The following is a 57,671-nucleotide window of genomic DNA, read 5'->3' as shown; positions in this document are numbered from 1 at the left end:
ATATAGAAAATATGCGTTGATTCTTGTTTTGGTTCTATCGGCAATTATAACGCCTCCAGATATTGCTAGTCAGGTAATTGTAGCCATTCCTATTTTAATTTTATATGAAGTAAGCATTTTTATTGCTAAAATTGTAGTACGCAACCAAAACCGAAAAGCCAAGAAACATGCCTGATATCGTAACCGAATTTAATGAGTATCGTGCTAAAATGAACGACAAAATTTTAGCCGACAACAATAAAGTGATCAAACGTATTTTTAATTTAGACACAAACGCTTATACAGAAGGTGCTTTAGATATAAAAACCAAAGAACTTTTAGGTTTGGTGGCTTCTGCAGTGCTACGTTGCGATGATTGTGTAAAATACCATTTAGAAACCAGTCATAAATTAGGCTTAACAAAAGACGAAGTCGTTGAAGCGTTAAGCATTGCCACATTGGTAGGCGGTACTATTGTTATTCCGCATTTACGTCGTGCCTACGAATTTTGGGACGCCTTAGAACAGCGTTAAACAAAATATAATTTAATCCATCTGCCATCAAAGTGTATATGATTTTACTATTTTTGGCGTTCATTATACAAAAATATGATTTTAAGAGCTCAAAATTTAATGAAGTCCTATAGCGGACGAAAAGTGGTGAAGGATGTGTCTTTGCAAGTGGAGCAAGGTGAAATTGTTGGGCTTTTAGGACCTAATGGCGCTGGAAAAACAACCTCTTTCTACATGACGGTAGGCTTAATTAAACCCAATAGCGGTCATATTTTTTTAGATAATACCGAAATCACAAAATTTCCCATGTACAAACGGGCGCAAAATGGTATTGGCTATTTAGCACAAGAAGCTTCGGTTTTTAGAAAATTAAGTATTGAAGATAATATTTTAAGCGTTTTACAACTTACCAAGCTTAGTAAAAAAGAGCAGGAACATAAAATGGAATCGCTTATTGAAGAGTTTGGTTTGGGACATATCCGTAAAAGTAGAGGCGATTTATTATCCGGTGGTGAGCGTAGACGTACCGAAATTGCACGTGCTTTGGCAACCGACCCAAGGTTTATTTTATTAGATGAACCTTTTGCTGGGGTTGACCCCGTTGCTGTTGAAGACATTCAGCGTATTGTAGCGCAACTGACCAAAAAGAATATTGGCATTTTAATTACCGACCACAACGTACAAGAAACGCTTGCGATTACCGATAGAACTTATTTAATGTTTGAAGGTAGCATTCTTAAAGCTGGCGAACCCGAAGAACTGGCAAATGATGAAATGGTACGTAAAGTATATTTAGGTCAGAATTTTGAGCTTCGTAAGAAGAAAATTAGGGATTAGACACTAAGCGCCATTTGAATATTTATCTGCTTTAGCTAGTCATTCCTGCGAAGGCAGGAATCTAACTATAAATGATTTTTTATTTTAAGCAACATTATTCAACTTTTAAGAGAGTCCTTCATTTTAGCATAAATCATTTATGAACTCAATTACCATCGGTTTTGTCTTTCCAAAGTTTATACTGAGCGAAGCCAAAGTAAAGGCAGGAAATCGAAGATTCAGCGTAGCTAATCCACTACTCGATTAGAAAAGTCCAATCTTTAGACAAATCTTTCCAATTCGGATTATCTTTTTCTATTAAGTCAATTTTCCACTGCCGTTTCCATTTCTTCATCACATTTTATTGAATCAACCTTCATTGCACTATACATCTTCTTTGTCATTCCTGCGAAGGCAGGAAATCGAAGATTCAGCGTAGCTAATCCACTACTCGATTAGAAAAGTCCAATCTTTAGACAAATCTTTCCAATTCGGATTATCCTTTTCTATCAAGTCAATTTTCCATTGCCGTTTCCATTTCTTCATATTCTTTTCTCTTTTAATGGCATCAGTCACGTATTGATAGGTTTCAAAATAAACTAATTTATATAATCCATATTGTTTGGTAAAACCTTCAATTAATTTATTCTTATGTTCAAACATTCTGCGCTCTAAATCGTTCGTAACGCCGATATACAATGTCCCATTCGTTTTATTGGTAATTATGTAAAGGTAGTATTGATGAATCGTTTTATACATATGCGCATTTATCTAGTAGATTCCTGCCTTCGCAGGAATGACAAAAGCAAAGTCAAATATCAACCTATTAAAGTTATATTTTAATTCTAAAGTTTTAAAACAATACACCTTTAATGTTGATTCCCGTCTTCGCAGAAATGACAAACAAAAAGTCCTAAGATATTCTTAACGCTGAATAATTACCTTTTTAGTCAAAACTTTTTTGTCATTATCTAACACAGAAATAAAGTACACCCCATTTGAAAACTTAGAAGTATCTATCAAATAATTATTGGGTATTTTTTTAATTTCTTTTATGGTTCTTCCATAAGAATCAATGATAACTACATCTAGAGATGATTTAAATTTAGAATTGAAACTCAATTTAACTACTGTAGATGCTGGATTTGGCACTAATAACATACTAATTGATTCAAATTTAGAATTGCTTAGTGGTGTGCCAACAAATTGAAGTTTTACTAATGCTCCGGCATCTGTAACTGTATAAATAGCAATTCCATTTGGATCTACAGCCACATCTCTAAAACGATCACCAGACGAATGAAATTCTTCATACATGCCATCTTCTAAGGCAGAACCATCGGCATTTAACTTTGTTCTAAAAATGGTATTTCCTTTTAAGGTTGGAATTAACAGCGATACACCCCAATCTGGTATTTTTCCACCTTCATAAATAGCAATACTAGAAGGCGCTACCGTTGGCCACAACGAAGAAGACCCGCCTGTTGGTTCCGTATCAGGTGTGGTATTAAGTGTGCCAATAGGCGGCATAAAATTTGGCATGGAAGCAGCAGATGTTGATTCTTCTATGGCAGGTCCAGGACAATTGTCTATCAAGTTACTGTAAGAACCACAACTTGCAGGGTAACTAGACCAATTGCAATAAGCATAACCTTTATCATCATTATATCCAGAAATCAATGGCCAACCATAGTTTTTGCCTGATTCTATAATATTTATTTCGTCATCGGTTTTATCACCATGTTCCGATGAATATAATTTTCCATTGGAGCCAAACACCAAACCTTGAGCATTTCTATGGCCATAACTAAAAACATGACTTACAACGCCATCTAGCATTGGATTATCAGAAGGGATGCTACCATCTAAATTTAATCGTAACATTTTACCTTTATAATCGGAATAATCCGAAGGGCTTGTTGGCAAATATTGTGATCTAATTTCAAAACAAGCCTTGCTACCTCTATTATTGGCAAATTCGCCTATGGTCCAATACAATTTTAAGTCTGGCCCCATAACAATTTTACCAGAATTATGGTCGTTGCTAGCTTCTATGCCATCAATAATAGTTGTTGCACTACCACTATTTAGCTTTCCTGTAGAAACATTGTAGGTATAACGTGCAATTCTAAATTTAGTACCCGAACTATTGTATGTGTAAAGTAGATACACATAGTTATTTGTAGCCGTATTGATGTCTGCAAATAAATCAGGATGAACGGTCATCCCCATCAAACCATTTTGACCAGAAGATTGATATACAACACCAGACAAATCCAACATTTCTATTTTCGTGCCTCCTGATGGGCTAATTTTAACAACCTTTTTTCCAACGCGTTCAGTTATCCATAGGTAACCATCGGGTCCATAAATAATGGTGTTTGGGTTTAGTAATGTACTATTATTCGCTAGGATGGTTACAGCCCAATCTGCTCCCGAAGTTACAGGTGTTTGTGACACACACACATTCAAAAAAAACAACGCTGTAAAAAACAATAAATTCTTCATATATATTTTCAATCAGTTAATCGATTACATTAAATTGTGATAAACTCTCAAGTTCAAGGCCATAAAGATATTGTATAAATTATACTTATTGGAATTTTATTGGAATTTTAATTAACCCGTGTTGGGTGTAATTATTTTCCTTTTAATAAATATGCCATGTCACACTGAGCTTGTCGAAGTGCAAACCCCATACAAAACATAAAACTCCCTGTTACCCTTACACTTACGGACTTGTCACCCTGAACTCGCCTATGCTAAACTTTGTTAGGACTTGTCACCCTGAGCCTGTCGAAGGGTCTCATCCAACTCAACTTAGATGCTGAAACCATCCCGATAGCTATCGGGACAACATGACAAAGCAATTATGTATTGTCATTCCGAATTTATTTCGGAATCTCATCCAACTCAAAAACTCAACAAATAAACAACAAATCCGTCAGTTCGAGTGAATTTATGCAGTGCCAACGGAATAAATTTGTATCGAGAACCCTGTCACCCTTACACTTAAAGACTTGTCACCCTGAACTTGCTTGTGCTGAACTTGTTTCAGTATTTCAGGGTCTACCCCTTGCCCTAAACTACTTCAAACAGCTTCGACAAGCTCAGCTTGACAAACTTATTCATTTCACAACTCTTTAACTACCCCCTGTCAGACTGAGCCTGTCGAAGTCCGAGTGAAACCCAAGGAACATAGGGTTTTGTATCGAGAACCCTGTCACACTGAGCTTGTCGAAGTGAAATCCCCATACAAAACATAAAACTCCCTGTTACCCTTACACTTACGGACTTGTCACCCTGAACTTGCTTGTGCTGAACTTGTTTCAGTATTTCAGGGTCTACCCCCTGTCAGACTGAGCCTGTCGAAGTCCAAGTGAAACCCAAGGAACATAGGGCTTTGTATCGAGAACCCCTGTCACACTGAGCTTGTCGAAGTGCTACTTTACGAAGACTTCTACAACCTCAGACTGATATTTCGGAACTAGTCAGTTTATATGTCGCAAAGAGTAACTGTTTTATAATAAACCTTCCGAATTACTCCCAACGGGATATATTATTTATTTCTAATAACTTGAAATATTTTTATGAGTAAAAACGCTAGAAACCCAACTAATATGCCAACAATAAAATCTTTTATGAAACTTGGAATGACTTCCAAAAAGTGATGAAGAAACTCAATATTGTGGTTAAATATACCACCAGCCACTAAAATAAGTGCTATAGTACCTATTACCGACAAACTTTTTATAACCAAGGGCAAAGCTTTAACCAAAAGGTTTCCAATATTGGCTAAAAAACCTTCACCGTTGTCACTTTTTTTAATAAGTCTGAAACCTAAATCGTCCATTCTTACTATGAGGGCTACGATGCCGTAAACACCAATAGTCGCAATGATAGCAACTATGGAAACGACTAATATTTGCGTGAGCAAAGGTTGGTCAATAACGGAGCCAAGTGCTATAATTACAATTTCAACCGATAAAATAAAATCGGTAACAACAGCCGATTTAATCTTCTTTTTCTCAACCAATAAAACATCTTCTTCTGATGGGTTTACCACTTCAATTTTTTCTACTTCATGGTTATGAGGTATAAAATATTCCATTATTTTCTCAACACCTTCATACGCTAAATAAACGCCTCCTAATACTAAAATAACGGTTACCGCCCAAGGTAAATAGTAACTCAGCAAAAAAGCAATGGGTAAAATAATAAGCTTGTTTAAAAACGAACCTTTAGTAATGGCCCATAAAACTGGCAACTCTCTTGACGATACAAAACCCGTAGCTTTTTCGGCATTCACCGCTAAATCGTCTCCTAAAATACCTGCTGTTTTTTTAGTTGTAATTTTACTCATTACCACAACATCATCCATAAGTGCAGCAATATCATCTAATAGGGCAAAAAATCCTGAAGCCATTGTATAATTGTAAGTTATTTTAATTTGGAAGCTACATTATCTAAAACAGACATGCTAATGTAAAGCAATATAATAAGTGGAATGGCAGCAAATTGCAATACAATTAATAAAATAACACAAAGTATAATAAAAATGTATCGGGTAGCATTGGCTTTAAAACCCCAATCTTTAAATTTTAATGCGAATAATTTGATACTTGAATTTAAAAGATAACAACTTAGCGCTGTAAGCGCTATTAAAAACCATTTATTTACAATAATTGAATTTATTAAATCGCTATGCTGAAATTCCAAAATTAAAGGCAACGAAACAATCAATAGCGTATTTGCGGGCGTTGGCAAGCCTTTAAAATAAGTTTGCTGGTCTTCATCTATATTAAATTTTGCCAAACGGTAAGCTGAAGCTAATGTGATACATAAACCTAACAATGGCAATGGTGATATTTTAAAAGAAGTCCAGTACATTGTTTCACTCCATTCAGAGCTAGCTGTAAAAGCTTCATTTGAACCCAATGTCAATGCCAACAACTTATACATAATAATTCCAGGCACCACCCCACTGGTTACCATATCTGCCAACGAGTCTAACTGAACCCCTAATTCGCTTTGCACATTCAGTTTTCTAGCGGCAAACCCATCAAAAAAATCGAAAAATATTCCTAGAAACACAAATAAAGCGGCAGCCACAAAATGATTGTTCACAGCAAAAATAACAGCAATACATCCACAGAAAAGGTTCAAAAGTGTTAAGGCATTCGGAATATATTTATTCATAATTGGTATTTTAATCTTGTAAAAATAGCAAACAATTTTCGTCTAAAGCAATATCTATTATAATTTCAAGTTTATAGGTTTATAAATTATGTGCATCTTTGTAAAAAAATTGCGATTGAGATCTTACATTACTGCATTATTCTGTGTAATAACGGCATCGGTATTTAGTCAAACCGTTCGGAAGTATTCCAACGAGTTTATGAATATAGGTGTAGATGCTGCTGCTTTGGGCATGAGTAGTGCCGTAACGGCAAACACATCCGATGTAAATTCAGGCTATTGGAATCCTGCCGGTTTATTGAAATTGGAAGACAACCAATTGGCCTTAATGCATTCCAGCTACTTTGCCAATATAGCCAATTACGATTACGTGGCGTTTGCAAAACCTTTAGACGATAGAAGCGTTATTGGTATTTCATTAATTCGCTTTGCAGTTGACGATATTTTAAACACCACCCAGCTTATTGACGAACAAGGCAATATCAATTACGATAGAATCAGCCTCTTCTCTACGGCCGATTACGGACTCACCTTTTCCTATGCACGTGCACTTCCCGTTAGAGGGCTTAATTATGGTGTGAACGCGAAAGTAATCCGCCGTGTTATTGGCGATTTTGCATCCTCTTGGGGTTTTGGTTTTGATGCTGGTGTTCAGTTTGAAACCGAAAATGATTGGAAATTTGGTGTGATGGCACGCGATATTACCACCACTTTTAATGCGTGGGCTATTAATGAGGACGAATTTAAAAAAGTTCAGGATGCTGTTGAAGGACAAAACCAAGAACTGCCCGAAACTACCGAAATAACCATTCCTAAACTACAAATTGGGGTTTCTAAACTATTCGATTTCCATTACGATTATACCCTTTTAGCTGCTGCCAACTTGAATGTGCGCTTTGAAGAAAACAACGATATTTTCTCTTCATCTTTTGCCAGTATCAACCCTGCATTAGGTTTTGAATTCGGATATGTTGATATGGTTTATTTACGTGCGGGCGTTGGTAATTTTCAAAATGAACTGCAAATAGACAACAGTACGCAATTGAGTTTTCAACCAACTTTTGGTGTCGGCTTTAAATACAACGGCATTCAAGTAGATTATGCATTTACCGATATTGGCGACCAAAGTGTGGCTTTATATTCCAATGTATTTTCGTTAAAACTCGATTTTAGTTTCTTTAGGTAATTCTATTTACATGAAAAAAAAATTACTCTTTTTAATTCTTATTTTTTTTGTTGAAGTAGTTGTTGGGCAACAAAATATTCTATCGGACCAAGCTGAAATAAGCGTACTTACTATTGGCCCTGGTGCTTCGTTAAATGATGCGTTTGGGCATAGTGGCTTTCGAGTGAAAGACCCCGTTAAAGGCATCGATTTGGTTTTTAATTATGGTGTTTACGATTTTGAAACGCCTAATTTCTATACAAAATTTGCTCAAGGAAAACTCAATTACTTGATTGGTTTAAATTATTATGAAGATTTTTTTCAATCTTACATTTCTCAAAACAGAACCATAAAAGCACAGGTTTTAAATCTATCTGCTTCAGAAAAACAAAAATTGTTCGATTATTTATTAAACAACTTAAAACCAGAAAACAAAGCCTATTTATACGATTTCTTTTATGATAATTGCGCCACAAAAATAAAAGACGTCACCAATCTTGCCGTAAATAATTCGCTTGTTTTTAATACGCCTGAAGATTATAAAGACCAAACGTTTAGAACCCTTATCCAGAATAATTTGAACCGGAATTCTTGGGGAAGTTTTGGTATTGATATCGCACTAGGCTCTGTCATTGACAGAAAAGCAAGAACTGAGGATCATATGTTTTTACCTGAAAACATTTTTAAATTCTTTGAAGTGGCCCGAATTAAAAACAACCAACCTTTGGTTAAAGAAAGCAACGTGATTTATAAAAAAATAGAGACCCCAACACCTAGTAATTTTTTAACGAGTCCACTATTCATTTTTGGTATTTTAGGCGGCCTCATTCTTATTATTACTTACACCGACTTTAAAAAGCAAAAACAAACGGTTTGGCTGGATGTTACGTTGTTCAGTATTACAGGACTTATTGGGGTACTTATTTTACTGCTTTGGTTTGCCACAGACCATAAAGGCACCCACCAAAACTACAATTTACTTTGGGCCTTTGCACTGAATATTTTTGTTATAAGACAATTGGTTAGAAAAAAAATAAGTACTTGGTTTCTTAAATATTTGAAGCTTTTGGTTATTCTTCTGTGTTTGTTAACCCTACATTGGACAATGGGCGTGCAAGTATTCGCCATCGGGTTAATTCCTTTGTTAATTGCATTGTTTATCAGGTATCTGTATTTGATAAAATATTATTCTAACAATTTAATTTACGCCAAAGCACAAAGTTAAAAACTGCCACTGAGACTGAGACTGCGACTGCGACTGTGACTGCGACTGTGACTGCGACTGAGACTGAGACTAAAACTACTGTCCTCGGTAGAAAATAACGGTGCTTAACGTTTTAATTAAAATATTGGCATCCAACATAAAACTTCGGTGCTTGATATAATACAAATCGTATTGGAGCTTCACTAAACTATCATCAACCGAAGAACCATACCTTGTTTTAACCTGCGCCCAACCCGTTAATCCTGGTTTTACAATGTGTCTGGTTTCGTAAAACGGTAGTATTTGTGATAGCTGCCTAACAAAATGCGGACGTTCTGGTCTGGGGCCAATTAAACTCATATCGCCTTTCAAAATGTTTAAAAATTGGGGGAATTCATCCAATCGGGTATTTCTTAAAAACTTACCAAACGGCGTTATTCTAGTATCATTTTTTTTTGCCCAAACAGCACCGGCTGTTTCAGCATTCTGAATCATGGTTCGAAACTTAATAATTTTGAAAAGATTTCCATTTCTTCCAATGCGTTCCTGTACATAAAAAAGTGGTCCCCTATTACCTATACTATTTCCAATTAAAATAATGGGCAACATGAGGGTTCCAAATAAAATTCCAAAAACGCCTATAAAAATATCGGATAAACGTTGGAAAAATAAATACAGTTTATTATGATTGCTTCGGCTAAATGGAAAATACCTGTAAAAATCTTTTCCAACAAACTGAACAGGAACGCGCTGCATCATATCTTCATAAACCTGCGTGTATTCTTTTATAGGAAATCCGCCTTCTAAAAGTGTAATCAAGTCCCGATAAATTTCAGCGGTTATAGATTGGGAATTATAACTGGCGATGATAACTTCAGATATATTTTCGTCTTTAATAACCTGATATATCTGTTTGGGGCTGTATTCTACAATATTTTTAAATGTAATTTTATCAGATTTTCTTGATTCACAATTAATAAATCCAACAATTTTATAATTAGGATCGGCATGTTTAAACGCTTCAACAATACTTTGAATATTCGAGGTTTCACCAATAACAAGCACTTTTTTGTAAAATCGAGGCGATACAATAAAGGTTAAATAGGCAATACGCCATACAAATAATGCAAATAGAATGGCACAGTAGAAAAAGATGATTTGCAACCGATTATCTGGTAAAATGGGTGTAAAAAAGGGCGTTAGAAAATAGAATAAAACAGTAACCGAAACTGTAAAAACAATACTGGTGGCGATTTTTTCTAGCTTACTGGATTTTTGCAAATCGTAAAGCTCGAAAATAGTACCGAATATGGAAATGTATAAAATAAGCACAAAAGCCCAACCCCAATTTTCTTTTGTAAGGGTAAAATAATCAAAATCAAACGTGTTGCTTACAAAGTATAAAACAACAAAAATGGAAACAATATCGAATATACGCAATAAAACCTTGCGTTCTGAAATTTCGAAATGAATCCCTTTTTTGGACATTTTATACGTTATAGTTTGGGTGTAGTAAATATAGTAAACCCACTGTGCTTTTTAATTTAAATTTGTTAATTCGAATGATTTTTACGAGCAAAGGCCCGTAAAATTAGTATCGAGAATAAAATTTCACACCTTTGAATGCTATTCTCTGTACCATTTACTGCCGAAAATCACTAGAACCGACATTCTATCAGCACAAAAATTTCAAAATACACAAAGGGTATATTACGCTAATGCAACTAAACACTATCTAATTTAGCTCACTAATCCATAAGCTTTTAACAGCCTCCCAGTCAAAACCCTCTACTTTTTTTCTGGCATTTAAAGTCATTTGTTGGGTACCTTCAGGGTTTTGCTGTATCTTTTTTATGGCATCAACAAATTCGTTTTCATTATGGGGCGCTACCAAAAGGCCATTTTGTTCATTCTCAATTAAAAAAGGCATCCCTCCAACACTTGTAGAAATAACTGGCAAACCCAAAGCCATCGCTTCTATAACACTCACGGGCATGTTGTCAAAATTGGTGGTATTAATAAAAATATTGTGGGTTTTCGAAAGTAAAATCCAGTCCTCTTTAGGAAGTTTTCCTGTAAAATGCACTTCTACTTGCAATGCTGAAGCATATTGTTTGGCTTTTAAAAGCGACCCATCATTATCTGGACCTACCATACATAAACTTGCTTGAATACCTTCATTTAAAAGAGCTTTCAAAATTCTAATGGCAAGTAGTGGGTTGTATATTTCTGAAAATGAACGTACCCAAAGTAATTTTATGGTTTCGTAATTTCTGTCTTTAAAAGGATAATTTTTTAGTAATATGGAATTAGGGATATAAACCACGTTTGAATAGCCTTTATGTTCAAATTCAGCTTTGATATAAGTTGATGGGGCTACATTCTTATAGGCATTATTAAATATAGCTTTACATAACTGGGGATGTGTTTTTAACCTGTGCGGCAAATTCCCACCATGTAAAATGGGTATGTATTTCAAATTTAAAACCCTACATAATTGACTGCACAAATAAGCATAGTGAAAATTGGAGGTGCTATAGGTATCTATCAAAACACCATCTACCTTTTTAGCGTATTTCAAAATAGAAAACAACATATCCAAAAGACGCCACACTTTGCTTTTCTTATTAGAAACGGTATAAACAGTATAGCCCTCTTGCCTTAAAGACCTGCTTAAGGTTTCAATGGTTGTTTCCGTTTTACCACTATCGGACAGATGGTTTCCTATGTAAAGGAGGTTTTTCATTTTTGGGTTTCAAAGTTACAGTGCCTAATGGCTATTGACTATTGTCTAATGCCTATTGCCTAATGGCTATTGTCTAATGTCTAATATCTCTTTTCTAACATCTAACAATCTAACAATCTAAAGTCTATTTTCTATTGTCTATTTTCTATTGTCTATTGTCTAGTGCCTATTGCCTAATGCCTAGTGCCTCTTTTCTAACCATCTAACAATCTAACCATCCAACCATCTAACCATCTAACAATCTAACCATCTACCGTCTATCATCATAACTAATATTCAGCAAACAAAGTCCGTATATAAACGCAGGAGCCGCAATACGCATGGCGGAATGGTTAATGGTTAACAACCAAAACAAATAAAACGAATAAAAAAACAAGTTCGATTTATTGGTTATGCGGAATACCAAAGGTGTTAAAAGTAATATTAAAAACGCAAACACGCCCAATAGCCCGTGTTCTGCTATAATTCTGCTCATTTCGTTATGGGAGGCTGCTTCAACCCCCGTTTCATTTAAACGCACCTCCTTTACTTTTCCCACGCCAATCCCCAAAAAGGGATTTTTCATAAACTCCCCAAGCTCAAAGGCCAATAAATCGACACGTCCCGTGGTTAAATCTTCCTTTTCACGTCCCGCAGCATCCTGGTTGGCGTAGCGTTTGTCCAAAAAGCCACTGGTTTGAATGGAACTGATTAACCATACGGAAAGAACGATCAGTAAAAATACAATCAGCGAAAACTTAATTTTAAATTTCGTTTTCAAATTTACTTTCACATAATATACAGCTACAAAAAACAATATCATAATAACGGCCGTAATTACGCCACCACGACTAAGCGTTCCCAAGGCCCTAAACCCCATGGCTCCTAATATAAACAAATCGAACAGCTTATGGTAACGGGTTTCCCGCGACATAAAAAACCGAGCGGTAACCGCAAACAGCCCCAAACCCAACACCGTAGCCACCTGGTTGGGTCCAAAACCACCCGATGCCTGAAAATTAGAACTGGTACTTGTAATAACTTCCTGCAAATTGGGGGTGTACAAAAACAAATAAACCGTTGTGCTCACCAAAGGCAACAGCAATGCCAATAAAACAATTTTTATTTGGTTTAAACTAAGGCTACGTTTAAAACAATAAATGGCCGTAACCCCCAAACACACAGGACCACTCAAATTAAAGGCCACGGCACGCCGTATATCGGTTTGAAACCCCATGTCGGTAACAGCAACAAAAATACCCGGTATTAATAATAAAATATAGAGTACATAAATCAAGGCTTTGTTAGAAAAACTGTTACTTATTAAACCCAATATAATAAATACAATCACTAAATATTTAATGGCTTCATAAGCAATAGTACCACCGTTCATCCTTAAAAACACTTCAATACCTACCATATAGGCACAAGCCAACAGCACATAAAAAGTTTTATACTTTTTGGAAACCATAAAAATTTTATAGCCAAAAAAAACAGTAATGAATAAAAAATAAGCCAATGCCAAAGGCCTAAAAATATAGACCCCAAAGGCTAATACAACATGTACCATCAGAAGCTTATAATACAACTGCAACTTCATCTTTGGTGTTTTTTATATAGGTTCATTAATGCTTCTATACTGCTTGATTCTGAAAAAGATGCCTTCACTTTATTTTGAAGATTCCCTGCAACTTGCTGCCTCAAATCTAAATCATTTATATAAGAAATTAAAGCTTCTGCCAACGATTGATGATTTTCAGGTTCAACCAACATCCCTGTATCCTTATTTGAAATAACCAAAGCACAATCGCCTACGTTTGTTGCTACAACTGGTAATTTTGCTAAACCATACTCCAATAAAGCGACTGGCAACCCTTCAGATTTTGAAGATAAAACCCCTATAGTACTTTGGTTTAAAATATGGTTAGTATCCAAACAACTTCCATAAACAAAAACATGCTGTTCCAAACCATTCGAAATGATAAACTCTTTTATACGGTCGGAGTATGCATCATTAAAATCATGTCCAACTAAATGCAGGGTCCAGTCTGGGTGCTTCTTACTAATGCTTTTAAAGGCTTCAAGTAACGTCATATGATCCTTTTGAGGTCTTAAATTTGCTAAACAGAGTATGCGCTTGCCTTGTGCCCCTTTTAACGTGGTTACCTGCTCTGCACTCCCTAAAACAGCATAATTTGGCAAATAACTGACTGCTTTAACACCAAGCACTTCATTTGCCCAACGCTCTAATTTTAGATTAACAGAAAAAACATGGTCAAAAAACTTTGAACAGCATTTTAAAAAAAATCTAGGACGCTCCTTTAAAAAATCGCTTTTCCCATAGTGGTCATGCCATATTAAAACGATTCTTGGATTTAAAATTTTAATGATGGTTGCTAAAAAAAAAGACGAAGCATGTGCATGAATAATAGCTATTTTATGGGTATTAATATAAGTACTCAGCCTTTTTATGGCCTTCAAATCTAAAGCCGATTTTTTATTTAAAAATAAATAAGGAACATCCTTTGATAAACGTTCTTTTAGCAAACCTTCTGCTCTCGTGGCACACAAATAAGATGTTTCAATTTTAGGCACTAAAGCATTGGCATAATTTACAGCAACACGTTCTGCGCCCCCGGCATGTAAAGAATCTATAAGCTGTAAAACGTTCATTAAGCTTGTAACAATTTAGAAATTTCGGCTTCAAAAACATCTAAAGTATAGTTTTGCGACCAATTAGAAGCCCTTTCAGACATCAATTCTAGTGCGCCAACATCTTTTAATGCATGTGTTATTTGAATGACACCTTGATTCAAATCATCCGCCATTAAAATACCTCTGTGCCCATAATCGAGCATATAAGGCACACACGATATTTTGGTTGCTATAGGAATCACTCCAAAAAACATACTTTCGGCAAGGGCTTTTGGCCAACCTTCAGATTTTGATGGCAATATAGTAAAATGTGCTGCTTTTAATGTTTCTTTTATAAGTGCTTTCAATTGATTGCCATGTAATTTAACAATATTTTCGAGCTTATTAATGGTGATATAATGTTGCAAATCTTCTTTTAAAACACCATCGCCATACATATCCAAACGCACTCTTCTCCCCTGATGATGTAGGGCTTCTATCATTTGAATGGCTAACAATGGCCGTTTCCCTGCAACCAAACTACCTATAAATACAAATTTTAAACTGTCTGAATAATCTCTTTTAATGGGCTGTTCTATTTCTGAATGGCTGTAAGTGGCCGTAAAAAAAGGTTTGATGTTTTTGGTTTGATGTTCCCAATCGCCATAAACCAAAACCTGCATATTTTTAGTTAAAAATGGATGGCTTAATAGCCACTTTTGAAATTTATAACTTAAAGGTTGTTTCGCCTTTGGGTCCCAATTTCCCGCATATTTGGCTGTTTTCGGTTTCTTCGGAAAAAAAATTTGAACCACACATCCTATCAACCCAATATTTCCAGGACATCTTAAATGAATGTGATCTGCTTTTTTACAAGCTTTAAAAATTCGGGCACAAATTATGGGAAGCTTTAATAAAGCGTTTATTGTTTTAGTAACCGATGTGAATTGAATAGCAGGAATGGGTGTTAAATCCAAATGCTTATGTTCATAAGCCATATCTATTTTAGAAACCGCACCAGAAACCACAGGCGCAACAACTTCTACGACATCTACATATTTTAACCAGATATTCATTTCACGAACATAAGGGGAATAAGCATAATAGTGTTTATGCTCAAAGTGATGAGGAACGTGTGTGATTATCGTGAATTTCATTTGACGATTTTAAATTATAAAATTCATTAAGCAGATCAATATTGGTTCGTTTAATTTCATCTCTTTTAAAAATCATACTAAATCCCATTGGCGAGAATATACTTAAAAAAGTGGATGTTCTTTTTAGTAAATCAAAATATTTCATCCATCCAAACAAAAACCTTGTTATAAATAAAACTACAATTCTCAAATATCTATTTGAAAATAAATCAATGAAAAACTGGGCATTAAACGTAGCCATACTGCTAGCACTTCCTTCTGAGGCTTCAAAACTATATAAACTACATTTTGAAAACAGACTTCTTAAACCTGTAAATGTAAACCTAAAAAAATCATATGGCGGACTGTGGTAAGGGAAACTAAATGGCACTTCAACCAATAAATAGCCATCCATTTTAACCACCCGTTCCATTTCACTGGACACAACCCAAGGTTTTAAAGTATGTTCTAAAACTTGAGAGGCAATAATTAAATCAAAACTAGCTTCTTTAAATGGTATTTGGTGAGCATCAAAAACTATATCTGGATTAAATTGTAAATGCACATCTGAGGTAATGACTAATGATTTTTCAAAAACTCTATTGTAAAAATCCACTTTGTCTCCAGCTCCTATAATTAGAATATTTTTTCCCTTAAATTTTTCGGCTAATTGATTATATCGATTTGTATAATTAAAATCTTTAGATAACGATGGCAATATTTTTTTTCTAAAAACATTCTTTAAACTATTACTTCGATAATTTGAGTTTTGTGCTGTTGGCACTTTTTCTAAAATATCTTCTAATTTAAAAATGCTTTCGCTTTCATTAATAAGTATCGGTGTATTATTAAATACTTTAAACGTATTTCCACAATCAAATTCCAATGCACTATCTCCAAAAGACTTACATCTTTTATTTGTTGAAGGATTAATTAAATTTTCTTTTAAAAATTCTAATATCATGGTTGAATTTTAGGTTTATTAAAAAATAAAGAAAACCACCCAACAAATCTACCCAAAGTTTCCATAAATGATTTCTTTTTATTTGTACCATAAAAACTATTGGTAAAACAAATAGCCGTAAGCAACATAAAAGTGAAATGGAATTTAAGTTTACTTATTAATTCAGCATTTGGATATTTTAATTTCCAAACATACCAACCATTTCTAACTACCATGATACCATATTTGTATTGATTGGGCCTACCATGCGCCTCATGAAAATGTTTCAACCTAGCTTTAGTATTCAAATATAATGTACCAATGTTTGCAACTCTTAAACAAAAATCCAAATCTTCATATAACCCGTAACCAGCAAAATAATTAGAAAATTTAATTTTATTAAATAGGTCCCTTCTATATGAAGAAACCCCTCCCATAAAAAACTCAACTGCGTATATTTTATTGGACGGTGGCAAGTAACTTATAGGTCGCGCATTTCCAAACGTTGGTAAAAAACCTGGTGGCATATCGGGTTGTAAACCAAATAGCTTTCTTAGCCTAAATCGAAGGGACTCATTGCGCATCCAGCCATCATAATAAAATGTTGACGGGTGGTTGCGATCATCTGATGCTTCCCAGGTAACTTCATTGGTAATATAACCGCCTACAGCTAATGCATCTGGTTTTTCTGAATATGTTTTTATTAAGTTTTCAAAATAGGCGGGTTCTAAAACAATGTCATCATCTAAAAAACAGATGATTTCAGATTCTTCAGCAATTTTACTAATACCAAAATTACGTTGCTTCGTTAAGCCTCTTTCTGTTTCGTCAACTTTAAAATACCTTAAATTACTAAATATGTTTTCTTTTAAAATGGCTTCTGTCTTTTCATTTGTTGAACCATCAATAATTAAAATGTCATTGGGATATAGCGTTTGTTTCAATACCGATTGCAACAGTTTTAACAACGGTTTAGGGCGCATATAGGTGCAAACTATTAGTGTAAAATGCATTTAATTGAATTGATTTTTTAAATTATTAGCTATTTCAACACTTTTATTCCAACGCTTTTTCATATATGAAAAATAAGAAAATATGTTTTTATTGCCTTGCAGTTTAAAATACTTCAAAAACAATATGGTTTTATAGCCTTTTATTTGAAAAGGTGTCTGGTGTTTTAAATGGTACAACATAATGGTTGGCGAGGGTTTAGGCTGTATGTTGTCATTGTCCCAAGAATTAGTGATTTTTGTTCTAAAACCACCAACTGGAGCCTTTAAATGTAGAAGAGCACAGTTGCTTATATACCCTATATCTTCTCCCATATTCCTTATTTGCATCCCGAAATCGCCATCTTCTCCAAAACCATGTTCATAAGCCATATCAAATCTAAGCTGACTAGCAATCTGATTTGAAATAATGCTACAACCCGAACCAAAAGTATGCCACTGTAAGGTTGATTGCTTTAATTTTTTATCCCCTTCCCTATAACAACTTAAAGTGGCAGCTTTTAAATGATACTTATGCATTTCAGCCAAAGCTATTTCCAGAGTTTTTTCATCAAATCTAATATCATCATCTGCCATAAAAACCCAGTCGGACTCTATGTGTTCCAAGGCTATATTTCTGGCATGACAAGCTCCTGTTTGATGGATAAAACTATGTTTAATCTTAAATGGCCACGATTTTTTTTGTAAATAATCTAATGCTGTTTTACTTCCAACAACAGGATTTTGCTCTATTATTATAACATTTTTTGGCAATGCTGCTTGGTTTGATAAATCTAGTAAAACGTCATATAAAAAAGATTTCCTTCCTATGGTTGGTATAATAACATCTATAGTATCGGTTAATCTTAAATTACGTTCTTTAATATCTTTAAAATCTTTAAAATTTAGTTTATTTAATTGCTTAGAAGAGAAAAAAGACATGATAAATGGAAATAGAAACAGCCGCTTTTCATATATCAAACTATTAAACAAGGTTAAAAAAGTCCATCTAGCTTTATAGTGCTCTTTTATAAATTTAAAGAGTTCATACTTTGATGCTTTGCCGTTTTTATCTATGTCTATTCCCGTTTTTAACAACGTAGGTTCTGAATAGCAAAAAAGTCCGTTAGGAATTCCTCTTTTTGCTATTGAGTTTAATGCATAATCAAAAGTTTTACTCTTATAGTCATTTTGATTGTATCTCGATAAAACATCGGAATTAATACCTCCAATAGAACTACTCATTAACCATGTTGGATAGGTTACTTGTTTGCTAATTTTCAAAAATGGCGAAGACTCCACGTAACCTATGCGTTCATCTATATAATAGAAGTCTTTTACATTATAAGATGCCATGATTAATTTATGATGGAATATTTTTTCGAATTCTTTAAAGTTTATATAGTCCTTTAAATCATCTTCACACCAAATAACAAGTCTGTTTTCGAACTGATTTGCAAGCTTAAAAAAAACATCAATCAAACCTCTACTGTCTACATGAATGTTTTCTTCCGATTTATAATCGAAAACACTAAGGGCATGGTTGCTTTTATGTGTAATGACTATCATTTATAAATTACAGATTTATAAAATGCCTCCGATTGTTTCGCAACTAAATCGTGACTGAATTTTGCTTTTACTTTTTCTCTTGCTGCAACACCAAACCGTTGTCGCTTTTCAGGGCTTTCCAACAATTCCAAAATACGGTCCGCATATGCTTTATGAGTTATAGGATGCACTAAAAAACCTTCTTTCCCATCTTCAATCATTTCTTGCGCCCACCCAATATTAGAGGCTACAATGGCTTTTTCCATAGCCATAGCTTCCAGCCAAGATACTGGTAAGGCTTCTGCAAAAGACGGAAATACACAAATCGTTGCCTTTGTAATAAGTTTCTGGATTTCAGAATAAGGTACAGCACCCAAATAGCGTACTTGGTTAAAAGCAGACGCATCAAACAAGGGCTGCATGAGTTGCCAAGTGGACGAAGAACCTGTTCTAATGTCTCCACTGTCCTTCCCTACAAGAACCAATCTAACTTTCTTATTGGTTTTATGAACCAAATTGAAAATTTTAGCCAATTCCAACAGACCCTTTTTTCTTATTAAGGTTCCAAAATAAAGAATCGTCTGTTCTTCAGTAGTATCAGTGCTATTTACACCAAATAAAGTGGTATCAATACTATTTGGAATCACTGTAAAGGCTCTTTTCAGTCCAAATAAGGTATTGGTCAATGTTCCTGTAAACGCACTAACACTTATAATACCATCTGCCTTAACAAGGGCACGCTTCTCTAAAAACTTATTTTTAAATTTAACAGGACGTTGCTCCAAATAACAAAAATAGGTATCACTGCCATTTTCTCTAATCACCAAAGGACATTTGGGCTTTATAAACGCTGTAAACCCCGTCCAGTCTGGGGCTTCTACAAGCTCAATTTTACCGGAATGATATAATGAGTTGATTAACCGTTCTACCTTTTTTTGGCTAAGAATCAGCGACAAGCCTTTTACTTTTATGTTTTTTATTTTGTAAAAACAGAGGCCGTTCTCCATAAAAGTGTCATCACAATCCTGCCCATAAACAAGGATACTTATGTCGTGACCCAAACCAACCAACGCATTTGCCAAATTAAAGATACTCGTTCCAATACCGCCAGATCTGCCAGTTTTAGGATGTGGATATTCGGGGGTTAGAAAGGCTATTTTCATAGATCTATTATTTATTCATAATTACCATTTTATTTTTTTTGAACCTAGTATAGTTCCCATTCTAATTAAAAATGAATGTGGACTTACAACAAAAAATTAGACAACCTAGTTCATCAATGGCTATGTGCTAAAACTTCATGGTTTGTAAATATTTTAAATTCTTTTGAAGTAAAATTATGACTAGTCCTTGGAAAATAAGAATATTATTTTTGGCTATTACTCATTTAAAATATTTTTAATTGTTAACCATATCGCTTCTGAAGCTTTTTTAGGTGTTTTACCAGCAACCCGTTCAAACCATTTTAAACCTTCGGCTACATTTGTTAATTCACCATCAATCACCTGTTTTACCAAATCTTCTAAGTCTTTTTTGTCTGTGCAAAATATAGCAGCTTGTTTACTCGGCATACTTCTAAAATGGACATAGTTGTAATTTTGTCCAATATCACGAATGCCCTTTTTTAATTGCGGTTGCTCATAGTTATAATAGATGCAAGGCTTATGGTGTAACACAAAATCAAATACGGTTGAGGAACATACATTCGTGACAAAAGCGCTATGTTCACATACATTGTACAACATTTTAAAGTCTTCTTTGGCTGGCGACACCTCGTTCCAAATACTACCTACCTGTTTCCAGATGGGATCCAAAACTTCAATAATATCTTTATTAGCTGCTATAACGGCGTTGTATCTTTGGGTGAAATCAACCGGACATTTTCTGTAAATGATACCTAAGTTATATCCTTTACTGTTCAAACTTCTAACCGCGTTTGCCAAATCTTCTAAATAATATTGGTCCAGTGGCGATGTAGTTTCATCATCACCCGAATAACAGATGTATTTTCTATTCACATCTAAACCATATTGTGCAAAAAAAGACTCTCTAGGTTCTAATAACGTTGTATCAAAATGGGGTTCAAATTGCGGTGTTCCGGTAACAAAAACCTGTGATTCTTTTACAAATGGATAGTATTGTAAAACTTCAGCTTTCATTAGATTGCTCCATACGCAATAATAATCGGTTTCTACCACTTGCATGGCTTTGGGGACGTTATCCCAAGAATATACAAAAGCTACCGTTGGAATTCCTAAATCCTTGGCTGCCAATAAAGCACTGATAGATTGTGATGCGCGCTGGGTGGTACAAAATACCAAATCTGGTTTATGCTCCAAAAGTTGTGCTTTGCAGTAGTTGTATTTTGAAGTAGAACGTTCTAACTCATTTATTTTCTTTCGAATGCGTTCAATCCCCTTTTCAGAATTATTTAAACCAATTAACAGCTTTATATATAAAGTTTTAAGTGTATTCTTCAACCCATTATAATTAAACGGGAATTTGTAGGTTGGATACACATTATCATTAAACTTTTTTTGAGACACATTCAGTTCTACATGCTTTCTGGCTCTTAAATATAGTGGCGTTAATGGGTGTGTTTTATGATTTTCAATCTTAACTTCATTAAAACCCAAGTTGTCTTTTAATGAAAAAACAGTATTGTTCCAGTAATGGATATCAAAACCCATATTTTCACCAATTTGTTTAAAATCAGTAAATGCAAAATTTCTTAAACCAACACCATCCGGAAAAAAAACGAATATTTTTTTTTTCATTATCAATCGTTAATTATCCTTTTTGATTTTTAAGTTTATCGCGCTGCACTTGCTCAATAGGCAAAATATCTTTTGATTTAAAATTAAGCGCTTTATATACAGCATTTAAGTCTCTTGACAGTTTTCTAAGTCCCATAGGCTCTAACGATGCGGCGTGGTCGGTGCCTTTCCAAGTTCTATCAATGGTATAATGGCGTTCAATAATATTTGCCCCCAAAGTATAGGCTGCCACATCTACCGCTATTCCCAAATGGTGGCCAGAAAACCCAATGTGTTTTACATCGTCTTTATACTTTTCAATCAGTACATTGATGTCTAGAAGACAGACATCTTCAAATGGAACGGGATACCCCGACGTACAATTGTAAAGCACTAAATCCTTATTTCTATTAAATTTTTTAAAAAACTGAACCAAGTCTTCAATTTCATTTTTAGTGGTCATACCCGTTGAAATATGAAGTTCTCCTTGATAATTTTCGCATAGCCACTCCAACATCTTCGTGTTATTGTTACATGCTGATGGTATTTTAATAAATTCCGGGTTTAAAGATGCTATTTCTTTTGCAGAAGTAACATCCCAAACTGATGTTGAGTATGTTATACCAATTGCTTCACAATATGCTTTCAGTTCTTGATGCTGCTCCACATCAAACTCTAAATACTCGCGATGCTCCCCATATGTTTTACCATACGAATTAGCAGGATTTGGATGCGGTTGGTTATACTGCTCTTCAGTCAACAATTCTTTATTATTCCGTTTTTGAAATTTAACCGCATTGGCATTACAAAATATTTTAGCCACTTTTATAAGCTCTTTCGCAATGTCCATATCCCCTTTGTGATTACATCCTATTTCGGCAATCACATAGGGTTCCTTATAGTTACTCATAGCGTTTGTTATACTTTAAAATTAATTCACATACTTCTCTTATCGCTCCTGCGCCCGAAGGGTTTTTTAATACAATATCAGCATGTTGCTGTACAATGGCCATCGCATTTGCTGGTGCAAAAGACCAAGCTGAAGCACAGATGTTAGCCAAATCGTTAACATCATCCCCAACATAAGCCACGGCTTGAAAGTCGGAATTCCTTGCCTCCAAAACGTTTTTTAAAAATAAATATTTGTCTTTCACTCCTAAAAAAGTATCCTGTATTTGTAGTTTCTTCATGCGTTGGGCAACAAGTTCAGAATTTTCAGAAGTGAGTACCATGACCTCAACGCCATGTTGTCTTAAAATTTCCAATCCCATACCATCACGCATATCAAATCTTTTTGCCATTTCACCATCGGCATTGTAATAAATGCCCCCATCAGTGAATACGCCGTCGACATCTAAAACTAAATAGGTGATTTTTTGATTGCTTTTATGTCTTTTTAACCTATCAGCCAAAAGAGTTTCCACAATAACCCAATCGGTAGCACTATCAATCTCAGTTAAGGATTCCTCGGGCATTTCAACCAAGCCTATACGGCCACTTATCCTGTTTTTTGATTCTAAAAAAGTCTCTTTAGTGGTACCGTACACAGCGCCATTTTCAATCAGCAAGCCTTCAAAATCCTGCCTTCTAGGTCGTTTAAAAATATCATAGTTTTGTGCGGTGCCATTATCGTTCCATGTAAAACGATGGGTTCTTACCACGCTCAAAGCAGAATCACATGTTTTGGATATAATTTTTGCTAACACCTCATTGATATCAATTGCGAGAGTAAAAGCAGATGTTGCTTGTAGCAAACATAAAATTGAAAAATCGTAGTCTATTTTTTCGGCAAACTCTTGCATAACACTTTCGGTCGTAGCGGTATCACTGGCATGTTCCTCATCTCGCAATAAAGCTACAATCTTAGGGGTCCAACGGTACTCTTTTTTAATATAATCGATTATTTCTAAATCGTTGGTAAAAACATATACGACGTCCAAGTCTGAAAAAACAGCCTCCGTAAGCACCCATGAGAATAAAGGTCGACCTAACATTTTTTTTTTATTTTTTCCAGAAATACCTTTGGAATCTCTACGAAGTGGTATCAACCCTAATTTTTTCATTGGTTAGTGTTTAATAAAAATCAAATATATAGATTTCATTAGTGTTTAAAAAGTAATTCCATAATTAGAATAACCTATTTAAAATTTGTTAGTATTTAGGATTTGGCAATAAACTGCTTTTTTTTAAAATAACGTCGTCCACAGGCTTTCTATACTTTACCAATTGTGGTAAAAAAATCAGCATCCTAAATAAGGCTATAAAATAGATTTTAAAATAGTCCCAATCGCTACATCCATATTTTTTAAAATTATGCCAAAATAATTTTGCTAGCTTTACAAATGGAAATCGATGATATATGATATAATAAAACGCTGTGTTTTTTAATTGTTTTCCAAATCTAAAATAATTCCTACCCTGTTGCAATCGTTGTACTTTATCAATTCTATGATTGACCGTAATCCTATTTGTGTAAAGAATATCAAACCCTTTTGACAATACTTCAATGGACAAACAGGATTCCTCTCCGTAAATATCTACCCAAACCGGAAAGCCGTTGGTAGCTTCATAAACATCTTTACGTATAGCAAATCCACAGCCTACAAATTCACGGCATACATATTCCTCAATCAACTCTGGTTTAAGTTTTAAAGCCGCTTCATCCGAATTAAAAACTCCTTTAATTTCTTCAAATGCTAATACACCAACATTGGGAAACTCATTAAAAAGTTGTTGGGATAATGCTACAAAGTTTGCATTTAAAGGATGGGCATCATCATCAAACCCAATGAATATAGTGCCTCTGGCTTTAGCATAGAGTATATGTCTCGCTCTTGAGGCTCCAATGGTTCTATTTGATTCATACCATGCTACCCATTTAAAGCTTTCTTTTAAAGCTAAGGAGCCGTCGGTGCAACCATCCAAAAAAACCAGAACCTCCTGACTTGACAAATCAACTAATCCTTTAAGCGTTAACAAGGTTTTTTCAAGTTCTTCCTTTCTGTCTTTTGAAACAATTAAAATGGATGCCTGCATGAATTATTATCGTATTAAACTTTTTACTAATCTCATTTTATTCATAAATGTTATGTTATTTATAATAAAAAACCAAACCATTGGATGTAATCTGCTCACGCCCGAACGTTTCCAATAACTTAAAACATGTCTAGCTAGCCTATAACTAAACTGTTTTTGGTCTATTTTTGATAGCTCTGACTTGCTTTGATGGAAAACACCATTAAAAGCGTTTATCAATTTTTCAACTTTACAAACAAAAACAGGATAGTCAACTTTGTTTTCTGAATAATACAACGCATGTATGTCGGTTTCTGAAAATGAAAACCCAAAATCAGCCCAATAAGAAGCAATAATTTTTGAACGGTATTCAAAATGTATATTCTGTTTTTCGGGTGAGCGATGGTTACTATATTGCAAAATGCGGTACTTCATAAGAAAATCTGGTAAATTGGCCATCTTTCCAATTTTAGACATCCGAGTCCATAGGTCCCAATCCTGACAATTTATTTTTGATTCATCATATCGTAAATCGTGCTCCAATATGTTTTTGCTTCTAAAAATAACGGATGAATGACCAAACGTAGCTCCAAAAAGCAAGTTATAATTAATATATGCCGAAGCTGTTGGGTAAGTCCAACCGTCTTTAGGATGCAGAGACAAATCTTTTAACCAATACCCTTGCGTACCACACATAACAATATCAGGATGCGTATTTAAAAAATGAAGTTGTTTTTCAAATCGTCCTGGAAAGCACCAATCGTCCGCATCCATTCTCGCTAAGTATTCATATTGTGGAAGCAAAAACGCCAATCCCCTATTTAGTGTTTTTGTAAGCCCTATATTCTGGTCGTTTTTTATATAAAAAATCCGAGGGTCTTCATAAGAATGAATAATCTTATAGGAGTCATCTATCGAACAGTCATCATAGATATAAAGATCAAAATCTTTAAACGTTTGGTTTAATACAGATCCAATACTTTCCCTTAAATAAGGAGCCGCATTGTAGGTAGGTAATAAAACCGCCAATTTTCTCATAGTTTCATTATCATGTTTTAATCTTTTACTGCCTTAAGCACCTTATCCAGCATTATTTTAAAATTGGCATCACTAAAATAATCCCCAAATGGATAAACAGGTGCGTTCGACTCTAATCTGTCCTGTATCAACTCTTCAAGTTTCTGTTTAATTTCCTTTGGATTATTATAACTGGCAATATATTTTTCTTCTTTAATGATAGTTCGCAAATCACTTCTAATTGGAGAAATTGTTAATACGGGCTTATTATAGGCAGCCAAAAATGGTGCTTTACCCAATAAAACACTACAATAGAGCGGTCCATTTTCCAACATAATATTAATATCTGCCAAATTAATTTGCTCAAAAGCTGCATTTGAAAAATCCATAGAACCCAAAACAATAATATTATCATTATTCGAATACCTATCTTTTAAAAAATCTATATCACTCCTTTTCTTCAACCTCAAAATAAATTCGGTGTGCTCCCTGTATAGCTCGTTTGAACACACTAATTCTTGATAAACATCCAAAAGCTCGCAAATGTTTCTTCCAAATTGAATGGCTCCATGATAACAAATGGTAATTTTTTTGTTCTTTTTAAATGTGTGTTTATGATTGGATAAATCGAATACCGATGAATCATAATGATGTGGCAATGCAAAAAATTGGGTTCGTGACCCATATAAATACTGCATGTCTTGTGCCAAGTTTGCCGTTGCCAATCCAAATTTAGCCTGAGATACCACTTTTTGCATTTCCTTCATCCTAAAAAGTTCCAAATTAGTCAATTCATTTTGGCTACCTGAACACCAAAATATAGGATAAGGTTCGTGAAAAGTTACAATCGCCTTTTTTAAAATAGGCAAATCTTTGGCTCCCAAAAGGGTTTCATGCTCTAAACCCGCACTCCTAATAAAGATATGGTCATAGGGCTCAAAGTCTATTTTAGCAATATACTTACCATACACATTTTGCCTATAACGCTGGTATAGAGACACATGAAACAATCTCCAATAAATCTTATTATACCATGTAATTAGCCATGGCACTTTTAAATCTAGTACATGCGTTTCAATAGTATCTGCAGGTAACAAATGAAGTTGGTCATCACTTTCACTTTGTTTTAAATACACCACATCAATAATTGCATCAGGATAAGCAATCCTTAGTTTTGCAATAAAGGATCGGGAAATAATTCCTTGACTTGTACCTGATACTTTTAAGTCTTGTTCTATTATTAGAAATTTCATTAAACGAAAGATTGGCTTAATTTAAAAGCCGTTTTTTAATTTTATAAAAAAACAATCGTAATGGTAATTGTCTATAAAACAATTTCCATTTCAATTTTTCAAATGCTTCCAACTCCAAGGTATCTAAAATCCGTTCAAACAATGCATATTCTTTGTGTTTTAATGATATTTGTATAAAATAACGTACCATTTCATCCGACACCAAATCTTTTTCTTTTAGGTTTGCAACCACTAACTGGATGGCATCTGCATATGATGCTCTTCTAATGGGGTCATGATTGTAAAATTCCCCGGTATTGGAATCCGGATGCTTTCTACCGTAAAACAAACATTTTTCAATGGAAATACCTTTATATCCTATAGAAATCAGTCTTGTATACAATTCCCATTCTTCAGCATACATTAAGTATTCCTGAAATCTGTTATTTTGAAAACACTCTTTTCTCCACATAGCTGAACAAGAATTAATTTGAAGCTCATTTTTTAAAATTCTTTCTAAATCTTTAACGTCAAGATAAAAAAACGAATAGTCTTTTGAATACTCAAAATGATAATCAAATTGGCCTTTAAACACCTTACTAACATACCTACAAAAGGACATGTTTGGGTCTTTAGACAATTCCTTGACACATAACTCTAAATTTTGGGGATGCACAATATCATCGTCATCAAAAAAAATAACAAAGTCGCCATTGGCAATGTCTAAACCAAAATTCCTACTTCCTGGCAATCCTTTTTGGTAATTTGATGGTCTACTAACATACTTAAACCGTTTGTCTTTAGCGACAATGGGGGCTAAAACGTCCGCTGTATTATCGGTGCTGCCATCATCAACAACAAGACATTCCCAATCTTTAAAGGTTTGGTTTTGTATGGATTGTATGGATTCCAAAATATATTGTGATCTATTAAAGGTCGCCATAATGATGGATACTATTGGATTCATTTATTGTAATAATGATTTAACATATCTAAAAGGCCTCAAAATAGCGTTTCCTAATTTGAATTCCACTTTTTTCACTTTATTATTTTTACTTATCTCTTCCGCTTCAATTTTATACAACAAAAAATTGACAAACAATTCAAAATTGGATACATATAAGTCTTTGTGCTTAAAATAGATATATTGCAATAAAGAATACTTGATTTTATTTGCTCTAGTCGATGTGGAATGTTCCTTAACTCTGTAATTAAAAAGAGCTTCTTGTATTATGTAAGCTTTGCCTCCTCCTTTTACCAAACGTATGTAAAATTCCCAATCTTCAAAGCCTTGCCTCATGGCCTCATCATAACCACCTACTGCTTCCCAATCTAATTTCTTAAACAGGGCACTACCCGTAGCACAGTTAAATTTTAAAAAGTTTTTTATAGTGCCGCCACAAGGTTTAAAAAGTTCTTTTTCTCCATTGGGCAATAAACGTGTAACGTTTGACGTAACAATTTTAACAGCACCATCTTGCTCAAAATGCAACATGGCCTTTTCGCAAAAAGTGGGTTCAAAATAATCGTCAGAGTCCAGCACCAATATGTAGTCGCCTTTAGCTTGTTTAATGCCTACATTTCTAGCGGTGCTTTGTCCTTGGTTGTTTTGGGTAATTAGCTTCGTTATTTTAGGCTCAATCGCTTTTAAAACGTTTTTGGTTGTTTGGTTTGAACCATCATCAATAATAATAACTTCAATATGAGGATAAGTTTGTTGTAATGCCGATGCTACCGATTGTTCAATAAAATCAGCATCATTGTAACAAGCTATTACAACAGATATTAATGGCTTATTGTGTACTTTAACTTCTTGCATATTTCATAACATGATAACCTTTATTAAAATATCTGGCCATAAACAAGGCCATTACAAAAACACAGCCTTTAAAAACCGAAAAATAATGGCAAATTAATGTAAAAGCAGGTTTTGTATAGGGCACGTGTTGTTTTAACAAAGCATTTTTATAAGCGTTCTGCATATACCCCGACAAAAACCATTTTATTAATTCCGTATCCTTATAAACCACTAAATCCTTAGCGGTTTGGTATTTTATAGTAGCAATTTTGGATACATATGCTTTGGAATGTTCATCATTGATTTTTGTAAGCGACGCATTGTGAATTCGTCTATGGGTTAAAACATCTAGTAATAACCGTCCCTTAAATGGCTGCTGTAGCAATGTAACAAAAAAATTGTACTCGTCGCCATCAGTTATGATGTGCTCGTTAAACCTTATGTTTTCAACAATGCTCCGAGTCCCCAAAAAATCATCGGTTATCCAACCCATAGCATGCTGAGCAAAATTTTTAGAAGAAACTACAGCTGTATTTCTATCAAAGTCATAAGGCTTGTCTAATAACTCACCTGTTTCATGGCTAAAATTAATAGTGTCCGTTACTACAAAATCCAATCCCTCATCCACTAAGGTCTTATAGGCAATGTCAAGATGCTTGGGCAACATGATATCATCGCTATCAAACCATTTAATATATAGACCTAAACTTTGCAAAAACCCGTAATTTCTACAAGCATTAGCACCTTTTTTTACGATTTCAGGGCGCTTGTAGATTTTAAATCGTTTATCTTTTTTCTGGTACTGTTCCATCACAGAAAAACTGTCATCGGTGCTTAAATCATCTACCAAAATACATTCCCAATCGGTATATGTTTGCAACAAAATACTATCTAACGTATAGGGCAATAAAGTCCCCCTATTAAAGACAGGTATAATAATGGATATTTTAGGTTGGCTACTGGTCATGGTTTTTTAAATGGATGAACATCCGTCTTGTAAATTTAACACATTGCACCACATCTAGTTGTTTTAAAAAAGATAAAAATACCAAAGTCCAAAAAGAAAAGGTTGCCTTCCCATGTTTATAAACCAATTGTTCATAGTATAACGTAAGGTGTTTTTGCTGAGGCTTTGTAAATTTTAAAACATGCTTTGATATGATGAATTTAAAAAACTGCAATCTAATCTGTGCTTTTTCCTCAAGTTTGAAATCATGTCTGGAAATGTTCTCGGTACTCAGCCTAAAACTTACGGTAGCATCATTTATGGTATAGATATTCCCAAATTCGGAAAATTCTAACCAAGCCCTATCGTCGGTAAACCACCCCAATGGGTAATTGTAAAACCCAATGCTATCGTAGGCTTTTTTATGGAATATGTATTCTGATAACGAACTACGGGTTTTATTGGTAAAGCGTCTATAAAAAAAAGCGGTTGCCTTTTCTAACTTGGGATGTGTATATAATTTGGTTGTGGATACATTCAAATCGTTAATTACAACGGTTGCATATCGCACCACTTGGCATTTTGCTTCTTCAATATCATGGAGGTGCTTATAAAATGCTGCAACACCATTGGTTCCCAAAACATCATCATCGCCCAAAACCATAAACCATGATTCATCTTTGGCTAAATCAATACAGCGTTCCCATTGTTTTACCAATTGCTCGCCTCCTAAATTCTCATCAAATCGGTGATATTCAAAATCAAATTGGCCTTTATAGTCCTCCAATAACGATTGAGGCGATTCTACACTCGCATCGTCGCCAATATACACCTTAAACCGTTTGTCCGTTTGGTTCGCCAACGATTGCAGCGTGTCTTTAAAAAAAGTACGTTTATAAAAAGGAATAATAATGGCCAACATAGTTACAATTCATTTTTATAAAGACCAAACACTGTAAAACCAAAAAATCGTTTACAAAAAACATCTATCACATATTTTTCACTTTTCAGTTTGTTTAATGCTTCCTTTTTAACTTGTTCAAGTTTAGTTTGTAATGTAAAAAAAGAGCCTTGTTGCGCAACAAAAAAATCGGCATGTTTCACACTTAAATAGTCCAGTAAATACTGGTAATGCTTATCTTCTATACGTTTAATCATGGAAACGTCATGTGTTCTATAATAAAAGCCTACGCTGTCCAATTGTTTTACGGTACCGCCATGTTTTAATAACGAAATCCAGAATTCCCAATCTTCACAGCCATAACGCATGTTTTCATCATAACCACCCACTGTTTCCCAATCCGTTTTTCTAAATAATGCAGAACAAAATATCATATTTTCTTGGCTCAAATTAAAAAGGGAAAAGGGCTTTAATTCCCAAGCACCTGTCTCCATACCAAACTTTTCCGCCTTGCAGTACACCACTTTTAGCGAAGCATCCTCTTGAAACGCACCAAGTGCCTTTGCTAAATAATCTTTAGAAATGGTATCATCGGCATCCAGGGGTAATATAAATATGCCAGAAGATTGGCTGATACCATAATTTCGGGCACTAGCCAACCCTTTGTTTTCTTGATGCACATATTTAAATCGGTCATCTTTTTCTATCCATCCGTTTGCAACCAATGCGGTAGTATCTGGACTCCCATCATCAACAATAATGCATTCCCAATCGCTATATGTTTGCTCCTTAACAGATTGCAATGCCTCATCCAAATACTGGGCATGGTTGTAACACGGAACGATGATGGAGACTTTAATCATAAAATAATCGGTTATATTTTTCTTTAAATGCTTCTAAACCAAAATGTGAAACGGCATAAGCCCTTGCATTATGAGCTAATTTACTATATAATTCCATATCTTCAGAAAGTTGCAAAATCTTATCTTGGGCAAAATTTAAAAATGCATGTTCAGAATTATCTTGGGCGATATACCCATTATAGTCATTTATAACGTGTTCATTAATACTGCCCACATTGGTAGAAATAACAGGAATCCCCAATTCCATGGCTTCCATAATGACCAAAGGAAAACCCTCGCGGATTGACGGAACTATCAAGACGGAGATTTTTGAAAATTCGCTACGTACCTTTTTGGGGTCATTACAATTTTCTAAATAAGATACTTTAGGGTAGCTTTTTTTAAAACCACCAAAATGGTCTCCAATAACCTTGATCTGGTGACTGGAATGTTTAACAATTTCAAAAAAAAGTTTCGGACGTTTCTCTTCTGAATTTCTGCCAATAAAGCCTATTGTAAACGTATTAAATCTTGAAAAAATGAGCTCTTCATGAAATGCTCCAATGGAAACCCCATTGGGAATAACAGAAATCCTTTTCAATAAATGGCTTTCCAACCCATTTTTTTCATATAAATCCTTATAATCCTGAAGGGTCTTATTGTTTATCACAACCCTATGGGTCAATAGATGTACATAAGGCAACGATATTATCTCTATGCCGTTATCAGCATACGAAAATGCATGTGTTAGGTCTATGGTCTTGACATTTTTTTTAATTTGCTGTATCACTTGGTAAAAAAAAGGGCTGTTACAACCAAATAAGGTTAATGGCTTTAAATAAGACAACAATCTTAGCCCTTTTATAACATAGTTCTTTCTATTGGAATTAGTAACAAAAAAGCAAAACGCATGGTGTTTAAATTCATCAGACAACACAGAGCCATCTGTTCTGTCAAATAAAACAAACGGTTTAAATTTCAAGGATTTAATAATCTCCAAATGAACACGCTCTGCACCTCCTATATGATGGTAAGGAATAAATAATATGGCAATTCTTTTAGAAAACAAATTTTAGGTTTTGGGTTATGGTTTTTTGGGTATGTATTCAGGTATTATTTTTTTATCCTGTGTTGCTTACTTTTAGCTTTTTCAAAATTACTGTAAAAAGTTTTAAAAGCAAATATTTACCCATTCTGTAACAATAATCTGTCAGGAAAATAACTCTATTTTTATAAAAAGTATTTAAAAGAACCAGCATGTTTTTCCACGGTGTATATTTTTCAAAATCTTTTATATAATGGTTTAAATACGCTTTTAACAACACCTTTTGTGTTCTTTTTTTATTGGCAATAAGTAGTTTACACATATCTGGAATAAACATCTGCAATGCCATAAAATAATTTAAAGCATAGGCATTTTTGTTTTTAATAGTAGCTTCCTTGTAAACACTATCATGGGGTGCATTATAAAAAACCCTATAGTTAGAATTAGCACTAAGCATGGCTCTAACATGTATTTCAGGGTCATTTAACCTAGGGTATTGTGGATTAAAACCACCTATGGTTTTTAAAAACTCTATTTCCCATATGGTACACATAATACCCCAATGAATCTTACAAGATAAAAACGCCTTTAAATAATCGTTACGTTTTGGAATAGTTTGTACTCTGCTCTTTCCATTATTTTGAATCGCCATAGGAAATACCCAAAAATAATTTTCAGAAGTTTCTTTTATTTTAAGAATCCTGTTTGTAACACAGTTTGGCAATAATACATCATCGGAGTCCAGAAAAATCACATACAATCCTGTGGCTTTATATAACCCGTGATTTCTACAACTACTTGCCCCTTTAATAGTATTTTCAGGTCTTTTATGATATTGAATCTTAGGATTTGTTTTTACATACCCGCCAATAACTTCCTCTGAATGGTCTGTAGAACCATCATCTACCACAATACATTCCCAATTTGTATAGGTTTGAGAGAGGACACTTTCTAAAGTTTCACCAATGAGGTGTGCACGATTAAACGTGGGAATAATAATGGATACCAAAGGGGTATTGGTCATAACACTAATTTATAGTGCCGCTAATATAGGAAATTTGTAGGTGAATCTTGAACGTTGGCGAATGAGTTACAATACTGAAGTTTTACTTTAAACCTCACCCACAACCCCTCCTGATTTCTATGATAAAACCAAATTATTTTTATAAATAGTTTGGTTTTTTATTACAGCAAAAATACGGTGAATGATTTTATTTCTCACGGCGTTTAACACAGACATTTTATTTTTGCCCTCACTTACTTTTCTACGGTAATAATTGCCCAAATCATTTTCAAGCCTTATGGCACTCAAAGCCCCTAGATGCAGAATGCTTTTAATTGATTTATCAGCATAGAATGACACTTTTGGTTTTCTGTAAATCGAGCTTCCCGATTGGTGCTCAAAAGGGACTACCCCAGAGAAGCAGGCCATTTTTCTTGGTTCTGTTATTTTGGTAAACCCTTCGGTTTTAGCTAGCATATACCAAGATAGAACGTTACCAACACCTGGAACACTTTTTATGAGTTTTGATTGTTCTTTAAGACTTTTATTATCTTCTATTATTTGCTGTATTCTCTTTTCAATAACCGCAATTTGGTTTTCAACTCTTTGAATGATCTCTTGATTGAGATTTAAGAGGTCTTTGTCCAAACCTATGGTTTTCATTAGCTTATAATCATGTTGTTGCTTTTTTAGGCTGCGTTTCATTTTGATTCTAGAATCACGCTCAGTGATCAAAACCTTCAACTGTTTGATTGGTTTTGGGGATGGTCTCCATTGGACGTTTTCTTTTTGGTTCTTTTCGATAAAGACAGCGATTCTATAGGCATCTATTTTATCGTTTTTGCCCCTAACAAAACCCAAACTTTTAATCAGATGGAGTGGATTGATTACATAGACCCTCCAATCAGTGCTTTCCAATACCTCATAGAGGTTCCAATTATACCTGCCCGTGTTTTCCATGGCAACAACAACCTTTTGTTTGGTGAAGGGCCTAAAGAATTCATGGATTGCTTTCTGGGTGTTCTCAATAGTAAAATGCTCAATGCTCTGCAGCTGCTTGACACAGATGTCCAAAGTTTTACTGCTAATGTCAATACCAATAATAATGTTTTCCATAACTTTGCTTTTAAGATGATAGATAAGAGAAATTCATCAATTAACTTAACTCCTTGATAATGGGTCTTTCCCTAATTTCTATTTGAGTTCTTGATGAAAGGGAAGTAAAGTCTAAATCACATATTGAACATTAAAATTCAGAGCCTGTCTTAGTTCACTTTATTTCCTTTCTCTTTCTTAAATTTATAAAAACAAATCTAAAGGAGCCTGTCGAAGGGTTGTCACCCTAAACGCCACACAACTTGTCACCCTGAAATCGAAGATTCAACGAAGTTAATTCATTTCTGGGTCTTATAAACCTTGTCACCCTGAGCCTGCCGAAGGGCTGTCACCCTAAGCCTGTCCAAAAACCAATGTCAGTTCGAGTGATTTTCGAAGCATGAGAAAATCGTATCGAGAATCAGTTCGAGTGATCCCGATTATTTCATCGGGATAGTATCGAGAACCACTCAACTGTACAAAATATCCTGCAAACTATCAATATGCCTCTTTAAACTAAAATGCGCCTTAATATGCCGTTTCCCATTAGCACCCATAGACTTTGCTAATTCCAAATCATCCAAAAGCATCATCATATGTTTACTCATAGCCTCCACATCATGCTCCTCGCAAAGCAATCCGGTTTCGCCATGCACAATCACATCAGGAATACCTGCGTGAATAGTGGAAATAACAGGCAATCCCGCTGCACTAGCTTCTAAAACCGCTAAAGGCGTGCCTTCCATATCGCCCGTATCTGCCGTTATGGAGTGCTGCACAAAAGCCAACGATTCCGCCAATAAACTACGGTACTGCTCTGGCGTGACCACACCCAAAAAGTGAACATGTTCCGTAATATGGTACTGCTTAACCAAATTTTTACACATGTTTAGCAGCGCACCGTCTCCAGCCATTAACAAACGGGCATCAGGATGCCTTTCCAACACTTCTTTAAAAGCCATAATGGTATAATATGGGGCTTTCTTATCGGTAAACCGCCCAATGGCAACAAATTGTTTTTTAGTAAACCTAGGCACTACTGTTTCAAAATCGGGGTTTGGTCCATATACATTATAAACAAGTTTGTCTTCTGGACACCCCAACGCTAACAACCTATGCGCCATGACTTTTGAAACTACTATAATCTTTTTAGCAATAGCAAAGACTTCTTTATAATTTCCACACTTTTTAATAACTCCATCAATACTGGCATCATAGCCATGAAAGTGCACCGCAACAGGCAATCCCGAAGCCCTAAGCATGTCTTTTAAATCGTGGGCATGGGTGCCATATTCCACCAAAACCGTTTCAATATTGTTTGCCTTTAAACTATACAACACGCGTTGTTGCCATAAATAGCTACTGGGTTTTCTAAAAAGTTTTGCATATACTCTTAAAAATTTATAACGATATAAAGGCATTAACCGCTGTTGCCCCTCCAGTTGTATATGGGCATCACTACCATAATAATAAAACACCTTTCCTTTTAAATGGTTTTTATGTGCCTGAATGAAAGTTTCAGAATACGGATTTTGATTGGGTGTAAAAATAGCGATGTTCATAATTGTTTTTTTGCTGTTCCATATAATCCTGTTATCATTTGACCATCTTTAAACTCTATTTTGGTGTTTTTATCCAATTTAATCAAAAACCTAATAATAGGTTTTAAAATTAAAGACAAATACTTGCGTTTATTAGCTTTCATCGGGCTTCTACGCACCCACAAACCTAACATTTGCGCCATGGCGGCATGCCAGCCTCCTGTTGCTTGTATTTCAATATCATTAAATCCTGAATTTTCTAAATGGCGTCGCAAAGAAAATGGGGTATAGCGGTATTCGTCATGGGGTACTTCATGCAAATTCCATAAAAATGGTACGGTAAAGAAAAAAAAACCTTCTGGTTTCAAAACCCGATACACTTCGCTTAAAACAACCTCTGGTTCTTGGCAATGCTCTAAAACTTCGGTAGCAAAAGCACAATCAAAACTATTGGTGTTAAAAGGCATGGTTTTTCCGTCCCAAGTAAAATCTGGTTTTACATCTGTATCATATTCCAAAGCATTTTCAATATCTAAGCCTGTGTAGGTTGAAACCTTACTGTGCTCTAAAATATAATTTTTATATGGCATTTTGCCACAACCTATATCTAGCAAAGTTCCTCTAAATAAAGGTAAAGTTTCCTTTAAAGCTTTAAAGATTGCCGTTCTAATAATATACCGGTCTAAATTGTTAATCGAAAAAGGAATATCTGTAAAGTCTTTCACCTATATATATATTTTAACTTCGATTTAATTTTAACAACTATACTTTCTAAAAATGACCTTTCAACAATGCCAAAGGCTTTCTTTCTACTTTCCATAGCCTTGTTAATTAAATCAATAGATTCTTTATCTGAATAAATTAGTTTAAACGCTTCTTGAGTTTTCACTCCGTTTAAACATTTTGTCTTACTGTCCAAATTACTCCATATTCCTTTATCATGTTCTCTGTAAACACTCATATAATCAGGTAACACATAAGCTTTACTATTTTTTATTGCAATTAACTGCAACCCCCAATCTCCGGCTGAAATTGTTCTAAAAAAGTTAGGCAAAGGTTCAATTACTTTCTTTCTAAAAATCAAAGTACTTGTATTTAAAACATTTTTAAATATCAATTCTTTAAATCCAAATTCCTTAATTTCTAAAGATATTTTATTTATACCAATATTAGACTTTGTACTTGATTTATGACCACAATAGCTATAATCTTTATTTTTTTCCAACAAATCAACCTGTTTTTGCAATTTTAAAGGGTCCGTCCAATAATCATCACCCTCACATAACGCAATATATTTACCTTGACAACTTTTTAAGTTTTCAATCATATTGAATCGCCCTGTTGGATTGCCATTAATAGAAATAACATCCTTTCTGGAGCGTAAAAACAACCTAATTCTTTCTGGATATTTATTAGCATACTCTATACAAATCTCACGGGTACCATCATTGCTTTCGTCTTCCCCTAAAATAACCTCAAACGGAAAAGTGGTTTGTTGCATTAAAATACCATCCAAACATTGTTTGATGTAATTTACATGCTGGTAGGTTTGTACACAAACAGAAACCATGGGTTGCTTCATTTTATAATTAATTTTTAATGCGCCAACTATTATGCTTTAACACGCTTAAATAACGGCGCACCGAGATTCTAAACTTACAATAAAATATATTGTACAAAAACGTTTTTAGGGCATTCTTATACATGTTATGGGCCAACTCATACCTAAATTTGGGAATGGAATAATTATTTAGCCATTGTATAACAGATGGAGGGTTCTTTTTGTACCCTACATAGTGTTTGATGGTTAATACTTGGTTGAAATTTTGCTGGAAATAATTTCTAGAGGTCAACAAACTCATAAGCCCTTTACCATGCACCCTGTATACAGCCATAACATCGGTACCTCTATAAGCTTTTAGCCCTGTTTGATGTAATAACATGGTATATAAAAACCAATCGCCAAACTTAACAACTTTAAATTCACTTGGTAAATGGGTAAGACAATTTCTAAACAACACGGTACAGGTAATTAAATTATTCTTTCCCAAAAAATCATCTATGGTAAAGGAGTCTTCAGTGTCACGTAACCCTATAAATGCCTCTGGTATTGATCCTCCTTTTTCATTTAAAATTTTAGCGGCACCGCTATGGATGGCGTAATCTGGATTAGCCTCCAAAAAATCAACCTGTTTTTGCAATTTTAAAGGGTCGGTCCAGTAATCATCGCCTTCGCATATCGCAATATACTTCCCTTTACTGGCTTTTAAATTCTCAATAAAATTATAGCGTCCAGTAGCTTGTCCATTAATATAAATCACATCCTTTCTGGAGCGTAAAAACAACTTGATTTTATCTGGATACTTATTGGCATAATCCATACATATCTCCCGTGTACCATCATTGCTTTCATCCTCTCCTAAAATAACCTCAATCGGAAAGGTAGTTTCTTGCATTAAGATACCATCCAAACATTGTTTGATGTAATTTACATGCTGGTAGGTTTGCACACAAACAGAAACTAATGGATTTAAGCTATTCATAAAGAAATTTCTCTAATTCGGTATTCTTCAAATCATTAATTATATAGTCTATAATATTTCTTGGCAAATATTTCCAATCATTATCTTTTTCTTTAATCTTGAAAACAGAATAAGCGTCTGAATGATTTATACTTGTACTAATATTAAGAAAAGCATCAGTTTGTTTTTCATAACTCAAATCAGTAAAACTAAATAATTGCTTAGTTATATTAACTGGATTTTCTAAAAGATCCTGATAATCCAATAAATAGATGTTCTTCGGATATTTTTCTTTTAACCTTAAAAACAATAATGAAGCTTCCTTCCATTTATTATATCCATTAAACTCTTCCTCTTTATCAGAATTTTTTTTAGGAGCATCCAACCATTCTTCATGAAAATTCCATCCTAAATGTTTCTTAAATTCCTTTGGAGCCTTATACCAACTATAAAGCGTTGCTAAAGGATTTCTTATTAAAAGAATTAATTTAACATCATCAGTTTTACTAAGCATGTTATCCAAAATATAATGGTATCTAACTTCCTTATAACAACAATGTGTTAATCGATTCTCTTTTACAAATACAGGTACAGCATTTTTAGATACCGCATCGTGTTGATTTAAAAATGCATCTTGAGAATTTACTATTTCTTCAAAAAACGTATTAATTTCATTTACATTGGAATAAGGAGTTAAATAATCTCTAAATGCATAAGAAAATAATGGTTGAAATTTAAAAGCCAGACGTGGGTGACTATTAAATATATTACCTAACCATGTTGAGCCACTTCTTGGCACACTATGTATTGCTATTTTTTGCATTAAATTAAATTATACTCGTTTAAAATATCCAAAACCTGCTCTTTGCTATTAAACATTAAAACATCTATAATAGAAAGCCAAGGTGTAAATTGATTATTGAATTGTTGATAGGTTATTGGTTTGCTTTTTAAAAAACTAATTTCAATGCCTTCTGCTACAAACTGCTTTTTATTATATAACATTTCCCCTCCAATAGGGTTTATGTAATGAATTGCTTTTTCTATTTTAGAAATCGCTATTATGCGTTCTGCTTTATCTAGGCCTTTTGTTTTATTAAAATCTAGCGAACTTGTTTTAAATTTTGTTTTTAAATTTAAATAACCAGAAACCAGCACAATACTATTCATTGCCAATTCTGAAATAGTTAATGCTTTTGTTGTTATTAAAAAATTATAAAGTAAAGGAAAAATAGTTTCAAAATAAGGGGCATTTTTATATGACTGTTCAATAGTTTTTAAAAATTTTAAATTGTTTTTCTGAAACTTTTTTTCACAAATCAAAGTTTCTTTGATTAGGGAAAAAGAACTCATATTTTTTAAAGAAATAGTAAACATGAAATCTTTGTTGTTTACTAAAATTCTATTCCTATTAATCCAACCACCTTTAATAAAATTTACATCGTCATAAAAAACAAAAGTATCAACAGCATTGATTAACTGAAAATATCCAATATAAGGAAATATATAAGGTTGCATAATACCCAATGTCATAAACTCTTTTTTATTAGTTCACAAATTTCATCTACATCACTTAATAACAAACTATCATATATAGGCAAACACAATATTTTTCTTGAAATGGCTTCAGAAACTGGCATACTATTATAGTCTAAATATGGCAATTCATTTAAACTTGGAAAAAAATAACGTCTAGGAAATATCTCTTTTTTTTCTAAAGTTTCTTTGGCCTTAAGCAATGCGGCTTCCGAGTTAAATATAATGGGATAGTACGAATAATTCCATTGGGTTTGTTCTCGAAGTTTTAATGTTTTCAAAGGGGTTTCTTTTAAAGCTTCATTGTAAAATGCTACAACCTCTTTGCGTCGTTCCAAAATAGTTTTTATGTATGGCAATACTGCTAAACCCATGGCTGCCTGAGGTTCACTCATTTTGGCATTAATACCAACACCATCAAATGCTTCTTTACCTTGATGCCCAAAATTGTGGTGGGAAAACATGGTTTTAAAATACTTTGCTTTACAAAATAAGGTGCCACCTTCTCCGGTATGGAACAATTTTGTAGCATGAAAACTACAAGTGCTTACATCGCCATAATTAAAAACAGATTGCCCTTTATAAGTCACACCAAAAGCATGCGCCGCATCATAAATCACTTTTAAGTTATGTTTGGTGGCTATTTGCTCTATAGCTTCAACATCACAAGGATTCCCAAACACATGGGTAGCTAAAATAGCAGATGTTTTTGAGGTAATAGCAGCTTCAATTTTGGTTTCATCTATGGTTAAATACTCAGGGTGTATATCTACAAAAATTGGTGTGCACCCTTCCCAAACAATACTACTGGTGGTGGCTACATAACTAAAGGGGGTGGTGATAATCTCCCCTGTCAAACCCAACGCTTTAATAGCAATTTGCAAGGGCAATGTACCATTAGTCATGGTAAGTATATTATGTACTCCTAAATATTTTTTTAAATTGGTTTCAAGTTCTTGTACCAAAACACCCCGGTTGGTCATCCATCCGGTATCCCAAGCGCGTTTTAAAATGGCTTGGTATTCCTCTTGGGGTGGTAAAAAGGTTTTGGTTACGTTAATCACTAAGATCTGTTTTTTGGTTTTGCAAAACAAATGGTTTCTTCAGCATGAATCGTATAATGTCCAATAAAAATTTCATAATCCAAATTCAAATTTAATATCCAATTTGGAATGGTTACAAAATCGCTCATACTATGGTAAATCGCAATGGCTAATTTCGGTTTAAACCTTTTAATGGTTTCTATGGCACCTTCTAATGCCAAAGGCTCGGCACCTTCAATGTCCATTTTAATAAAATCAACCTTTTCTAAACGATGAGATTTTACAAAATCATCTATGGAAATCGTTGAAGCAGTTCCCGTATGTCCTTCAAAAAATTCAAATTCCACTTTGCTTCCCGGCCCATGGTCCTTAAAATAGATTAAATCTCCCGAATTGTTAGATACAGGATTTGGCACTAAGTCTATTTTCGAAGAGAAGTGAGGATTTAAAGATATATTACGGTTAAATAATTTCAGATTATCAGGAATAAACTCAAATGAATAGACTTTTCCGTTTTCACCTACCTTATATGCAAAATATAAAGCGGTATCTCCCCAACAAGCACCAATATCTAGCACAGTGTCGCCACTTTCAGCAGCAACGATACTTTTATCATTCAATTTATAAGCATATTGCTCCATGATAAAGGTGGTAGCTAAACCTTTTTCGGTATAATAAAAACTAATATCTAAGCCAATAGATTTTAAATCCATTTTTTTTAAAATAAAATGCATAAAATGTGGATCAATGGTATCTTCTGAATTTGCTAAAGATGTGGCTGTTTTTATGGCGTCCCAATATTCTGGATTGTTTCGGGATAATTTTACTTTTTTATACCCTAATACTCTGTATGCAATTAAACTAACTAAAAGTTTTTTATCTGGTTTGCTAATATGACACCATATATTTTCAAACTCATTTAGATAAGGATTTACAAAATTATGCCCTAAAGTTGGATAAGCTTTATTTTCTAAATTATAGCCTATAATCTTTTTGATAAATTTTTTTAATTCTTTGATGATTTTTTTTGGTTCACCTAAATCCCTCCATTTTTTCTTTTCTTTTGAAGTATTATTATTAGTATTTAAAGGAAATGTTCCAAACCTATATGTATCATAATTTTCAACACCATAATTGTTTTTTAATGATTGTATTATTTTTTTATCTAATGCTTTTATAAAATCACTCATTATCATTTGATTAGTTTTGTTCAATATATTTTCTTTTAATTAAACCAAAAAACATATCCTACCAGCTTCACTTTTTCACATTATATTTATCTATAACCTTCTTACAATTAATACTTAACACTTATTAACTTTGAGTCCATTAAAAGTGGTGTCCATATTTGCTTTTCGTGCTTAATTTTTATGGTAATCACTTTATGAATCTTGTAATAAACATTAAAACCAAAGTCTTCAGAAACAGTAAGCGTGATGTTATAAACTCCTTTTGATAAATAAACATTATTTAACTGAAAAGTAAAGGTAATATCGTTAGTATTATTTAATATTTTCAAATCTTGTTCATCAGCTAATATTTCTGCTATGGCTCTTTGCTCTTTATCATAAATTGCCAATGAAATATAAGGGATTTTAGACAAGCTTTTATTCTTAATTGTAAAACTTAAATTTACAGTATGCCCCCAGGGAATGGGATAGATATTGTTTATTTTATTTACACCTTCAATCCACGCCTCTTTTAATTCAACAGAATTGTCCGTGAAGACAACCTGTGGATCTTCATTTGTTATAAATTTATTATAATATAGATCAATCCCTCGAGACACATGTTCTCCCTGAAAATTGGCTAATCCATGCTCCATCAATATAATTTGGCTGCAAATACGCGATACCATAGGCATACTGTGCGATACAAAAATAATAGCTGTATGGGGTAAAATGGTATCTATACGCTTAAAACATTTTAATATAAAACCCAAATCGCCAACCGCCAAAACCTCATCAATAATCAATACATCAGGTTCCATTTGGGCGGCTACAGCAAAACCCAAACGCACTTTCATACCACTACTATAGTGTAGCACGGGCATGTCTATAAACTCGCGTATTTCAGCAAAGTCGATGATGGCCTCTATTTTGACATCAATTTCCTTTCGGGTAAAGCCTAAAACAGCTCCATTATTATAAATATTCTCACGCCCGCTTAAAATGGGGTTAAACCCTGCTCCTAATTCTATAAGCGCGCCAACCCGTCCTTTAATAGTTACTTTTCCCGCATCGGGTTTTATTAAACCATTTAATATTTTAAGCAAAGTACTTTTTCCAGCGCCATTATGCCCTATCAAGCCCAAGCATTCGCCACGGCGCAATTCAAAATTGATGTCTTTAACAGCCCAAAATTCTTTATCGCGCAGTTCTCGAACGTTTTTATTGCCCCAAATATTTGCCACCAAGTCTTGCACACCGTACCAAAGACCGGTTTTTAAATCTTTGCAGAATTTTTTTGAGACGCCTTCTGCCCTAACTAAAACATCGTTTTCTTTCATAAACTTAAGCACTCATACGTTCTAAAAATATAGGGATGGATATTCTATAAAAAATCAAGCCCAAAAGAAACAATGGGATACACGCTAATAAAATCCAAATATAATATTGTAAAAAGGCCGGTTCTGTACCTACTATAAAATCTCTAGAAGTTACAACAAGTGCAGAAAAAGGATTCAACTCCATAACCGTTTTTAAAAACCCTGTTTTTGGAATAACATACACAACGGGAGTTAAGTACATCATTAAACTTAAACCCATAGAAACCAACCGCATCACATCAGTATACAACATTCCCAAAGGGGTAATAAACAAACCAATGGTAACACCAACCAACATAGCTCCCAAAATAGCCAGTGGCAATAAAAGTAACGACACATGAAACCCTACACCAAAAAGAAACACAAAGGCCAATAGCAACACAATTTTAATACTACTGTCAAACAGTAGCCTATAAACACCCGAAACAATAAGCGCTTCTTTGGGAAAGTTTATTTTGGCCATAATACCTTTAGAAGCATTAGTACTACTAAGGGGCATGCTTATAGAACTATTAATAATAGACCAGATAAGGGTACCCGAAAAAGCATACACAGGATAGGGTATCCCTGTATCGGTGAGTTTTATAGTGCCGGTATAGTTTAAGAAAATCCAAACAAAAGCCGTGGTTAAGGGTGCCACAAAGGCCCAAATAATACCAAAATACGATTGCCGGTATTGTGCTTTTATATCTCGAACCGTTAACTGCTTTGCCAGATATAGGGAACGCCTTGTATCACTTAAAGTTTCCTTTAGCAAATTAAGTAAGCTTATTTTATTTTCCTTTTGATATATTTTGGTTTCTAACGACATAGATTCTTTGGGCAATTTACAGCATGTCCTGAAATTTAGAATAGGACATCTGTTAAAAAGAGTAAATATAAACAGGTAAATGTTTTGAAAAAAATCAATTGTAGTAAAATTTGCCATCCCAACAAACTTTAGGAGTAAAAATAAATTAAAGCTAGATACCAAAACACATACACAAAAATTCAGTATTGTCTTGTCAGACTGAGCCTGCTTGTGCTGAACTTGTTCCTGTATCGAAGTCCAAGTAATTTTCAAAACATAAGAAAATCGTATCGAGAACCATTGTCAGACTGAGCCTGTCGAAGTCCTACTCAACCGTCAGACTGAGCTTGTCGAAGTCCGAGTGAATTTGTGAGGCACAAACAAATTTGTATCGAGAAGCCAACAACTTAACACCTTAACGACTCAACAACTAAACAACTAAACACCTCACACCCTTTTTTGTCATTCCGAACTCGCCTGTGCTGAATTCATTTCAGTATTTCGGAATCTATACCTTATGGAAACAAAACTCTAAATGAACTAGATGCTGAAATAAATTCAGCATGACAAAGCAAGAAACAGCATAACAAACGAACGTGCGATAAGACACCCAAACAACTCAACGACTCAACACCCAAACAAATCAACAAATAAACAAATCAACAACTAAACACCTACCCAACCTTAATCCCATTAATCATATTAAAAACATCCTCATAAGGCAAGCCCAAATAAGCACAAGCCTCGGCAATAGTAACATGTTGGTGCCGATCTTTATGATACAACAAACGAATATCGCGCATCACTTCTTGCGCATAACGTTCACTTCGTCCCGTAATCCAAATAATATCTTGGGAATAAATACAAATTCGATGCATAAAACAAATTGGTTAAACGATACACAAAACACAAGTAATACATTAACTAGGAAGCGGTTACACATCATTAAAATAACCTACAAACGCACATTAATAAATCACTTTACAATAATAATACAAATTTTAATACAAAAAACAAGTTATTGTAAGTAAAAATAACAAATTAATCCCTGCGCAGGCAGGGATCTCATTCAACCTCACTTGCCATCCCCTAGTTTATACTGAGCCCAGTCGAAGTAAAGGCAGGGATCCTTTTGTCATCCCTGCGCAGGCAGGGATCCACTTAAAACCCAATAAACCATAAACTTATAAACCATAAACTCAAAAACAACTCAACACCTAAACACCTAAACAACCCAACAACTCAACAACTCAACAACCCAACACCTCAACAACTCAACGACTCAACAACTCAACACCACCCCCACACCTCACGTATGCCTAAAGCATGGATAAAGCATGGATAAAGCATGCCAACAGCAATAATGCACAAACCCACAAAAAGCTAAAAAAGCAGAAAAAACAACCAAAAGCCCCACAAAAAAGCAAAAAACGACCTATCACGAAAAAAAGACAGTTTAAAGCCAAATCAAAAAACATGAAAACAAAAAACACAGTATGTTTACCCCAACAAAAGCTACCAAAGCGGTAGTAAAGCCTAAACCAGTTCCTAAAAAAAAGAACGGAACATAAAACCCCAAATCATGGCAAAATTAAACAGCTTTATTAAGATTGAAGGCACCCTAGACAATCTTACCTTTTACAAGGGCAAAGAAGGGTATTTAGTAAAAACAAAAGGTGGCGTGAGTGCCAAACGTATTAAAACCGACCCAGCCTATGCGCGAACCAGGGAAAACGGTTCCGAATTTGGTCATGCAGCCTCCAGCGGAAAACAACTCCGTCGAAGTATTTTAGACCTCTTAACCGATGCTAAAGACGATTTGGTCACATCGCGTTTAACCCAAACGATGACAAAAGTTAAAGATGCAGACACCACCTCACCCAGAGGCCAACGACAAGTAGCCATAGGTCTTGCCACACCATTAGGCAAATTGGCATTAAACGGATTTAACTTTAATAACAATGCCATTTTAAGCAGTGTACTGCTATCAGACTACACGTTGAACACCGCCACGGGAGCCATTAGTATGGCAGAATTTATTCCCTCTCAAAACCTAAATGCGCCCCAAGGCAGCACACATGTAAGTCTAATAGCTGGGTTTTTAGACATCGATTTCAGTACAGATATAAAAGACCTACAAGTTAGCCCAACGCTTAATCTGCCTATCGACAACACAAACACGCCGGTAACATTAACGCCAGCGGCAGTACCTACTGGAACAGGAAATAAAATGTATTTCCTTAAAGTAGCATTTTATCAAGAAGTAAATGGCTTACAATACGCCCTAAACAATGGCGCGTTTAATGCCTTAAAATTAGTAGACATTCTTTAAACAAAAAGCAAACGTAGCACCATCTTTTACCCATCAAAGGTGGTGCTTTTTTGTACCCCTACCTCCTTTCTTACTTGTCTCCCTACCCCTTCGATCTTGTCACCCTGAACTCGCTTGTGCTGAACTTGTTTCAGTATTTCAGGGTCTCATCCAACTTTAACTAGATGCTGAAATAAATTCAGCATGACAAAGTAAGGAACAGCAGAACAACTAAACGACTAAACAACTAAACACCTAAACGACTAAACGACTAAACAAATCAACGACTCAACAAATTTGTCACTTCGAGTGAATTTGTAAGGCACGAACAAATTTGTATCGAGAAGCAATCAACTCAACACCTCAACAACAAAATTAAACTTTAGTCATCCCGTAGTTTATACTAAGCGCAGTCGAAGTAAAGGCAGGGATCCTTTTGTCATCCCTGCGCAGGCAGGAAATCGAAGATTCAGCGTAGCTAATCCACTTAAAACCCAATAAACCATAAACTTATAAACCATAAACTCAAAAACAACTAAACACCTCAACAACTAAACACCTAAACGACTAAACGACTAAACGACTAAACGACTAAACAAATCAACAAATTTGTCACTTCGAGTGAATTTGTAAGGCACGAACAAATTTGTATCGAGAAGCAATCAACTCAACACCTAAACAACAAAATTAAACTTTAGTCATCCCGTAGTTTATACTAAGCGCAGTCGAAGTAAAGGCAGGGATCCTTTTGTCATCCCTGCGCAGGAGGGATCCACTACTATCTTCTTATCATTATTCTTTCAAATAAATCCAATCTTTAGACAAATCTTGCCAATTAGGATTTTCTTTTTCAATCAAATCAATTTTCCATTGACGCTTCCATTTCTTCATATTCTTTTCCCTAACAATAGCATCGTTTACATATTGAAATGTTTCAAAATATAATAACTTGTTCAAGCCGTATTTTTGAGTAAAACCCTTAACCAGCTTATTTTTATGTTCAAACATTCTACGTTCTAAATCATTTGTTACCCCAATATAAAGCGTACCACAAGTTTTATTCGTTAATATATAAAGGTAATATTGATGAATGGTTTTGTACATGTGTATGTTTTAACTAACTAGTGGATTCCTGCTTTCGCAGGAATGACAAAAAGATAAAATTTTGAGAATAACCACTAGGTGTAACTCGTTATATGTTTAAGTTTTATTAATTCTATGCTAGTAAAACTAGTGTTATTTTATTGAATAATAATCATTTTAAAGTCTATAACCTTGGGGTAAAAGGAGCCTTACGAAGTTTAAATCTTGTATTGATTTGTCATCCCAGAGTTTATACTGAGCGAAGTCGAAGTAAAGACAAGAACCTCATTTAAACCCTTCTGTCATCCCTGCGTAGGCAGGAAATCGAAGATTCAGCGTAGCTAATCCACTTAAAACCCAATAAACCATAAACTTATAAACCATAAACTCAAAAACAACCAAACACCTCAACAACTAAACACCTAAACGACCATCCCGTCACCCTGAGCTCGCCTGTACTAAACTTTGTTAGAACTTGTCACCCTGAGTCTGCCGAAGGGTCTCATCCAAATTTAAACTAGATGCTGAAACAGGTTCAGCATGACAAATCAATTATGTATTGTCATTCCGAATTTATTTCGGAATCTCATCCAACTAAACAACTCAACAACTCAACAACTAAACGACTAAACAACTCAACACCTAAACAAATAAACAACTAAACAAATAAACAACCTCACAACCGTCCCTTCAAAACCTCTAAAATCTTAGCAACAGCCTCTTCCGGACTTTCCTTAACCGTTTCAATCTCTATGGTAGGATCCACAGGAACCTCAAAAGGCGAACTGATACCCGTAAAGTTTTTAATCTCCCCAGCACGTGCTCTTTTATACAAACCTTTAATATCGCGTTGCTCGCAGACCTCTAAGGGAGTATTTACAAATACCTCAATATAATAATCGCTACCTACAATCGCTTTGATGTCTTCCCGTATTTTATGGTATGGCGAAATAAACGCTGCTATAACCACCAAGCCAGCATCTATAAATAATTTAGCTACTTCGGTGGTACGTCTTAAATTTTCAACACGGTCTTCTTTAGTAAACAATAAATCTTTGTTTAACCCGCGTCTTAAATTATCGCCATCTAAGGTATAGGTGTGAATCTGTTGCTTGTGCAATTCTTTTTCCAGTAAATTAGCAATGGTAGATTTACCAGAACCCGACAAACCAGTAAACCAGATTAAACAAGGCTTGTGTTTGTTAATGAGTGTCCGATGCTGCCTATTAATGGTATAGCGCTGCTCTTTATTGTTTTTCATCCTTTTATTGAATTATAAAATAAGGGTTTAACAAGTTTTCTTTATTATAACACAACGCCTCATTTTTATCAACTTGCATCACGTTTAAACCTACGGCATTACAAATAGCATGTCCTGCTGCGGTATCCCACTCCATGGTAGGTGCAAACCGGGGATAGATGTTAGCATGACCTTCAGCTACCAAACAAAATTTTAAAGAACTTCCTTTTGAAACTAAACGAACGTCGTTTCCATGGGCTTCTAAACTTTGAATAAAAGCATGGGTTGCTTCACTTTTATGCGAGCGACTTCCCACGATCGTTATTTGGTTGTTGTTACTTTTTTTAGGAGCTATTGCTATACTGTTTTTTAATACCTCTTCAGTAAACTCATGAGCATTCAACTCGATTTTATAAGCCTTATTATGAGACACTTCGGCATAATACAAGGTTTTAGAAACAGGAATGTATATAACCCCTAAAACGGGCGCGTTGTTTTTAATGAGGGCGATGTTTACAGTAAACTCACCATTGCGTTTGATGAATTCTTTGGTACCATCCAATGGGTCAACCATCCAACAGGTGTCCCAGTTTTTCCGTGTACTGAAAGGTGTTTGTTTGTTTTCCTCGCTTATGATGGGAATCGCTGTTTTTTCTAAATAGGAGTTAATTACAACATTGGCATTCTCATCGGCGATGGTTAAAGGAGAATAATCCGACTTTAAAGTCACCTCAAAATCATCAGAATAGATGTTCATGATGTCTGCGCCTGCATGTATCGCAGCTTTAATAGCTGTTAAAAGTAATATATTCATTGTTTTATAATGGCATCGTCCTTTTTCTCAAATCATTTTATTTTATGGCCTTTTAATGCCTTAAAATTAATAGACATTCTATAATCAAAAAGCAAACGTAGAACTATCTTTTACCCATCAAAGGTGGTGCTTTTTGTAACACCTACCTCCTTTCTTACTTGTCACCTTGCCTCCTTTCGTACTTGTCACCCTTACCCTTCGGTCTTGTCACCCTGAACTTGTTTCAGGGTCTTCAATCTTGTCACCCTGCCTCCCTTCGGTCTTGTCACCCTGCACTCGCTTGTGCTGAACTTGTTTCAGTATTTCAGGGATCCTTTTGTCATCCCTGCGCAGGCAGGGATCCACTTAAAACCCAATAAACCATAAACTTATAAACCATAAACTCAAAACAACCAAACACCTCAACAAATCAACAAATCAACAAATCAACACCAAACCTTTAGTCCCCACCCTGTCCCTTCGAGTGAATTTGTGAAGTGCAACGGAACAAATTTGTATCGAGAAGCAATCAACTCAACACCTCAACAACAAAATTAAACTTTAGTCATACCGTAGTTCATACTAAGCGCAGTCGAAGTAAAGGCAGGGTTCCTTTTGTCATCCCTGCGCAGGCAGGAAATCGAAGATTCAGCGTAGCTAATCCACTTAAAACCCAATAAACCATAAACTTATAAACCATAAACTCAAAAACAACCAAACACCTCAACAACTCTACAAATTAACAAATCAACAAATTTGTCACTTCGAGTGAATTTGTGAGGAACGAACAAATTTGTATCGAGAACCAAACAACTCAACAACAAAATTAAACTTTAGTCATCCCGTAGTTTATACTAAGCGCAGTCGAAGTAAAGGCAGGGATCCTTTTGTCATCCCTGCGCAGGCAGGAAATCGAAGATTCAGCGTAGCTAATCCACTTAAAACCCAATAAACCATAAACTTATAAACCATAAACTCAAAAACAACCAAACACCTCAACAAATCAACAAATAAACACCTCAACAACTAAACGACTAAACAAATAAACACCTAAACACCTCAACAACAAAATTAAACTTTAGTCATCCCGTAGTTTATACTAAGCGCAGTCGAAGTAAAGGCAGGGATCCTTTTGTCATCCCTGCGCAGGCAGAAAATCGAAGATTCAGCGTAGCTAATCCACTTAAAACCCAATAAACCATAATCTTATAAACCATAAACTCAAAAACAACCAAACACCTCAACAAATCAACAAATCAACGACTAACCACCTCAACAAATCAACAACTAAACGACTCAACAAATCAACAACAAACCTCACCCCAATCTAAAAAAGCGCTTCAATTTACTAAACAACCCCGATTTAGATGTCAGGCTTTCATGATAACCATTGGAATAATTACCATAGCCATAACCATAGCCATAACCATAACCATAGCCATAGCCATACTTAGCCTTTTGGTCGTAGCCATTGTAAACAATACTGATGTTCTTAATTTGCTTGGTTTTATATTTCTCGTTAATAAAATTAAGCATCTGACGTTTGGTATAATCTTGTCTTATAACATACAACGAAGCATCTACATGGTCTATAAGCTCTAAAGCATCTGCTACCAAACCAATGGGAGGTGTGTCTAAAATGATATAGTCGTACTTGGTTTTTAAAACGGTCATCAACTCGTTTAGCTTATCACTAATTAATAACTCAGAAGGATTTGGTGGTATGGGTCCAGAGGTAATAACATCTAAAAACTCAATTTCGGTATGCTGAATAACCGCATCTAAAGATGCTTGACCGATTAAATAATTAACGACCCCAATATCATTTTTAATACCAAAATCACCAAAAATCTTTGGTTTTCTAAGATCCAATCCTACTAGAATGGTTTTCTTTCCACTTAGGGCAAAAACCGTGGCAACATTAATAGAACAAAATGTTTTTCCTTCGCCACTTACCGACGATGTTACCAGTAATGTTTTAGTGCCATCACTGCCGTCTTTTTGTAATTTGTAATAATACTGTAAATTAGAACGAATGGCGCGAAAAGACTCAGCTACGGCCGATTTTGGTTTTCTATGGACTACGAGATTATTGTCCAGGGTATTCTTACTTACAACGCCTACAATGGGTATGGTCGATAATTGTTCCACATCCATAGGACTGTGAATATTGTTATCTATAAGTGTTAAAACAAAGGCTAGTAATAATGGAATAAGCAAGGCTGCAAAAAGCGCAAATATATAGCGCACATTCAAGTTTCTACCCAAAACAGTGGCTCCCGTATTTTTAGCATGATCAATTATTAGAATATCCGACACATTGGATGCTTTTATCATTTGTGCTTCGCCACGTTTGGCTAAAAACGCATTATAGGTTTGTTCACTTAAAGCATATTGGCGCTTAATGGTTATTAATTGCTGTTGGTCTTCTGGCAATTTGCTAAATTGGGATTCTATAGTGGCCAGGTTAGAATTGGCCGTGCTTAATTCTCTTTTTAAACCACTGGTCACCGAACTGATGTTTTCCAATAGCACATTTTTCAAACCCTCTATTTGACGGTTTAAATCATTAAAAACAGAAGCGTCGCTACGTACGGAGTATTGTAATTTTGACTTTTCAACAGAAAGGTCATTTATTTTGGAAACGTTTCCTAAAATATTGGCATCACTAATTCCAGCGATGGAAGGTGCCGGAATTTCAGTAAACGAGCTACTGGTTAATAAATAATTTTTAAGATTGGAATAGTAATTTAACTGTCGTGTTATGGATTCTTTTTCCGACTCGAATTTATTAAGCTTATCATTAAGCTGTCCACTTTCCCCATCAAGACTGTATATTTTGTTCTTCTTTCTATAATCGTTTAAAGCTTCAGCATTATCGGTCAATTCGCCTCCAACTCTAGCTATTTGTTCATCTATAAATGCAATGGCATTGGTAGCATACTGGTTTTTTCTGTTCAGTTGGTCTTCACTCAATACAGCAATCACCCCATTTAAATAATCAACAATCTTTTCAGTGTTTTTATCAATAAGTGTAATATCCAATATAGGGGAGCTATTGGTATTCTCTACGCCTGTGCGTGCTTGGTAGCTAGCAACAGTACCATCAAAACTACTGAACTGTATAAAAAGCGGGGTGCCTATGGTTACTTTTGGGTTTTCCACTAAATTAATAACACCCTTTAAAAAGGGAAGGTTTATAGAATCGCCTACTTTAAATGGTTGCTTAAAAGTACCAACGGGCACATCAACACTGGATATATTTTTGGTGATGTAATTTTGAACTTGTACTCTTGGATTTTCAAATACCACTTCCAACTCATACGAATTGGCATCTAAAAACGTGATTTTTATGGGGATGTTTAAAAGTTGGGGAAAGTTGTAATCGTGGTTAAACCGAAAAGGAGCTGCTTTATAAATATCCTGCATTCTAAAACGTCCTTGCTTTAAATAGCTTTTATAAAATTCTAAGCGGTCAACTACTTTTTCATGGTGCGATCTCGATTTTAAGGTAACTAAAATAGTTTGCAATTTTGCCGTAACACCGCCCCAGTTAAAGGTTAAACTGGTATTGGAGGTAAAGAGTGGATTTCTATCATCTTCAATAGAAATTTTAGTTCCCAAGCGATATGAAAACTCCTCCCGTATATTTTGCTGATATACAAAGAAAACACCTATAGCTAAAAGTATTATGAAAAACTTCCAATAGCTTAATGCCCTGAATAAAAACTTTTTGATGTCGAAACTATGTGCACCCGGCTCTGAAACTTCAAATTCTTCAATCATAATGTAAATTTAAAGATTTCGAGTTAAAAAATAGGTGGATACCAACACAGACAATATGGAGGCTACGGCTGTAATATTTTGGATAGCGGTTTGTCCTGCTCCCAAAGCCTTACGTTTCATTGGTTTCACTAATATAATATCATTTGGTTGAATATAATAATAGGGCGAATCCATGGCCGCAATATCGGTTAAATTTATATGGTGTATTTTTTGGCCATCTGGGTACTGCCTGATAATCAAAACATCCCTTCTATTGCCAGTAGGCCTAATATCCCCTGCATTTGCCAAGGCCTCAAGAATGTTTACACGGTCTTGAAACAGCGTATGCACACCGGTACCAACTTCACCTATGGTGGTATATCGCAACCCTGCCAATTTAACGGTTACAAATAACTCGGCAGTTTCTTTAAAGTATTCCTTCAAAAGCGCGTCTTTAACTAAGGCTTCAATCTCGGTAACGGTATAACCTAGCACATTTATTTCTCCAAGAATAGGAAATTTAATATTACCGTGTAAATCTACCGTGAAACCATTAAAATAAAGTCCCGATTGCCCTTGCGAACCACTGGTATTAGTAGTTGCTACGGGATTAAAAATGGCGGTAAGTTCGTTATCTAAGGCTTTTACGTTAATACTTAAAATATCATTAACTTGAACTCTATATGGCTTTGCTAATTCTTTTATTGATAAAGAATCGATTTTGACCGTACCTTTATCTTGTAAATAAACAACATCTTTATTGGTGATACACGAAGAACATAAAACACTGATTGCTATACAAATAAACAGGAATATTTGTTTCATCATAGGGGTAATAGATTTATCACAAATATAACTTTTCAAAATGAACAATAAAACTTATCACTGAATTTTTGGTTTTTTATACGTTCTTTGCATAAAAAATAGCCTTTTGAATTATTTAACTGTTGAAAATATATCGAAATCTTACGGAGAGCTTACACTTTTCGAAAACCTGTCCTTTAGTGTACATAAAGACCAGAAAATAGCCTTTGTTGCTAAAAACGGAACAGGTAAAACGTCCATTCTAAATATCATTTCCGGAGAAGATGATGCGGATGCCGGCAATGTTATTTACCGAAAGGATATTAAAGTATCTTTCCTTTCGCAAGACCCAAAACTAGATAAAAATCTAACAGTTGAAGAAACCATTTTCGCTAGTGACAATCCTATTTTAAAAGTTATTTTAAACTATGAGCATGCACTGTTAAACCCTGAAGATTCCGATGCCTACCAAAAAGCATTCGAACAAATGGAACTCCACCAAGCTTGGGATTTTGAAACGCAATACAAGCAAATTCTTTTCAAATTAAAACTTGAAGATTTAACCATGAAAGTGGGTGCGCTTTCTGGTGGACAAAAAAAACGTTTATCATTGGCTAATGCCTTAATAAACAAACCCGATTTATTGATTTTAGATGAGCCTACCAACCATTTGGATTTAGAAATGATTGAATGGCTTGAAGCCTTTTTTGCCAAAGAAAACATCACGCTTTTTATGGTAACCCACGACCGCTACTTTTTAGAGCGCGTGTGCAACGAAATTATTGAATTGGACGAAGGGCAACTATACAGCTACAAAGGCAACTACTCCTATTATCTTGAAAAGCGCGAAGCTAGGATTGAACAAACCGAAGTAGAAACAGGCAAAGCCAAACAACTTTTTAAAAAGGAGCTGGAATGGATGCGCCGCCAACCCAAAGCTAGAACTACCAAATCAAAGTCTAGAATAGACGATTTTCATGATATAAAACACCGAGCCAGCCAACGCCGTAACGACCACGAAGTCCAATTAGAGCTTAACATGGAACGCTTGGGCAGCAAAGTGGTAGAGTTCCACAACGTATCAAAATCGTATAAGGACAAAGTCATTCTTAAAAATTTTGAATACCTGTTTAAAAATGGCGAACGTGTGGGCATTATTGGTAAAAACGGTACCGGAAAAACCACGTTTTTAAATATTTTAACCCAAACTACAAAACCCGATTCTGGAAAAGTTGTTTTAGGTGAAACCGTAAAATTCGGCTATTACACCCAAAACGGTATCACCATAAAACCAGAGCAAAAGGTTATTGATGTCATTCGGGAATTTGGCGATTACATTCCATTAAAAAAAGGCCGTCAAATTTCGGCACAACAATTATTGGAACGCTTTTTATTCAGCCGAAAAAAGCAATACGATTTTGTTGAAAAACTAAGTGGTGGCGAACGCAAACGCTTGTATTTATGTACGGTTTTAATTCAAAACCCCAACTTTTTAATTCTAGATGAGCCAACCAACGATTTAGACATTGTAACGTTAAACGTATTGGAAAGTTTCTTAATGGATTTTCCGGGGTGCGTGATTGTAGTGTCGCACGACCGCTATTTTATGGATAAGGTAATTGACCATCTTTTTGTGTTTAGAGGCGAAGGCGACATTGAAGATTTTCCTGGAAATTATACCGATTTTAGAGTGTATGAAGATAGCCAACCTGCTATTTCTGCGGTTTCAGAAGATAAAAAAGACAAAAAGGCTTGGAAAAAAACCGAAGACAATAAGCTGTCTTACAACGAAGAAAAAGAACTTAAAAATATTGAAAGCAAGTTAAATTCGTTAGCATTTGATAAAAAGGAATTAGAAGCCAAGTTCAACAATCCAGATTTATCGCCCGATGAAATAAACAAACTATCGGAAGCTTTACAGAAAATCATTGATGATTTGGAAGCCAAAGAAATGCGTTGGTTGGAATTGCAAGAGAAATTGGAGGAATAATTGAATTATGATTTTTGAATTACGAGTGTTGATTGACAAAGTAAAAAAACAGCTCAAGATTAATTTTCTCTCTAAGACGTCAAGTCGCGAAGCATATAAAACAATTAACTAAGCGCTTTTGTCATTTCGAACGAAGTGAGAAATCACATAACAGTGCTACTTTCAACTTTTAACTTTTAACTTTCAACTTTTAACTTTCAACTTTCAACTTTTAACTTTCAACTTTTAACTTAAGTGCTATATCAAATCAAATCATACATAAAATTCCTGATAAAATCCACCAACCAACACGGTGTGCACTCCCCTTTTGTTTATAGTTTAGTGACTAAATGTTTTTATGATAAATCAAAACATGAGGCTTACAAAAACATGTCAGCTTACAAAAAGCAACTGCTTCAACATGAAGATAAAATACAGGTAACCGATTTAGGTGCGGGTTCTCATGCTACCAAGCAACGCGAACGCTTTATTTCCGAAATTGCTAAAAACGCTGGAACTCCCCGTAAAAGAGCGCAGCTTTTATACCGCCTTGTAACTTATTTTAAACCAAATAACATTTTAGAACTAGGAACTTCTCTTGGCATTGCAACACATGTTATGAGTCTAGCAAACCCTAAGGCTTCTATAACCTCTGTTGAAGGTTGCCCGAATATTTCAAAGGTTGCAAAAGCTAATTTTGAAAAGCTTCAGTTAAAAAACATAGAATTAATTACCGGAAACTTTAATGAGGCAATCAATAAACTAACATCAAATACTTACGACCTTATCTTCTTTGATGGCAACCATCAAAAAGAAGCGACTTTAAGTTATTTTGAAACACTTCTACAAACCGCTCACAACGATTCTGTTTTTATTTTTGATGATATTTACTGGTCCAAACCCATGACGGAAGCTTGGGAAACCATCAAACAGCATCCACGTGTAACCGTAACTATTGATACCTTCTTTTGGGGATTGGTCTTTTTTAGAAAAGAACAACTTAAGGAACATTTTACCATCAGGGTTTAGTTGTTTGTTGTAAAGTTGTTTATTTGTCATCCCTGCGAAGGCAGGGATCCACTTTGAAATCAAAGATTCAGCGTAGCTAATCCACTTTATCCTGTAATCTCTCTATTGTCATCCCTGCGAAGGCAGGGATCCACTTTGAAATCTAAAGATTCACGAATACAGCATTAAAAATTGAATCAATAAGCAAGACAGGAAAT

At 34.7% G+C, this 57,671-nt stretch carries 51 protein-coding genes (1 of these 51 running past the window's edge); 8 read left to right on the top strand and 43 right to left on the bottom strand.

Features of this window, described 5'->3' with window-relative positions:
* From tatC to lptB, 3 genes are all read left to right on the top strand, one after another.
* Positions 1-175, top strand: the final stretch of a protein-coding gene (tatC, locus tag ACGK9U_RS13825; protein ID WP_394466981.1) for a twin-arginine translocase subunit TatC. Its footprint begins 626 nt before the window's first position; only the last 175 of its 801 coding nucleotides appear in the window; its start codon lies off the left edge, out of view; its stop codon occupies positions 173-175.
* A complete protein-coding gene (locus ACGK9U_RS13820; RefSeq protein WP_394466980.1) occupies positions 168-512 on the top strand; it encodes a carboxymuconolactone decarboxylase family protein in 345 nt (114 codons plus the stop codon). Before tatC ends, ACGK9U_RS13820 begins: the two co-directional genes overlap by 8 nt.
* A 75-nt stretch (positions 513-587) precedes the next feature.
* Positions 588-1,328 (top strand): LPS export ABC transporter ATP-binding protein, encoded by a 741-nt coding sequence (gene lptB / locus ACGK9U_RS13815; protein ID WP_394466978.1) that lies wholly within the window; start codon positions 588-590, stop codon positions 1,326-1,328.
* A 426-nt stretch (positions 1,329-1,754) separates the two neighbouring features.
* Here the strand turns inward: lptB and ACGK9U_RS13810 are convergent, their stop codons facing one another.
* The 4 genes from ACGK9U_RS13810 to ACGK9U_RS13795 all read right to left on the bottom strand — a co-directional run bounded on the left by ACGK9U_RS13810 (position 1,755) and on the right by ACGK9U_RS13795 (position 6,506).
* Complete coding sequence (locus ACGK9U_RS13810; RefSeq protein ID WP_394466977.1) at positions 1,755-2,066, bottom strand: GIY-YIG nuclease family protein; 312 nt, start codon at positions 2,064-2,066, stop codon at positions 1,755-1,757.
* Between the two features lie 165 nt (positions 2,067-2,231).
* Positions 2,232-3,815: a PQQ-dependent sugar dehydrogenase gene (locus tag ACGK9U_RS13805; protein ID WP_394466976.1), complete on the bottom strand. Its 1,584-nt coding sequence runs from the start codon at positions 3,813-3,815 to the stop codon at positions 2,232-2,234.
* A gap of 1,051 nt (positions 3,816-4,866) precedes the next feature.
* Positions 4,867-5,733, bottom strand: a complete 867-nt coding sequence (locus tag ACGK9U_RS13800) for a DUF808 domain-containing protein (protein WP_394466974.1) — start codon at positions 5,731-5,733, stop codon at positions 4,867-4,869.
* A gap of 14 nt (positions 5,734-5,747) precedes the next feature.
* Positions 5,748-6,506 carry a CDP-alcohol phosphatidyltransferase family protein gene (locus ACGK9U_RS13795; RefSeq protein ID WP_394466972.1) on the bottom strand — a complete coding sequence of 253 codons (759 nt, stop codon included), beginning with the start codon at positions 6,504-6,506 and terminating at the stop codon, positions 5,748-5,750.
* A 199-nt stretch (positions 6,507-6,705) separates the two neighbouring features.
* On the opposite strand from ACGK9U_RS13795, the gene ACGK9U_RS13790 reads away from it, so the two are divergent.
* The gene (locus ACGK9U_RS13790) at positions 6,706-7,692 is read left to right on the top strand and encodes a PorV/PorQ family protein (protein WP_394467011.1); all 987 of its coding nucleotides are present in this window, start codon (positions 6,706-6,708) and stop codon (positions 7,690-7,692) included.
* A gap of 10 nt (positions 7,693-7,702) precedes the next feature.
* Entirely contained in the window at positions 7,703-8,896 is a 1,194-nt protein-coding gene (locus ACGK9U_RS13785; RefSeq protein WP_394466971.1) for a DUF4105 domain-containing protein, read from the top strand.
* Positions 8,897-8,971: 75 nt separating this feature from the next.
* Here ACGK9U_RS13785 and ACGK9U_RS13780 read toward each other — a convergent pair whose 3' ends face one another.
* From ACGK9U_RS13780 to ACGK9U_RS13615, 34 genes are all read right to left on the bottom strand, one after another.
* On the bottom strand, positions 8,972-10,363 hold the full coding sequence (locus ACGK9U_RS13780; protein ID WP_394466969.1) for a sugar transferase: 1,392 nt from the start codon (positions 10,361-10,363) through the stop codon (positions 8,972-8,974).
* Between the two features lie 247 nt (positions 10,364-10,610).
* On the bottom strand, positions 10,611-11,621 hold the full coding sequence (locus ACGK9U_RS13775; RefSeq protein ID WP_394466968.1) for a glycosyltransferase family 4 protein: 1,011 nt from the start codon (positions 11,619-11,621) through the stop codon (positions 10,611-10,613).
* 250 nt (positions 11,622-11,871) lie between these two features.
* Positions 11,872-13,200, bottom strand: a complete 1,329-nt coding sequence (locus ACGK9U_RS13770) for an O-antigen ligase family protein (protein ID WP_394466966.1) — start codon at positions 13,198-13,200, stop codon at positions 11,872-11,874.
* A complete protein-coding gene (locus ACGK9U_RS13765) occupies positions 13,197-14,273 on the bottom strand; it encodes a glycosyltransferase (protein ID WP_394466965.1) in 1,077 nt (358 codons plus the stop codon). Before ACGK9U_RS13765 ends, ACGK9U_RS13770 begins: the two co-directional genes overlap by 4 nt.
* The gene (locus ACGK9U_RS13760; RefSeq protein WP_394466964.1) at positions 14,273-15,391 is read right to left on the bottom strand and encodes a glycosyltransferase family 4 protein; all 1,119 of its coding nucleotides are present in this window, start codon (positions 15,389-15,391) and stop codon (positions 14,273-14,275) included. The genes ACGK9U_RS13765 and ACGK9U_RS13760 overlap by 1 nt, the downstream gene beginning before the upstream one ends.
* Entirely contained in the window at positions 15,351-16,334 is a 984-nt protein-coding gene (locus ACGK9U_RS13755; protein WP_394466962.1) for a class I SAM-dependent methyltransferase, read from the bottom strand. The genes ACGK9U_RS13760 and ACGK9U_RS13755 overlap by 41 nt, the downstream gene beginning before the upstream one ends.
* On the bottom strand, positions 16,331-17,326 hold the full coding sequence (locus ACGK9U_RS13750; protein ID WP_394466961.1) for a glycosyltransferase family 2 protein: 996 nt from the start codon (positions 17,324-17,326) through the stop codon (positions 16,331-16,333). The genes ACGK9U_RS13755 and ACGK9U_RS13750 overlap by 4 nt, the downstream gene beginning before the upstream one ends.
* Positions 17,327-18,871 carry a glycosyltransferase family 2 protein gene (locus ACGK9U_RS13745; protein ID WP_394466959.1) on the bottom strand — a complete coding sequence of 515 codons (1,545 nt, stop codon included), beginning with the start codon at positions 18,869-18,871 and terminating at the stop codon, positions 17,327-17,329.
* Positions 18,868-20,013: a glycosyltransferase family 4 protein gene (locus ACGK9U_RS13740; protein WP_394466958.1), complete on the bottom strand. Its 1,146-nt coding sequence runs from the start codon at positions 20,011-20,013 to the stop codon at positions 18,868-18,870. Before ACGK9U_RS13740 ends, ACGK9U_RS13745 begins: the two co-directional genes overlap by 4 nt.
* Positions 20,014-20,229: 216 nt before the next feature.
* Positions 20,230-21,627 (bottom strand): UDP-glycosyltransferase, encoded by a 1,398-nt coding sequence (locus ACGK9U_RS13735; RefSeq protein WP_394466957.1) that lies wholly within the window; start codon positions 21,625-21,627, stop codon positions 20,230-20,232.
* 13 nt (positions 21,628-21,640) lie between these two features.
* Entirely contained in the window at positions 21,641-22,516 is an 876-nt protein-coding gene (locus tag ACGK9U_RS13730; protein WP_394466956.1) for an N-acetylneuraminate synthase family protein, read from the bottom strand.
* On the bottom strand, positions 22,509-23,669 hold the full coding sequence (locus ACGK9U_RS13725) for a cytidylyltransferase domain-containing protein (RefSeq protein ID WP_394466955.1): 1,161 nt from the start codon (positions 23,667-23,669) through the stop codon (positions 22,509-22,511). The genes ACGK9U_RS13730 and ACGK9U_RS13725 overlap by 8 nt, the downstream gene beginning before the upstream one ends.
* A gap of 88 nt (positions 23,670-23,757) precedes the next feature.
* On the bottom strand, positions 23,758-24,642 hold the full coding sequence (locus ACGK9U_RS13720) for a glycosyltransferase family 2 protein (RefSeq protein ID WP_394466954.1): 885 nt from the start codon (positions 24,640-24,642) through the stop codon (positions 23,758-23,760).
* A 6-nt stretch (positions 24,643-24,648) separates the two neighbouring features.
* The gene (locus tag ACGK9U_RS13715; protein ID WP_394466953.1) at positions 24,649-25,659 is read right to left on the bottom strand and encodes a glycosyltransferase family 2 protein; all 1,011 of its coding nucleotides are present in this window, start codon (positions 25,657-25,659) and stop codon (positions 24,649-24,651) included.
* Positions 25,660-25,676: 17 nt separating this feature from the next.
* Complete coding sequence (locus ACGK9U_RS13710) at positions 25,677-26,891, bottom strand: hypothetical protein (RefSeq protein WP_394466952.1); 1,215 nt, start codon at positions 26,889-26,891, stop codon at positions 25,677-25,679.
* Between the two features lie 16 nt (positions 26,892-26,907).
* Positions 26,908-27,837 carry a glycosyltransferase family 2 protein gene (locus tag ACGK9U_RS13705; RefSeq protein WP_394466951.1) on the bottom strand — a complete coding sequence of 310 codons (930 nt, stop codon included), beginning with the start codon at positions 27,835-27,837 and terminating at the stop codon, positions 26,908-26,910.
* Complete coding sequence (locus ACGK9U_RS13700; protein WP_394466950.1) at positions 27,838-28,689, bottom strand: glycosyltransferase family 2 protein; 852 nt, start codon at positions 28,687-28,689, stop codon at positions 27,838-27,840. It abuts the gene before it with no gap.
* Positions 28,676-29,635, bottom strand: coding sequence for a glycosyltransferase family 2 protein (locus tag ACGK9U_RS13695; RefSeq protein ID WP_394466949.1), 960 nt, complete (start codon positions 29,633-29,635; stop codon positions 28,676-28,678). The genes ACGK9U_RS13700 and ACGK9U_RS13695 overlap by 14 nt, the downstream gene beginning before the upstream one ends.
* Positions 29,625-30,536 (bottom strand): glycosyltransferase family 2 protein, encoded by a 912-nt coding sequence (locus ACGK9U_RS13690; protein WP_394466948.1) that lies wholly within the window; start codon positions 30,534-30,536, stop codon positions 29,625-29,627. The genes ACGK9U_RS13695 and ACGK9U_RS13690 overlap by 11 nt, the downstream gene beginning before the upstream one ends.
* Positions 30,537-30,538: 2 nt before the next feature.
* Entirely contained in the window at positions 30,539-31,378 is an 840-nt protein-coding gene (locus ACGK9U_RS13685) for a glycosyltransferase family 2 protein (protein WP_394466947.1), read from the bottom strand.
* The gene (locus ACGK9U_RS13680; protein WP_394466946.1) at positions 31,371-32,426 is read right to left on the bottom strand and encodes a glycosyltransferase family 4 protein; all 1,056 of its coding nucleotides are present in this window, start codon (positions 32,424-32,426) and stop codon (positions 31,371-31,373) included. The genes ACGK9U_RS13685 and ACGK9U_RS13680 overlap by 8 nt, the downstream gene beginning before the upstream one ends.
* 52 nt (positions 32,427-32,478) lie before the next feature.
* A complete protein-coding gene (locus ACGK9U_RS13675) occupies positions 32,479-33,426 on the bottom strand; it encodes a glycosyltransferase family 2 protein (protein ID WP_394466945.1) in 948 nt (315 codons plus the stop codon).
* Positions 33,427-33,543: 117 nt separating this feature from the next.
* Complete coding sequence (locus ACGK9U_RS13670) at positions 33,544-34,521, bottom strand: IS110 family transposase (protein WP_394466944.1); 978 nt, start codon at positions 34,519-34,521, stop codon at positions 33,544-33,546.
* A gap of 449 nt (positions 34,522-34,970) precedes the next feature.
* Positions 34,971-36,062 (bottom strand): glycosyltransferase, encoded by a 1,092-nt coding sequence (locus tag ACGK9U_RS13665; RefSeq protein ID WP_394466943.1) that lies wholly within the window; start codon positions 36,060-36,062, stop codon positions 34,971-34,973.
* Positions 36,059-36,766: a class I SAM-dependent methyltransferase gene (locus ACGK9U_RS13660; protein WP_394466942.1), complete on the bottom strand. Its 708-nt coding sequence runs from the start codon at positions 36,764-36,766 to the stop codon at positions 36,059-36,061. Before ACGK9U_RS13660 ends, ACGK9U_RS13665 begins: the two co-directional genes overlap by 4 nt.
* Positions 36,763-37,611 carry a glycosyltransferase family 2 protein gene (locus ACGK9U_RS13655; protein ID WP_394467010.1) on the bottom strand — a complete coding sequence of 283 codons (849 nt, stop codon included), beginning with the start codon at positions 37,609-37,611 and terminating at the stop codon, positions 36,763-36,765. The genes ACGK9U_RS13660 and ACGK9U_RS13655 overlap by 4 nt, the downstream gene beginning before the upstream one ends.
* A 19-nt stretch (positions 37,612-37,630) precedes the next feature.
* A complete protein-coding gene (locus ACGK9U_RS13650) occupies positions 37,631-38,584 on the bottom strand; it encodes a glycosyltransferase (protein ID WP_394466941.1) in 954 nt (317 codons plus the stop codon).
* Positions 38,577-39,386 carry a sulfotransferase domain-containing protein gene (locus ACGK9U_RS13645; protein WP_394466940.1) on the bottom strand — a complete coding sequence of 270 codons (810 nt, stop codon included), beginning with the start codon at positions 39,384-39,386 and terminating at the stop codon, positions 38,577-38,579. Before ACGK9U_RS13645 ends, ACGK9U_RS13650 begins: the two co-directional genes overlap by 8 nt.
* Positions 39,386-40,096 (bottom strand): WbqC family protein, encoded by a 711-nt coding sequence (locus ACGK9U_RS13640; RefSeq protein ID WP_394466939.1) that lies wholly within the window; start codon positions 40,094-40,096, stop codon positions 39,386-39,388. Before ACGK9U_RS13640 ends, ACGK9U_RS13645 begins: the two co-directional genes overlap by 1 nt.
* Positions 40,093-41,163 (bottom strand): DegT/DnrJ/EryC1/StrS family aminotransferase, encoded by a 1,071-nt coding sequence (locus ACGK9U_RS13635; protein ID WP_394466938.1) that lies wholly within the window; start codon positions 41,161-41,163, stop codon positions 40,093-40,095. Before ACGK9U_RS13635 ends, ACGK9U_RS13640 begins: the two co-directional genes overlap by 4 nt.
* A complete protein-coding gene (locus tag ACGK9U_RS13630; protein ID WP_394466937.1) occupies positions 41,163-42,332 on the bottom strand; it encodes an FkbM family methyltransferase in 1,170 nt (389 codons plus the stop codon). Before ACGK9U_RS13630 ends, ACGK9U_RS13635 begins: the two co-directional genes overlap by 1 nt.
* A gap of 107 nt (positions 42,333-42,439) precedes the next feature.
* Positions 42,440-43,651, bottom strand: coding sequence for an ABC transporter ATP-binding protein (locus ACGK9U_RS13625; RefSeq protein WP_394466936.1), 1,212 nt, complete (start codon positions 43,649-43,651; stop codon positions 42,440-42,442).
* Between the two features lie 4 nt (positions 43,652-43,655).
* Complete coding sequence (locus ACGK9U_RS13620; RefSeq protein ID WP_394466935.1) at positions 43,656-44,501, bottom strand: ABC transporter permease; 846 nt, start codon at positions 44,499-44,501, stop codon at positions 43,656-43,658.
* Positions 44,502-45,154: 653 nt separating this feature from the next.
* A complete protein-coding gene (locus ACGK9U_RS13615; RefSeq protein ID WP_209655404.1) occupies positions 45,155-45,358 on the bottom strand; it encodes a hypothetical protein in 204 nt (67 codons plus the stop codon).
* A gap of 704 nt (positions 45,359-46,062) precedes the next feature.
* On the opposite strand from ACGK9U_RS13615, the gene ACGK9U_RS13610 reads away from it, so the two are divergent.
* On the top strand, positions 46,063-46,812 hold the full coding sequence (locus ACGK9U_RS13610) for a hypothetical protein (RefSeq protein WP_394466934.1): 750 nt from the start codon (positions 46,063-46,065) through the stop codon (positions 46,810-46,812).
* 771 nt (positions 46,813-47,583) lie between these two features.
* On the opposite strand, the gene ACGK9U_RS13605 is transcribed toward ACGK9U_RS13610, so the two are convergent.
* The 5 genes from ACGK9U_RS13605 to ACGK9U_RS13585 form a co-directional block, all read right to left on the bottom strand.
* Positions 47,584-47,895, bottom strand: coding sequence for a GIY-YIG nuclease family protein (locus ACGK9U_RS13605; RefSeq protein ID WP_394466933.1), 312 nt, complete (start codon positions 47,893-47,895; stop codon positions 47,584-47,586).
* Between the two features lie 655 nt (positions 47,896-48,550).
* Positions 48,551-49,135: an adenylyl-sulfate kinase gene (gene cysC, locus ACGK9U_RS13600; RefSeq protein WP_394466932.1), complete on the bottom strand. Its 585-nt coding sequence runs from the start codon at positions 49,133-49,135 to the stop codon at positions 48,551-48,553.
* A 4-nt stretch (positions 49,136-49,139) separates the two neighbouring features.
* Entirely contained in the window at positions 49,140-49,928 is a 789-nt protein-coding gene (cysQ, locus tag ACGK9U_RS13595; RefSeq protein WP_394466931.1) for a 3'(2'),5'-bisphosphate nucleotidase CysQ, read from the bottom strand.
* 1,296 nt (positions 49,929-51,224) lie between these two features.
* Entirely contained in the window at positions 51,225-53,693 is a 2,469-nt protein-coding gene (locus ACGK9U_RS13590; RefSeq protein ID WP_394466930.1) for a polysaccharide biosynthesis tyrosine autokinase, read from the bottom strand.
* 9 nt (positions 53,694-53,702) lie between these two features.
* Positions 53,703-54,500, bottom strand: a complete 798-nt coding sequence (locus ACGK9U_RS13585) for a polysaccharide biosynthesis/export family protein (RefSeq protein ID WP_394466929.1) — start codon at positions 54,498-54,500, stop codon at positions 53,703-53,705.
* Between the two features lie 103 nt (positions 54,501-54,603).
* Here ACGK9U_RS13585 and ACGK9U_RS13580 point away from each other — a divergent pair, with 103 nt between their 5' ends.
* Entirely contained in the window at positions 54,604-56,466 is a 1,863-nt protein-coding gene (locus tag ACGK9U_RS13580) for an ABC-F family ATP-binding cassette domain-containing protein (protein ID WP_394466928.1), read from the top strand.
* Between the two features lie 369 nt (positions 56,467-56,835).
* Positions 56,836-57,474 (top strand): O-methyltransferase, encoded by a 639-nt coding sequence (locus tag ACGK9U_RS13575; RefSeq protein WP_394466927.1) that lies wholly within the window; start codon positions 56,836-56,838, stop codon positions 57,472-57,474.
* Positions 57,475-57,671: the final 197 nt, after the last annotated feature.

Origin of the sequence: Mariniflexile sp. HNIBRBA6329 (assembly GCF_043558645.1) — a bacterium.
Taxonomy (GTDB): Bacteria; Bacteroidota; Bacteroidia; order Flavobacteriales; family Flavobacteriaceae; genus Mariniflexile.
Note: the sequence above shows the minus strand (reverse complement) of the source record. Positions and strands in the feature narration are given on the sequence as shown.

Excerpts from the sequence above, each read along its gene's own strand:
- ACGK9U_RS13820 (WP_394466980.1), top strand. The coding sequence starts at position 168 with ATGCCTGATATCGTAACCGAATTTAATGAGTATCGTGCTAAAATGAAC.
- lptB (WP_394466978.1), top strand. The coding sequence starts at position 588 with ATGATTTTAAGAGCTCAAAATTTAATGAAGTCCTATAGCGGACGAAAA.
- ACGK9U_RS13810 (WP_394466977.1), bottom strand. The coding sequence starts at position 2,066 with ATGTATAAAACGATTCATCAATACTACCTTTACATAATTACCAATAAA.
- ACGK9U_RS13805 (WP_394466976.1), bottom strand. The coding sequence starts at position 3,815 with ATGAAGAATTTATTGTTTTTTACAGCGTTGTTTTTTTTGAATGTGTGT.
- ACGK9U_RS13800 (WP_394466974.1), bottom strand. The coding sequence starts at position 5,733 with ATGGCTTCAGGATTTTTTGCCCTATTAGATGATATTGCTGCACTTATG.
- ACGK9U_RS13795 (WP_394466972.1), bottom strand. The coding sequence starts at position 6,506 with ATGAATAAATATATTCCGAATGCCTTAACACTTTTGAACCTTTTCTGT.
- ACGK9U_RS13790 (WP_394467011.1), top strand. The coding sequence starts at position 6,706 with ATGAATATAGGTGTAGATGCTGCTGCTTTGGGCATGAGTAGTGCCGTA.
- ACGK9U_RS13785 (WP_394466971.1), top strand. The coding sequence starts at position 7,703 with ATGAAAAAAAAATTACTCTTTTTAATTCTTATTTTTTTTGTTGAAGTA.
- ACGK9U_RS13780 (WP_394466969.1), bottom strand. The coding sequence starts at position 10,363 with ATGTCCAAAAAAGGGATTCATTTCGAAATTTCAGAACGCAAGGTTTTA.
- ACGK9U_RS13775 (WP_394466968.1), bottom strand. The coding sequence starts at position 11,621 with ATGAAAAACCTCCTTTACATAGGAAACCATCTGTCCGATAGTGGTAAA.
- ACGK9U_RS13770 (WP_394466966.1), bottom strand. The coding sequence starts at position 13,200 with ATGAAGTTGCAGTTGTATTATAAGCTTCTGATGGTACATGTTGTATTA.
- ACGK9U_RS13765 (WP_394466965.1), bottom strand. The coding sequence starts at position 14,273 with ATGAACGTTTTACAGCTTATAGATTCTTTACATGCCGGGGGCGCAGAA.
- ACGK9U_RS13760 (WP_394466964.1), bottom strand. The coding sequence starts at position 15,391 with ATGAAATTCACGATAATCACACACGTTCCTCATCACTTTGAGCATAAA.
- ACGK9U_RS13755 (WP_394466962.1), bottom strand. The coding sequence starts at position 16,334 with ATGATATTAGAATTTTTAAAAGAAAATTTAATTAATCCTTCAACAAAT.
- ACGK9U_RS13750 (WP_394466961.1), bottom strand. The coding sequence starts at position 17,326 with ATGCATTTTACACTAATAGTTTGCACCTATATGCGCCCTAAACCGTTG.
- ACGK9U_RS13745 (WP_394466959.1), bottom strand. The coding sequence starts at position 18,871 with ATGATAGTCATTACACATAAAAGCAACCATGCCCTTAGTGTTTTCGAT.
- ACGK9U_RS13740 (WP_394466958.1), bottom strand. The coding sequence starts at position 20,013 with ATGAAAATAGCCTTTCTAACCCCCGAATATCCACATCCTAAAACTGGC.
- ACGK9U_RS13735 (WP_394466957.1), bottom strand. The coding sequence starts at position 21,627 with ATGAAAAAAAAAATATTCGTTTTTTTTCCGGATGGTGTTGGTTTAAGA.
- ACGK9U_RS13730 (WP_394466956.1), bottom strand. The coding sequence starts at position 22,516 with ATGAGTAACTATAAGGAACCCTATGTGATTGCCGAAATAGGATGTAAT.
- ACGK9U_RS13725 (WP_394466955.1), bottom strand. The coding sequence starts at position 23,669 with ATGAAAAAATTAGGGTTGATACCACTTCGTAGAGATTCCAAAGGTATT.
- ACGK9U_RS13720 (WP_394466954.1), bottom strand. The coding sequence starts at position 24,642 with ATGCAGGCATCCATTTTAATTGTTTCAAAAGACAGAAAGGAAGAACTT.
- ACGK9U_RS13715 (WP_394466953.1), bottom strand. The coding sequence starts at position 25,659 with ATGAGAAAATTGGCGGTTTTATTACCTACCTACAATGCGGCTCCTTAT.
- ACGK9U_RS13710 (WP_394466952.1), bottom strand. The coding sequence starts at position 26,891 with ATGAAATTTCTAATAATAGAACAAGACTTAAAAGTATCAGGTACAAGT.
- ACGK9U_RS13705 (WP_394466951.1), bottom strand. The coding sequence starts at position 27,837 with ATGAATCCAATAGTATCCATCATTATGGCGACCTTTAATAGATCACAA.
- ACGK9U_RS13700 (WP_394466950.1), bottom strand. The coding sequence starts at position 28,689 with ATGCAAGAAGTTAAAGTACACAATAAGCCATTAATATCTGTTGTAATA.
- ACGK9U_RS13695 (WP_394466949.1), bottom strand. The coding sequence starts at position 29,635 with ATGACCAGTAGCCAACCTAAAATATCCATTATTATACCTGTCTTTAAT.
- ACGK9U_RS13690 (WP_394466948.1), bottom strand. The coding sequence starts at position 30,536 with ATGTTGGCCATTATTATTCCTTTTTATAAACGTACTTTTTTTAAAGAC.
- ACGK9U_RS13685 (WP_394466947.1), bottom strand. The coding sequence starts at position 31,378 with ATGATTAAAGTCTCCATCATCGTTCCGTGTTACAACCATGCCCAGTAT.
- ACGK9U_RS13675 (WP_394466945.1), bottom strand. The coding sequence starts at position 33,426 with ATGACCAATACCCCTTTGGTATCCATTATTATTCCCACGTTTAATCGT.
- ACGK9U_RS13670 (WP_394466944.1), bottom strand. The coding sequence starts at position 34,521 with ATGGAAAACATTATTATTGGTATTGACATTAGCAGTAAAACTTTGGAC.
- ACGK9U_RS13665 (WP_394466943.1), bottom strand. The coding sequence starts at position 36,062 with ATGAACATCGCTATTTTTACACCCAATCAAAATCCGTATTCTGAAACT.
- ACGK9U_RS13655 (WP_394467010.1), bottom strand. The coding sequence starts at position 37,611 with ATGGTTTCTGTTTGTGTACAAACCTACCAGCATGTAAATTACATCAAA.
- ACGK9U_RS13650 (WP_394466941.1), bottom strand. The coding sequence starts at position 38,584 with ATGAATAGCTTAAATCCATTAGTTTCTGTTTGTGTGCAAACCTACCAG.
- ACGK9U_RS13645 (WP_394466940.1), bottom strand. The coding sequence starts at position 39,386 with ATGCAAAAAATAGCAATACATAGTGTGCCAAGAAGTGGCTCAACATGG.
- ACGK9U_RS13640 (WP_394466939.1), bottom strand. The coding sequence starts at position 40,096 with ATGACATTGGGTATTATGCAACCTTATATATTTCCTTATATTGGATAT.
- ACGK9U_RS13630 (WP_394466937.1), bottom strand. The coding sequence starts at position 42,332 with ATGAGTGATTTTATAAAAGCATTAGATAAAAAAATAATACAATCATTA.
- ACGK9U_RS13625 (WP_394466936.1), bottom strand. The coding sequence starts at position 43,651 with ATGAAAGAAAACGATGTTTTAGTTAGGGCAGAAGGCGTCTCAAAAAAA.
- ACGK9U_RS13620 (WP_394466935.1), bottom strand. The coding sequence starts at position 44,501 with ATGTCGTTAGAAACCAAAATATATCAAAAGGAAAATAAAATAAGCTTA.
- ACGK9U_RS13615 (WP_209655404.1), bottom strand. The coding sequence starts at position 45,358 with ATGCATCGAATTTGTATTTATTCCCAAGATATTATTTGGATTACGGGA.
- ACGK9U_RS13610 (WP_394466934.1), top strand. The coding sequence starts at position 46,063 with ATGGCAAAATTAAACAGCTTTATTAAGATTGAAGGCACCCTAGACAAT.
- ACGK9U_RS13605 (WP_394466933.1), bottom strand. The coding sequence starts at position 47,895 with ATGTACAAAACCATTCATCAATATTACCTTTATATATTAACGAATAAA.
- cysC (WP_394466932.1), bottom strand. The coding sequence starts at position 49,135 with ATGAAAAACAATAAAGAGCAGCGCTATACCATTAATAGGCAGCATCGG.
- cysQ (WP_394466931.1), bottom strand. The coding sequence starts at position 49,928 with ATGAATATATTACTTTTAACAGCTATTAAAGCTGCGATACATGCAGGC.
- ACGK9U_RS13590 (WP_394466930.1), bottom strand. The coding sequence starts at position 53,693 with ATGATTGAAGAATTTGAAGTTTCAGAGCCGGGTGCACATAGTTTCGAC.
- ACGK9U_RS13585 (WP_394466929.1), bottom strand. The coding sequence starts at position 54,500 with ATGATGAAACAAATATTCCTGTTTATTTGTATAGCAATCAGTGTTTTA.
- ACGK9U_RS13575 (WP_394466927.1), top strand. The coding sequence starts at position 56,836 with ATGTCAGCTTACAAAAAGCAACTGCTTCAACATGAAGATAAAATACAG.